Genomic DNA, 57671 nt, shown 5'->3' on the forward strand with positions numbered 1-57671 from the left:
TTGCCCTCCTGTCCCCTGTCCCCTGTCCCCTGTCCCCTGTCCCCTGTGGAGCCGACCGGAACGGACTCTGCGATCCCGCGATCCCGCGATCCCGCGATCCCGCCATCCCCCGACAGCCCCGACATCCCTGCCGCCCGCCCTGTCGTGGGCGCCTGCCATCATCCTTGGATGACACGGGCACAGACACAGGCACAGATACGGCGCCTCGTCGGCGCTCCGGTTCTTCTCGCTCTGCTCTTCCTCACCGCCGGGTGCGCGAATCCCTCGGACGATCCCCGGGCGGCCGGTTCGGCCCCTGCGCCGGCCTCGCGCTCGCCGAAGGGGTTCTGTCCGCCGCCGGAGGACACGCAGGCCGTTCCGTCGCCGTGCATCTCCGCCGACTGGGACCAGCGGGTGGCGGAAAACCACGCCTACCGTCAGCAGCAGCCCATCACCGCGGAGCAGAAGCGCGAGACCCGGCCCCGGGCGACGGCCCTCGCCGCGGTCCTGCAGAGACTCGCGGACTCGGGCACCACCGCGGACGCTCTGCGGACCGCCGCCGCCACGGCGATCGGCCTTGCGCCGGACGGGATCGAGATCCAGGGCGAGGTCCTGAAACCGTTGCACAACGTGCTCGTGGGCGGCGGCGAGGGCCGGGTGTGCGTCAACGGGGCCGTCGACGACCGCGGTCACGCCACCGCCGAGGTCGTCGGCCGCACCCTCGACGGAGCCTGCCTGCCGGGGCGGGGCGGTCACTGACGAACGACGGTCACCGACGTACGACGCCCCTCACGCCGTCAGTCCGGCCGCCACTGTCGCGCCCAGTTCCCAGCAGGCCGCCAGCTCCGCCTTGTCCGGTTCCCCGGTGACGGTCACCGGCTCGGCAGCCCGGCGCCAGCCCAGACCCGTGGTGACGGCCTCGATGCCGCGCACCGCGCCGGTCACGTCGTTGCCGCCATGCACGTAGTAGCCGAAGGGACGGCCCTGGGTGGCGTCGAGGCACGGGTAGTAGATCTGGTCGAAGAAATGCTTGAGCGCCCCGGACATGTAGCCGAGGTTGGCCGGGGTGCCCAGCAGGAAGGCGTCGGAGGCCAGGACGTCGGAGGCGGTCGCGGCGAGGGCCGCTCGCCGTTCGACGCGGACGCCCTCGATCTCGGGCGCCGTCGCGCCCGCGACCACCGCTTCGAAAAGCGCCTGGCAGTGCGGCGACGGGGTGTGATGGACGATCAGCAAGGTGGGCACGGCACAAGACCCTGCCCGCTCCCCCGACCCCGCCGCAAGCCAGGACGCGACGGAGCCCGGCCGCGCGCGTCTCGTCCGTCCCGGCCTCCCTGGGCACCGCACGCCCGAAGCCCCCGTCCGGGCGGACCGGTTACGGTCGACGCCGTCCGGGGCACTCTGATACGACGACTGCCCGACTGTCCAGACGCGGGGGTGCGGGATGCTCGCTCGGAGTGCGGCGACGATGTGCGCGGCCGGTGTGCTGGTCCTGGTCGGCTGCTCGCCCGGGGACGACGGACGCAACGCGGAGCCGGCGCACACGGCGTCCGGGACGGCGACCGCCTCTCCCGCCTCTTCGTCGTCCGCCGCGCCCACGGCCTCCCCGTCCGTTCCTTCCCCGCCCGCCTCCTCCCCGTCCCCCTCCTCTTCCGCATCGGCTGCCGCGTCCGCGCGTCCCTCGCCGGTGCCCGTCACCGGACCGGACCAGAAGCTGGTGGTGATGACCGTCAGCGGCGGGTTCGCCGGGGTGAACCAGGAGGTGACGCTCCGGGGCGACGGCAGCGTCCGTACGACCGACAAGGGCCGGTCCGCGGTGCGCGACACGACCGCGTCGCAGTTCACGCAGCTGCGCACGCTGCTCGGCGACCCCGCGCTCGACGACGTCCCCGCGTTCACGAGGGACATGGGCTCCGCGGACAGGTTCCAGTACGCCCTCCGGTTCGACGGCCGCACGGTCATGACGGACCGCTCCGCCGACGAGCCCGCCCTCGACCGTCTCATCGGCGCCCTGGAGAAGTGGCTGCCGAAGAACTGACGCCCGTCCCGAGCCCGCGCGTGTCCCCGGAGTGCGCCTGGCAGACCTCGTCGCCGGTCAGGTCCTCGGGTCTGGCATCATCGGTTCGCATCCAAGGCCACGAGGGGACACCATGCAGCGGGCGACGGGACGAGGAGCAGCCGCCGCTGCGCCGCGGAGCGTGGACGTGGCCCGCCTCGCCGGCGTCTCCCAGAAGACGGTCTCGCGGGTCTTCAACGACGAGCCGTACGTCTCCGCGGAGGTGCGCCGACGCGTCCTCGAAGCCGCCGAGGAGCTCGGTTACCGGCGCAACAACGCCGCCCGGGCGCTGGCCTCCGGACGGACCCGGGCCATCGGCGTGGTGACGCTGGGCACCGCCCTCTACGGTCCCGCCTCCCTGCTGATGGGCGTCGAGCGGGCCGTCCGGGACACCGGATACGCGCTCCGCGTGGTCAACACGGTGGAAGGCGATCCCGCGGGCGTCGCGGGCGCCGTCGGCTCACTCCTCGAGCAGGGCGTGGACGGCATCGTCGTCTCCGAACCGATCGACGAGCGCAGCGGCGAGGACACACAGGACGGGCAGGGCGGTGACCTCCGCCTCCGCGTCGGTGTGCCGGTGCTGGTGCTCAGTGCCCCGTCACCCGTCGTCGCCCCCAGCGTGCTGACCGCCGGACACGGCGCCGACCGGATGGCCCGGGCGGCCACCGAACACCTGCTGCGACTGGGCCATGCGACGGTCCATCACCTCGCGGGCCCGCAACGCTGGTACGCCGCGCGGGACCGAATGGAGGGCTGGCGGACGGCACTCAGGGCCCACGGCAGAGCCGTGCCACCGGTCGTCGAGGGCGACTGGTCCGCCGCGTCCGGGTACGCGGCGGGCCGTACGTTCGCCGCGGACGGTGACGTCACCGCCGTGTTCGCCGCCAATGACGACATGGCGATCGGCCTGATCCGCGCGCTGACGGAGGCCGGCCTGCGGGTACCGCAGGACGTCAGCGTCGTCGGCTTCGACGACATCCCGGTCGCCGCGTTCGTGACGCCTCCCCTCACCACGGTGCCGCAACCGTTCGACGCGGTGGCGCAGGAGGGCCTCAAGCGTCTCGTGCACGCCATCGAGAACCCGGACGCGCCGCCGCTGCCCGCGAGCGACCCTCCGGTCGGCCTCGCCGTCCGCGCCTCGACCGCGGCCCCGCCCGCGCGTCGGAACCCGGCCCGCTGACCGTCCGGCCCGCCTCGGCCGACCGGCCATTTCGGCCGACCGGCCCTCATCGGTGACCCGGTGGAACCGCAGTCGCGTCAGCCGGCGGCCAGCGCCGAGCGCAGCGTGGCAGCCATCAGCGCGATGGCCTCCTTCGCGGCCGGCACGGGGCCCGTGTGGGTGAAGTAGTGGTCGACGTCCGCGAACACGCGGTGGGTGACGGGCACACCCGCGGCCTCCAGAGCCCTGGCGTAGGCGTCGCCCTCGTCGCGGAGGCGGTCGTTCTCCGCGACGACCACCAGGGCGGGCGGCAGTCCGGCGAGGTCGTCGGCCAGACCCGGCGAGACGAGCGGGTCGGCGCGGTCGGCGGGATCGGGTACGTAGGCGCCGGTGAACACGCGCATGAGCCTCGGGGTGAGCAGCGGCTTTGCCGTGCGCGCGATCTTGGCCGCCGGGTCGGTGACCATGTCGAGCGGCGCGGAGTCGATGATCTGCAGGCGCGGCGAGAAGGCGCCGCGGTCCCTGGCCGTGCGGCACACCGCGGCGGTCAGGTTGGCGCCGGCGCTGTGCCCGCCGACGGCCAGCCGGGATCCGTCCCAACCGTGCGCCTCGCCGTTCGCGGCGACCCACGCGGTCACGTCGTAGGCCTGGGTGACGGCGGCGGGGTAGGGCCGCTGCGGAGCGACGGCGTAGTCGACGTTGACCACGACGCAGCCCGCCGTGGCGGCTATGCAGCGGCACAGATGGTCGTCCTGCTCCGCACGCGCCACGACGAAGCCGCCGCCGTGGAAGTTGACGTAGACGGGGGCCGGTGGGCCGGTGACGACCGGCGGCCGGTAGACGGTGCAGGCCACCGGCCCCGCGCCGGTCTCCACCCGGAGTGTCTGCGTGTTCCTGGGCACATCGGAGAAGCGCAGGTCCTGGTGCACTCGGGACATCATCCCGCCGAGCAGCAACTGGACGGCCCTGGCCTGGATGCGGGGGCTGAGCGGCATGGTCGCTCCCGTTCTCGCGGTGAGGAATCGGGGACGCCGGCGGCATCCGATTGACAGGATTCCTGTTAATGAAGGTACATCCTGCACCCGGGCGCGCGAACGCGCCACCCTCCGGGCTGGAGGAGTCGGAGCACCGGGTCCGGGCGGCCGTCACGAAGGGTCTTCGATCGACGTCGAGCCCGCGTTCCCACCGCCCACCGCGCAACCGTTCACTTGCCCTGCCTGCGCGGTCGATTGCGTGCACAGACCTTCGCGTTCCGAAGCCACTTGGGCCAGTCCCGGAGCAACGTCACCCGGTAGGAGGACGTCCTTCGTACGGTCGGGGCACCAGCGGAGCCGGAGGAGCCCGGACCCGCGCAACCGGCAGGAGGAGCGCCATGGCGAACGTGGAGATCTCGATGAAGGAGACGATGACCGCGATCGAGGGGGCATTGGGGGTCGCCCTCGTGGACTACACCAGCGGCATGGCACTCGGCACGCTCGGCGGGGGCAAGGATCTCGACCTGACCGTCGCCGCGGCGGGGAACACCGACGTGATCCGCGCCAAGGTGCGCACCATGGAGCACCTGGGGCTCAAGGGCGAGATCGAGGACGTCCTGATCTCCCTCGCGAACCAGTACCACCTCATCCGGCTGCTCAAGGGCCGTGGCGGCAGCGGCTTGTTCATGTACCTGGTGCTGGACCGCGAACGGTCCAACCTGGCGATGGCCCGCCACCAGCTCAAGCGGATCGAGGCCGAGCTCGAGGTCTAGGCGGCCGGACACCCCGACCTCACGGGCCGGACGGCCACGGCTTCGCACACCGTCGAATTGAAGATGTCTTCATCTCGACACATCCAGATCAGCGCATCACGCGGGTGTGCGGAGCCCGCAACCACCAGGATCGAGGCGCGGCACCTCGCGCGCGGCTGCGCACGGACAGCCTGGCGGCCGCCGCGCCTTCGAGATCCACACCCCACCGAACGCGGCAGGGAGCGAGCGACCATGCAGGTTCCCCTCTACCAGGCCAAGGCCGAGTTCTTCCGCATGCTCGGGCACCCCGTGCGGATCAGGGTCCTCGAACTGCTGCAGGGCGGGCCCGTCGCCGTACGGGACCTGCTCGCCGAGATCGAGATCGAGCCCTCCAGCCTGTCCCAGCAGCTGGCGGTGCTGCGCCGGTCGGGGATCGTCGTGTCGATCCGGGAGGGCTCGACCGTCAGCTACGCGCTGGCGGGCGGCGACGTGGCGGAACTGCTGCGGGCCGCCCGCCGCATCCTCACCGAACTCCTGGCCGGGCAGAACGAACTGCTGGCCGAGCTGCGCCAGTCCGAGCAGCCGCTGCCGACGCCGGCGCCCCACGCCCGTGCGGGGCTGCCGGCGCCACGGAGCGGCGCCGGACGGACGTGAGGGCCGAGCGCAAGACGTCCGTCCGCCCTGCCGGGGCGGGAGCGGAGGCGGGCCCGAACAGTGGCGCGGGGCTCGAACGAAACAGACCGAAACGCCAGGGTCCGCCACCCCTTCCGCCACGTAGAAATATCTACAAGCATGCAGCTGGGCGGGCGGCATGCGGTCGCCGGTGGAGTCACACGGAGCCGACATGAGCGATGCGATGCCGACATGATCGATGCGATGTGGATGCGCGGCGTGGAGTGGCTCGCCGCCGCCGCGACGAATCCGCGGTCGTGCAAGCGGGAATGGGACCAGGGCGACGGGATCACCCTGCTGGAAGCGGGCCGTTACTGGGACGTGCTGAGCGTGCCCGACCGGCTGGGACTGCTCACCCTGGACCTGCTGTGGCAGGCCTCGCGTCCCGCGCCGGGGCCCACGCTCGTGGACACCGCCGCCCACCGCGTCGGCTTCTTCCTGCCCCCCGACCCCGGCAGCCGCTGGATCGGGGCGGGACTGCGGCACGCCGGCCGGGGCTCCTGGGTCGCGGTGCCGCCGCCCTACCGGGCCGCCCGGTTCCTGGAGTGGCTGGTCCCGCCGGACGGGAGCGGCGCGCTGCACACGCCGGCCACTCTGGAGCTGGCGTTGCGTCAGGCCAACGGCACACTGGCCGTGCTGAGGCCGGTGTGCGGACCGTAGTGCCGCACGGCCGCGGCGGCCCGGCGTCGCCCTGTCGCGGACCACGCGGGAGCGTCCGGCGCAGTCCGGAGTAGACGAGCGCACCACAGCAGCGTCCCCGTTCGGCGGTCCGAGCGGTCGCCGGGCTGCGCCCCCCTTCGACGGGATCCGCCGTGCCGCCGCAGCACGACGACCGAACGGCGAGCCAACTCCACGACGGCGTGCGGCAATTCCGACAGTCGACGCAGAAGCCAACAGATGACGGGCACTTTGGGGCCGAAGTCTCGCTCAACCGTGCGGGATCGATCAATGACGGTGTGTACTGTGCTGCGAGTGCCCGTTCGAACACATCGGACGCACTCCCGCCCCCGCAACCGAGGACGACGATCCCCACCCGCACCCGCCCGACCCCCACTGGACCGAATCGATGATCGAATTGCCGGACCTGGTGGCCGGCGGCCTGACCGCCGGCACACTGTCCGCGCTCGCCCTGGGCGGCGCGCTGCTGCGCGCACGGCGGCGGCAGACCCGTCAGCGCGCGGAGATCGCCGCGCTGCGCACCCGACTCGACGGCTCCCTCAAGGCGTGCACGGCGGAGGTGGAGCACCTGGCGAGCCGCCGCGTGCCCGCCGCCGCCCGCCGGGTCGCCCATCCGCACGTCCCCGTGCCGGGCCCGCTCCAGCCGCTGACCGTCGGCACCCCGCTGGGCATCGCCCTGGAGAACGTGGTGCTGGCGCTGCAGGCCGAGACCGCCGCCCAGCGCACCACCGTCGACGCCGCGGCGCAGGCCGGGATGCGCGGCGCCGTCCGGGAGATCCAGGCGGCCCTGTACCGGCTGCAGGACGCGCTGCGCGGGCTCCAACAGCGCTACGACGAACCGGAGTTGGCGCAGATCCTGTTCCGTCTCGACCATGAGAACGAGCAGTCGCTGCGGCGCGCGCAGGTCACCGCCGTGGTGTGCGGCGCCTGGGTCGGGCTGGCCCGCGAGGAGTCCCACCTGGTGGACGCGGTGACCGGCGGCCAGGCCCGGCTCGCCGGCTACCACCGGGTCCGGGTCCACAACCACCTCGAGCCCGGCACCGCCCTGGTCTCGCACGCTGTAGAACCGGTCGCCATCATCGTCGCCGAGCTGCTCGACAACGCGCTCAGGCACTCCTCCCCGGACACCGACGTCGTGGTCGGCCTGGAACACGTGGCCCACGGCGTGTGCGTCACCATCGACGACGCGGGCCTCGGCATGACCCGGGACGAACGCGACCTCGCCCAGCGGCTGGTGGCCGGCGACGACCCCATCCTGCTGACCGACCTCGGCGACCCGCCCCGCATGGGACTGGCCGCGATCGGCCGGCTGACCCGCCAGTTCGACCTGCGCGTGGACGTCTCCTCGGCCTCCCCGTACGGCGGTGTGCGGGCGGTGCTGCGGGTCGACACCCACCTGCTCAGCCACCTCGACCCGCTCGAGCGGCCGCCCGCCGCGAGCGCCCCGCGCACGACACGCACCGCGCGAGGCGCCCTCCCCGACCTTCCCCGCCCCGCCCACGCGTACGGCGCCGAGACCGGCGCCGCGGAGCAGGAGCCGGCGCCGGGACATCACGAGCCCCGGCACGAGGACGACGGCCTGCCGCAGCGCAGACGCCGCACCCGGCCCGCAGCGTCGGCACAGGCGCCGCAACCGACGCCGGCCCGGTCCCCGGAGCCTCGTCCGGCGCGCAGCCCGCAGGACGCAGCCGCCGCGCTCGGCGCACTGCAGTCCGGCACCGCCGCGGCCCGCGCCGCCGCTGCCGCGGACACCCCCGTCGTGGACACCGCTGCCGCGGACACCGCTGCCGCGGACACCGCTGCCGGCGCCCCGGGGGAGGCGCCCGCCGACCACATCGACCAGACCGACGACGAAGAGGGAGCGGCCCGATGACCAGCCGCAACACGAGTGACACCGCATGGGTGCTGGAACCGATCCTGCAAGTGCCGCACGTGGTGGCCGCCGTCATGCTGACCCGGGACGGGCTCGTGACCGGATACACCGACGCCCTGTCCCAGCCGTCGGCCGAGCGGGTGGCCGCCATCACCAGCACCGTGCAGGGCGCCTGCCGGACCGCGGCGGCCGCCTTCGCCGACCGGGAGACGGCCGACGTACGGCAGATCGTCATCGAGTCCGACCACGGGTACGTGCTGATCGTGCCGACCGACCACGGCACGTGCGTGGCCGCCTACGGCGACGGCGAGGTGCGGCTGGACCTGCTGGCGCACCGCGTGCACTCCCAGGTGGCCCGGCTGGGCGAGAAGGCGATGACGGCCCCGTCCCGAGGAGCCGACGACACCCCGCCGGCATGACCGGCCGCCCCGCCGGGCGCCCCCTGGTTCCCGCGTATCTGTCGACCGGCGGCGTGGCCCGGCCCAGTCGCCCCCACCTGGAGCGGCTGTCGGTGCTCACCCGCAGCGACGCACCGCTGCCCGCCGGGCTCCCGGCCGCCGAACTCGCCCTGCTGGACGCCCTCGAGGGCGGTTCCCTGGCGGTGGTGGAGGCGGCGGCGCTGCTGAGACTGCCGTTCTCCGCGGTGCGGGTGCTGGCGGCCGGTCTCGTCGACCGGGATCTGGTCCTCGCCCGCGCGCCGATCCCGCCCGCCGAACGGTTCGACCCCGACCTGCTGAAGAGAGTGGCCGATGGCCTCCGCGCCCTCAGACTCCGCGCCTAGCGCGTGCCGCGAAACACGCCCCGGCACCGCCGGACCCGGTTCCGTCCATCTGCCCGACACCGCCCGTGACCTGGTGAAGATCCTGGTCGCCGGCCCGTTCGGGGTGGGCAAGACGACCCTGATCGACTCCGTCTCCGAGATCCGCCCGCTGCACACCGAGGAACCGCTCTCCGAGGCGTCCGCGCAGGTCGACGAGCTGGACGGGGTGCGGGAGAAGACGACGACCACCGTCGCCATCGACTTCGGCCGGATCAGCCTGCCCGGCGGCGTCGTGCTGTATCTGTTCGGCACGCCCGGTCAGGAGCGCTTCCGGAGCCTGTGGGACGACATCGCCTACGGGGCATTAGGGGCGCTCGTGCTCGTGGACAGCCGCCGGCTGGACGCCTCGTTCGACGTGCTGGGTCTGGTGGAGGAGAGCGGCCTGCCGTACGCGGTCGCCTTCAACGCCTTCCCCGACGCGCCCCGGCACCACGGCGAGGAGCGGCTGCGCCGGGCGCTGGACCTGGAGCCCACGACACCGCTGGTCACCTGCGACGCCAGGGACCGCGACTCCTCGATCGACGCGCTGCTCGCGCTCGTGGACCATCTGATCGGCCGTGACCCCGTGGAGGCCCGGTGACCGCCCCTACCCCGGACCGGATCGACTTCGCCCGCTCCGTGCCCGTGCGGCTGTGGGAGGACGGCTTCGCTCCGGATCCGCAGCGCTACTACGACGCGCTGCGCGCGCAAGGACCCGTCGGCTGGGCCGAGTTGGCACCGGGCATACCGGCGTACGTGGTCACCGACCGGCGGGCGGCGCTGGACGTGCTGCGCGACGAGGAGACCTTCTCGCACGACCCACGGGCGTGGGAGGCGACCGTCCCCGTCGACGCGCCGGTGCTGGGCATGATGCGGTGGCGGCCCAACGCCCTGTTCGCCGACGGTCCCGCGCACCTGCGCTACCGGACCACGCTCATCGACGTCTTCGACCTGGTGGAACCGCACGACCTGCGCGGGCGGGTGCACCGGGCGGTGCGGCTGCTGGCCGAGCGCATGGGTCCGCGCGGCGAGGCCGATCTGGTCGCGGACTTCGCGCGCCCGCTGCTGGCGCTGGTGCTCAACGACCTGTTCGGGCTCCCGGACAGCCAGGGTGAGCGGCTCAACGAGGGTCTGGGCAAGATGATGGAGGGCGGCGCGCACGCTGTCGAGGGCGAGGCGCAGTACGCGCAGTACGTGCTGGAGCTCATCGCCGCCAAGGCCGAGAAGCCCGGCGACGACCTGCCCAGCCGGCTGCTGGAACACCCGGCGGGACTGACCCGTGAGGAGGTCACCTGGCAGGTGTTCCTCACTCTCGGCGCGGGGTACGAGCCGACCGCGAACCTGCTGTCCAACACGCTGTCCCGGGTGCTGGGCAATCCGGCGTACTACTCCACGCTCACCAGCGGCGCCCGGCCGGTCATGGACGCGGTGGTGGAGGTGCTGCACCACGAGACGCCGCTGGCGAACTACGGCGTCTACTACGCGCGCAGGCCGGTGGCCTTCCACGGGGTGTGGCTGCGCGACGCGGTGCCGGTGGTGGTGTCGTACGGGTCGCTGGGGCTCCCCGACCGTACGGACGGCGCCCCGGCCGGTCAGCGCACGGCGGCCGGCGGCCGGCGTCCGCACGACGCCTCGCACCTGTCGTGGGGCGCCGGACCGCACGCCTGCCCGGTCAGACAGCACACCCTGCTGCTGGTCACCGAGGCGATCGAACGGCTCACCCAGTGGCTGCCCGACCTCGACCCCGTCGTGCCCCGAGACCGGCTCGCCTGGCGGCCGGGGCCGTTCCACCGGTCGCTGACCGCGCTGCCCGTGCGCTTCAGCCCCCGCTCCCCCGCTTCCGACCCCTCAGGAGTCCGTTCGTGACCGTGACCGACCGCATCGTCCTCGACCCGTTCGGCGCCGATGTGCACGCCGAGAGCGCCCGGCTGCGCGCCCTCGGCCCGATCGTGCCCGTCGAGCTGCCCGGCGGCATCCCCGCGTGGGCGCCCACGGGGTACGACACCCTCAAGGCGCTGATCCTGGACCCGCAGGTCAGCAAGGACCCGCGGCGGCACTGGCGGCAGTGGCCGGAACTGGGCGAGCACCCGTCCTGGGGCTGGATCCTGGGCTGGGTCGGCGTCGTCAACATGCTCTCCACGTACGGCGCCGACCACGCCCGGCTGCGCAAGCTGGTCGCGCCGAGCTTCACCCACCGGCGCACCGAGTCGCTGCGGGAGCGGGTGGAGGCGATCACCGCGGAGCTGCTCGACGCGCTGGAGGAGCGGGCCGAGGCCGGTGCCGCCGTCGATCTGAAGGCCGAGTTCGCGCATCCGCTGCCGATGCGGATCATCTGCGAACTCTTCGGTGTCCCCGAGGAGTTGCAGGGCGCCACCGGACGGCTCATCGCAGCGATCATGGACACTTCCGACCCGAGTCCGGAGCACGCCGCGTTCGTGCAGGAGCAGATCGGGACGGTGCTGGGCTCCCTCATCGCCCACAAGAGCGAGCACCCCGGCGACGACATGACGACCGAGCTGATCCGGGTGCGGGACGAGGACGGCGACCGGCTCAGCGACGAGGAGCTGCTGTACACGCTGCTCCTCGTCATCGGCGCCGGCTTCGAGACGACGGTGAACCTCATCGGCAACGCGGTGGTGGCGCTGCTGCGCCGGCCGGAGCAGCTGGCGGCGGTGCGGCGCGGCGAGATCGGCTGGGACGGGGTGGTGGACGAGACGCTGCGGCTGTACCCGTCGATCGCCACGCTGCCGCTGCGGTTCGCGGTCAGCGACCTGAAGGTGGGCGATGTGACGATCCCGGCCGGCGACGCCATCATCACGACGTACGCGGCGGCCAACGTGGACCCGGTCCGGTACGGGCCGGACGCGGAGGTGTTCGACGCGGCGCGCGCGGCCGACGATCACCTGGCCTTCGGCATCGGGGTGCACCGGTGCATCGGTTCCCCGCTGGCCCGGATGGAGGCGCTGACGGCGCTGCCCGCGCTCTTCGACCGGTTCCCCGGGCTGCGGCCGGCCGAGGCGGAGGGGGAGCTGCGGCAGGTGCCGTCGTTCATCGCGAGCGGCTGGCAGGAGATCCCGGTGCGGCTGCGCTGACACCGCTGCGGGGGTGCGACCGGTCCCCCGTTCCGGTCGTACCCCCCGCGGCTCCTCAGAAAATACGGGCCTGTCGCGCGGCTTGGGAATCGTGCCGATGCCCGCCCAGGGGGCCGGAGGACTCACCTGTGCACAGGTGAGTCCGGATGGCCCGATTCCGCCCGGTCGCCGCTTCCGTGCAGGTCGGGCTGGTCGAGGTCGCCTGCCGCCACATGGGCGAGGACGACCTCGTAGAGGTCGCTGCCCGCGGCGAGCAACTGGCGTTCCAGGACGGGTTCGGAGCTGCGGACATGGTCGCGGACGGTCTGCGCGTGGACGCCCAGCAGGTGGGCGGCCCGCTCGGCGTTCCCGCCGGCCACGATCCAGGCGCGCAGGGTGCGCCGCAGGTCCCGGCCGTCGGTGTCGAGGCGGGCCAGCAGCTCCAGTGCCCAGGAGCGCAGCGCGGGGCCGGTGAGCAGTTCACCGAGCCGCACCGGGGCCGCCGGGGGCCCCGGGCGGTCGTCGGCGATGCCGAACTGGGTGTGCAGGGCGAGGTGGACGCCGGCCCGGACGGTGAGGTCGGAGAAGTCGGCGCGCAGCAGGTTCTCGACGCGCTCCATGCGGGCGCGGACCGTGTTGCGGCTGACGCCGAGCACCTTCGCCGCGCTGACGGCCGTGAACTCCAGGCCCAGCCGGGTGGTGGCGAGGAGTTCCGCGCGGGTGTGGTGCGGCAGGGTGTCCAGGGGGCGCAGCAGACGGGTCGTCCAGGTGCGCAGCATGTCGGGGTCCATCAGCCGCTCGGGGTGGGTGCGCTCGGCGTAGACGGCCGTCCTGCCGGGGCGGAAACGGGCCACGGCCAGGGCGCTGACGGCCTGTCCGTAGGCGGTGGCGGTACGGGCGAGGCTCTGGCGCGCGCTGCCGCCGAGGTACACCTCGGGGTAGCCGCCGCACAGGGCGCGCAGCGCGGGTCCGGCGACGTCGTCCGGGACGACGACGATGACATGCCCGTCCATGGCGGGGCAGCGTACGACGAGGGCCTCCTCGTGGGTCGCCGCCAGACAGGCCGCGGCGAGGCGGTCGCGTTCCTCGGGGCTGCTCTCGACGACGTAGACGCAGGCGGTCTCGGTGTCGAGGAGGCGGGGCCACAGGCCGGCGGCGACCCGGCGGGCGGCGACGACGTCCTCGACCATGAGCAGTTGCAGGATGGCCAGCCGGAGGTCGGCGGTGGCGCGGGCCAGGCGGCGTCCGGTCGCCGCGGTCTCCTGCGCCCGCAGGAGGAGTTCGAGGACGCCCACGGTGTGCGTGACGATGTCGAAGGCGCGTCGGTCGAAGGGGCTCGTCCGGCTCACCGCGAGCACCCCGACCGAGGCGGGCCCCGGGAGTTCGACCCGGACCAGGCGCGCGTAGCGGCCCTCGCCCTCCCAGGCTGCGGAGGCCAGGCGGCCGCCGGCGATGTCGGCCGCCAGGGTCTCGTCGACGGGGATGGGCGGTCCGGCGACCAGGGTGCCGTCGCCGTCGTGCAGGGAGACGGACGCGTCGACGGTCGCCGACAGCCACTCGACGACCCTCGGGACATCCCGTCCGGTGGGGCGCAGATGGTCGAGGAGTGCCTGGGCCCATGCCGGTCCGGCGTCGTCCGGCGCACCGGAGCGGAGGTTGTCGTCATCCCGGCCGGCCATGTCGGCGCTCTCCTCGTCCCTTCACGGCCCGCGCGGGCCGAACCAGTCATATCGGTCAGGGACGTTACCTCACCCGGCTCGGAACGAGCGGCGCCGGCGACAAAGCGGCACGGATCCGGCACATCGATGGCTGCCCCGGCCTCCCCGGCCCGCGGCCGGCCGAGGCGACCGAGCCCGGCCGCCGAGCCGGTCACCGGGCAGGGTGACCAGGGCGGGACGACTGGGCACGGTGACCGGGCGGGACGACCCGGCAGGTCACCGTGCGGGGTCACCGGGCTGGGACACCGGCGGGCGGTGCGACGGCCCTGCGCGGGCTCCCGCCGGGCGGACGGCATAAGCTCGGCCAATGGCGAAGTACTACGACGTGCACCCCGACAACCCCCAGCCGCGCACCATCTCCCAGGTCGCGGCCGCCATCCGGTCGGACGCGCTGATCGCGTACCCGACGGATTCCTGCTACGCGCTGGGCTGCCGCCTGGGCAGCAAGGACGGCATCGACCGGATCCGGGCCATCCGCGAGCTGGACGACCGACACCACTTCACCCTGGTGTGCCAGGACTTCGCGCAGCTCGGCCAGTTCGTGCGGGTGGACAAGGACGTGTTCCGGGCGATCAAGGCGTCGACGCCCGGCAGCTACACCTTCATCCTCCCGGCGACGAAGGAGGTGCCGCGCATGCTCCAGCATCCGAAGAAGAAGACGGTGGGCGTGCGCATCCCGGACCATGTCGTCACCCAGGCGCTGCTCGCCGAGCTCGGGGACCCGCTGCTGTCCAGCACCCTGCTGCTGCCCGGCGAGGACGAGCCGATGACGCAGGGCTGGGAGATCAAGGACCGGCTCGACCACGTGGTGGACGGTGTGCTCGACTCCGGCGAGTGCGGCACCGAGCCCACGACCGTGATCGACTTCTCCGAGGGCGAGGCGCAGATCGTCCGGTACGGGGCGGGCGACGCCTCCCGGTTCGAGTAGCGGTCCCGGGCCCGGGACCGCTACTCGAACCCCCGGTTCGAGTAGCGGTCCCGGGCCCGGGGCCCTCGGTCGCGGACGGACGGCGCGTGCAACGATGGGCGCCGCCCGGCCCCCACCGGGCCGACCGCACGCTCGCCGCCGTGCATCGCGCTGAGGAGCCCCCCATGACCTCCGTACAGGGAACAGCACTGGACATCCCCACCGGGGACGGTGTGGCCGACGCCTATCTGGCGCATCCCGGTGACGGCGCGCCCCGCCCGGGCGTTCTGCTCTACCAGGACGCGTTCGGCCTCCGGCCGCAGCTGCGGTCGATGGCCGACCGGCTCGCCGAAGCCGGCTACGCGGTGCTGGTTCCCAACCTGTTCTACCGTCACGGGCGCGCCCCCGTCATGGAGTTGCCCGCGTTCATCGACCCGGCCGCGCGGCCGGAGATCTTCGAGACGCTGTACCCGCTCGTGCTGGCGCTGACGCCCGAGCTGATCGTCCGGGACGCCGACGCCTATCTGCGGTGGATGGAGCAGAGCGCGCTGGTCGCGGACGGCCCGGTCGCGGTGACCGGATACTGCATGGGCGCCCGGCTCGTCCTGGCGACCGCCGGCGCGCATCCGGACCGGGTCGCGGCGGCGGCGGGCTTCCACGGCAGCCGGCTGGTGACCGACGCGCCGGACAGCCCCCACCTGGCCGCCGGACGTGTCACGGCCGAGGTCTACTTCGGCCACGCCGACGACGACCCGGGTCTGCCGCCCGAGCAGATCGAGCGCTTCGAGGAGGCCCTGACCGCGGCCGGGGTCCGGCACACCTGTGAGGTCTACGCCGGGGCCCCGCACGGTTACACGCAGGCCGACACGTCGTCGTACGACGAGCAGGCCTCGGAGCGGCACTGGGTCGCGCTGCTGGATCTGCTGAAGCGGACTCTCTGAGCCTGCGTCGACGACCGGGACGCCCGCGGCCGGGACGAGCCGCGGGCGTCGTCTTTCACGGACATCGTTTTTGCGGACATCGTTTTTTGCGGGACTCGTTGACATGAGCACAACCCGGTGCAACGTTGAGAGCGCTCTCAGCATGGTACGGACCAACCCCACAGGCCTACCCGCACGGAGGTGGAGAGTGCGCACAAGGACCGCCCTCAGACTGGTGGGAGCCGTCGCCCTCGTCGGCGCGCTGCTCACCTTCGGCCCACCGGCCGGGGCCGCCGTCTCCGACACCGTCCCCCTGAAGATCACCAACAACTCGGGCCGCGCCGAACAGCTCTACGTCTACAACCTCGGCACCCTGCTGACGACCGGCCGGCAGGGCTGGGCGGACGCGGGCGGAGGCTTCCACGCGTGGCCCGCCGGGGGCACGCCCCCCGCCCCGGCGCCCGACGCGTCGATCGCCGGCCCCGCGGCAGGCGGGTCGGCCACGATCCGCATTCCCAGGTTCTCCGGGCGGATCTACTTCTCCTACGGCCACAAGCTCGACTTCAGGCTCACCACCGGCGGGCTGGTCCAGCCGGCCGTGCAGAATCCCGCCGACCCCAACCGCAACATCCTGTTCAACTGGTCGGAGTACACGCTCAACGACTCGGGACTCTGGCTGAACAGCACCCAGGTCGACATGTTCTCCGCGCCGTACGCGGTCGGCGTGCAGCGCGCCGACGGCAGCACGCTCAGCACCGGGCATCTCAAGGCGGGCGGCTACAACGGGTTCTTCAACGCCTTGCGCGGACAGCCCGGCGGCTGGGCGAACCTCGTCCAGACCCGCTCCGACGGCACGGTCCTGCGCGCCCTCTCCCCGCTGTACGGGGTGGAGACGGGCGCCCTCCCGGCGAACGTCGTGGCGGACTACGTCGACCGCGTCTGGCGGAAGTACGCGATGACGACGCTGACCGTCACCCCGTTCGCCGACCGGCCGGGCACGAAGTACTACGGCCGGGTCTCCGGTGGGGTCCTGCACTTCACCGACGCCTCGGGAGCGGTCGTGACCAGCTTCCAGAAGCCGGACGCGTCCAGCGTCTTCGGCTGCCACCGGCTGCTGGACGCCCCCAACGACGCGGTGCGCGGACCGATCTCCCGCACCCTGTGCGCGGGCTTCAACCGCTCCACCCTGCTGGTGAACCCCGATCAGCCGGACACCACGACGGCCGCCTTCTATCAGGACCCGGTGACCAACCACTACGCGCGCAAGATCCATGCGCAGATGGCCGACGGGAAGGCGTACGCGTTCGCCTTCGACGACGTCGGGCGGCAGGAGTCCCTCGTCCACGACGGGTCGCCGCGCCAGGCCTACCTGACGCTCGACCCGTTGAGCTGAGCGGACACGGCGGCGTCCCGCACCCGAGGGAGACCGGGTGCGGGACGTCGCCTGCGGGGACGGGTCAGCCGGTGATGACGGCCGTGTCGTCCACCACGAAGCTGGTCTGCAGCGAGGAGTCCTCGACGCCGGAGAACTTCAGCGTCACGGTGGACCCCGCGAAGGACCCGAGGCTGAAGGACTTCTGCACGTAGCCGGAGGCCGCGTTGAGGTTGGAGTACGTGGCCAGGGTCGTGGACCCGGCGGTGACCGTCAGCTTGTCGTACTGGGTGCTGCTGGTGGTCTCGGCCGTGTCGACGTGCAGGTAGAAGGTGAACGTGGTGTTGGTGCAGCCGCTCGGGATCGTCACCGACTGCGAGAGCGTGTCGGTGTGGGTCGAGCCGTAGCCGTCGAGCCAGGCCTTGTAGGAGCCGGTGCGGGCCGCCTGGCTGCTGGAGTTGGTGACGACGCCGCTGGACGCGGTCCAGGTGGTGTTGCCCGACTCGAAGCCCGCGTTGCCCAGCAGTTGCGTGGCGGTGCAGCCGCCGCCGGTGGCGTTGACCGTCCAGGTGAAGGACGCGCTGCCGGTGGCGCCCGTCGAGTCGGTCACCGTGACGGTGGTGCTGGAGGAGCCGGCCGTGGTCGGCGTGCCGGAGATCAGCCCGGTCGAGCTGCTGATCGACAGGCCGGCGGGCAGCCCGGTCGCCGCGTACGTCAGGGAGCCGCTGTTGGTGCTGCTCGCCGAGATCTGCAGGTTCACCGCCGTGCCGACCGTGGCGGTGCGGCTGCCCGGGTTGGTGACCGTGACGCCCGTCGACGGGACCGTGATGTGCCCGCCGACGTTGATGCCCGCGAACGCGTTGCCCACCCCGGCGTACTGGGTGGAGTTGGAGCCGTACAGCGCGGCTGCCGCGTTGAGGGCGGCGGTGCGGGCGCCCGCGTAGTTGGTGCTGGACGTCATGTACGTCGTCAGCGCCTTGTACCAGATCTGCAGTGCGGCGGCCCGGCCGATGCCCGCGACGGCGACACCGTCGGAGGTCGGGCTGTTGTAGGTCACGCCGTTGATCGTCTTGGTGCCGCTGCCCTCGGAGAGCAGGTAGAACATGTGGTTCGCCGGACCCGACGAGTAGTGCACGTCGAGGTTGCCGACACCGGAGTACCAACTGTCGGCGGAGCCGCCGTCCTTGCTGGGCTTGTCCATGTACCGCAGCGGCGTGCCGTCGCCGTTGATGTCGATCTTCTCGCCGATGAGGTAGTCGCCCACGTCGGAGGAGTTGCCGGCGGAGAACTCGACGCCGGTGCCGAAGATGTCGGAGGTGGCCTCGTTGAGGCCGCCGGGCTCGCCGGAGTAGTTCAGTCCGGCCGTGTTCGAGGTGACGCCGTGGCTCATCTCGTGGCCGGCCACGTCCAGCGAGGTCAGCGCGTGGGTGCTGCCGGAACCGTCGCCGTACGTCATGCAGAAGCAGTCGTCGTCCCAGAAGGCGTTGACGTACGACGTGCTGTAGTGGACGCGGGAGTAGGCGGCGACGCCGTCGTTCTTGATGCCGCTGCGCCCGAAGGTGTTCTTGTAGAAGTCCCACGTCACCTGGGCGCCGTAGTGGGCGTCGACGCCGGCGGTCTGCGTGTTGGAGCCGGAGCCGGTGCCCCAGGTGTCGTCGGCGTCCGTCATCAACGTGCCGGTGCCGGACGTGCCGTTGTTGAGGCTGTACGTCTTGTGCGTGCCGCGCGCGGTGTCGTTCAGCTGGTACGTCGAGCCTGACAGCGTGGTGCCGATGGAGACGGTCCCGCTGTACTGGCTGTTGCCGGTGCCGGTCTCGACGCCCTCGAACTGGGCGAGCTTCGCGCCGGTGGCGGCGTCGGTGATCACGTGCAGCTTGCTCGGGGTGCCGTCGTCCTGGAGGCCGCTGACCACGGTCTCCCAGGCGAGCTTCGGCGTGCCCTCCCCGGCCCAGATCACCTTGCGGGCGCTCTGCGCCGCCGGATCCTTCGCGTCGAGCGCCTCGGCGGCCGTCAGGGCCTTGGCCTGCGCGGCGGCCTTGCTGTACGTCGCGGTCGTGGAGCCGACGGAGACGGTACGGCGGTTGTTGTTGAAGGTCGTGCTCACGGTGCCGGCGGCGAGCGAGGCCGGGGGCGTGTGCACGACGAGGTCGCCGCCCAGGACGGGCAGACCGGCGAAGGTGCGCTCGTAGCGCGTGTGCACGGTGCCGTCGTTGTCCTTCACGACGTCCTTGACGACCAGTTTCTCCTGGGCGCCGAGACCGAGGGTCTCGGCCGTCTGCGTCGTCCTCGCCTCGGCGCCCTTGATCAGCGTGGTGCGCTGGGCGGGCGTCAGGTCGGCCGGCAGAGCGCCGGTGCGCACGGGACCGGGGTGGGGGGCCGCGGGCTTCGCGGCTGCCGGGACCGCCGAGACGCCGACGGCCAGGAGGGCTGCGGTGGAGAGCAGGGCCGCTCCGACCGCGGTCCGCTTGCGGGGGTTGGGTCTCACTCGTTCTCCTACTGCGACGGCCGTGGGGAACGGCCGGTGACAGACCGGACAGACGGATGTGCTGTCCGGGACGAGCCGAGCTGAACTGCATGTGCTGTGCTGTGCGGGACGAGCTGAGCTGTGCGGGACGAGCTGAGCTGTGCGGGACGAGCTGAGCTGTGCGGGGTGAGCCGAGCTGTGCGGGGACCGTGCGCCGGTGAAGGCACCGTGCCGCCGGCGTGCGGCGGTTGGCGAGGAGAATGACAGGCTTGTCGGTTGCATGTCAGCTGCTGCGAGAGGCTTCGAGGGTTATCCCTCGGTGCCGGAGATCCTCAGGCCGTCCCACCCCCGAAGAACTGTGAACGACCTGTGCGTCAGCCGCCTCCCGCCCGGCCGACGCGAACCGACTTGCCGGAAAGGCTTGCGTCGACCGCCGCCGTACCCGTAGACATTCCTTCACGAACGTCCGTCACTCTGGGGGGAGTTGACGTTGGAAGGCACCATCGACGGGTTCCGGTACGGGGCGGTGACCCCGGTGGCCGCCTACGTGATGGCCTGCCTGGGCGGAGCCCTGGGGCTGCGCTGCATCGTGCGGACACTGCTCAACCCCGCGTCGTTCAAGCCCGGATGGCTGGCGCTGGGCGCCGCGTCGATCGGCTGCGGCATCTGGACCATGCACTTCATCGCCATGATCGGCTTCCAGGTAGCGGAGACCCGGGTCGGCTACCACGTCGGCCTCACGGTCCTCAGCCTCGCCGTGGCGGTCGTGGTGGTCGGCGTCGGCGTGTTCATCGTGGGCTACCGCGGCGCCGGCCGCACCGCGTTGTCCCTCGCGGGCGCCGTCACCGGTCTCGGGGTGGCCGCCATGCACTACCTGGGCATGGCCGCGATGCAGCTCAACGGGGAGGTGTCGTACGCCCCGTTGACGGTGGCGCTCTCCGTGGTGATCGCTGTCATCGCCGCGACCGCCGCCCTGTGGGCGGCGGTCACGATCCGCGGTTTCCTCACCAGCCTGGGCGCCAGTCTGGTGATGGGCCTGGCCGTGTCGGGCATGCACTACACGGGCATGGCCGCGGTCAGCGTCCACGTCCACGACACGACGGCGTCCTGGAGCGGCGACACGGCGACCTCGCTGCTGCTGCCGATGCTGCTCGGTCCGGTGATCTTCCTGCTGCTGGCCGGTGTGGTGGTGATGTTCGATCCGCTGCTCGTGCTGGGCGACGGCGAATGGAACCGGTCCGCCCGGGCGGACCGGACCGACGCGCCGGTGGAACCGGCCGAACGCCCGGCGACCGCCCGGTCGTGGAGCCGCGAGTGAGCGGTCCCGCACGGCCGCCGCGGACGACGTCGCCGCCGGTCACCCGGCTGCCGCCGGTCCCCCGACTGCCGTCGTGCTGCGGCGCATTGCTACGGTTCAGCGGTGTCTGACTCCTCACGCGATACCGCCGAAGGCGCCGGCTGGGGCGGTGCCGACCGAGGCGCGTACCGGCAGCTCATGCCGGGCCGGGTCGAGAAGATCTCGTGGCTGAACCCCCGGCTCCTGTGGGCCGCCCGCAACGGCGTGCTCGCCTCCTGGTTCGGCGACCCCACGGGCCGTACCCGCAGCCGCCTGGTGGCGCAGCGCACGGCGGCCGGCGCACCCGCCGACAAGGTGATCCGGCGCGCGGACCCGGACCGGTTCTCCTTCATGGTCATCGGCGACACGGGTGAGGGAGACGATCCCCAGTACGCCGTGGTGCCGGGCTTTCTGAGGGCGAGTCAGGGCACATCCTTCGCCGTCCTGGCCAGTGACGTCATCTACCCGGTCGGCAGCGCCGACGACTACGGCCCCAAGTTCTTCCGTCCGTACCGCGACTACCAGGCCCCCGTCTACGCGATACCGGGCAACCATGACTGGTACGAGGACCTCGGCGCGTTCATGCGGGTCTTCTGCGGCGACGTCCCGGCCCTGTCCGCCGAGCCCGCCGCACGTCCCCTGACCCGTGCCTGGCTGCGCTCCCTGCTGTGGCACCGGCCGCGCGCACACGACGGACGACGGCTGGACGAGGCCCGCGCGTTGCGGTCCGGGGCGGTGCAGCAGGCCGTGCAGCCCGGCCCGTACTGGGCGATCGACGCGGGCCCCGTGCGGATCATAGGCATCGACACCGGACTCCTCGGCGGCCTCGACGCCGAACAGGGCGCCTGGCTGCGCGAGGTGTCCCGGGGCCCGCGGCCGAAGATCCTCGTCACGGGCTCGCCCCTGTACGTCGACGGCGAGCACCACCCGTGCCCCGTCGAGGGGGGCGGCACCGTCGACGACATCGTGAGCGCGCCGGAGCACCGCTACGTCGCCGCGATAGGCGGCGACATCCACAACTACCAGCGCTACCCGGTGCGTCTGGCGGACGGCCGGACCCTGCAGTACGTCGTCGCCGGCGGCGGGGGCGCCTTCATGCACGCCACGCACACCATTCCACGGGTCTGTGTCGCCGGCGTCACCGAGCAGGACTTCCGCTGCTATCCGCTGCGCGGCGACTCCCTGGCCTTCTACAGCAGGCTCTACGGGCGGCGGCTGCGGCTGCGGCGCTTCTTCGCCCTCACCGAGGAGGAGGGGCAGGCCGTCGTCGCCGAACGCCTAAGCATCCCGCCCACCCGCACGCCGGGTCCGCAGGTCCGGGTGACGCGCCGGATCCGGCTGCTGGCCGGCCTGCTGGGGACGGGGAGCCGCCCGGAACGCCGCAAGCGGTTCCGGCTGCCGGTGCGCAAGATCTACACGCAGTTGTTCTCGCCGGGCTCGGCGACATACAGCCCGCCGTTCTTCAAGTGCTTCCTGCGGCTGGACGTCACACCGGATTCGGTGCGGCTGCGCTGCTTCGCCGCCACCGGAAACCTCGCGCAGGAACTGGACCCGCCGGTCGAGGACGAGATCACCATCCCGCTGGCCTGAGGCCGCCGCCTGCGACAATCGGCGCACCACCGCCGAGCGGCCGCGCACACCGTCGGACCATGGAGGAGCCCCCGTGTCGTCGACCCCTCGCCCCTTGCGCAAGCTGGGCTTCCTCACCATCGGGCTGTTCGACGCGGACGATCCGGGACGGGGTCACGAGACCACGCTCGAGGTCATCGAGCTCGGCGAACGGCTCGGCTTCGACAGCGCCTGGGTGCGTCACCGTCATCTGCAGTACGGCATCTCCTCCCCCGTCGCCGTCCTGGCGGCCGCCTCGCAGCGCACCCGGCGCATCGAACTCGGCACCGCGGTCATCCCGCTGGGCTGGGAGAACCCGCTGCGCCTCGCGGAGGATCTGGCCACCGTCGACGTCCTCTCCGGGGGCCGGCTCAACCCGGGTGTGAGCGTCGGCCCACCGATGCACTACGGCCAGGTCAAGGAGGCCCTGTACCCGGACACCGCGGACGCGGAGGACTTCGGCTACGAACGGGTGCGCCGGCTGCTGGACTTCGTGCGCGGCAAGCCGGCCACCGACTTCAGCGGGGTGGAGGGCTTCGAGGCCACGCGGCGGCAGGCGCATACGGAATACAGCTCCGATGTGGTGCAGCCGCACTCCCCCGGTCTCGGCCGCCGCCTCTGGTACGGCGGGGGCAGCCTGAGCTCGGCGCGGTGGGCCGGGGAGCACGGCTTGAACTTCCTCACCAGCAGCGTCGTCAAGGCCGAAGGCCCGGACGACACACGGGACTTCGCCGAGATCCAGCTCTCCCACGTGCGGGCTTTCCGCGCAGCCCACCCCGACGGCGCGGCGGCCCGTGTCTCGCAGGGTCTCGTGGTCGTCCCCACCGACTCGGCCTCGCCGCAACAGCGTGCGAAGTACGAGGAGTTCGCGGCGAAGCGGCTCCCCCGCACGACCTCGCCGCAGGGGCCGGCGAGGCTGCTCTTCGCGCCGGACCTGGTCGGCACGTCGGAGGAGATCGCCGAACGCCTGCACGCCCACGCGGCGTTCCCCGAGGTCGACGAGGTCGCCTTCGCCCTGCCGTTCACCTTCGGGCACGAGGACTACGTGCAGATTCTGACCGACATGGCGACTGAGCTCGGCCCGGCCCTGGGGTGGCGGCCCGGCGCGAGCGTCTGAGGGCGCTCACCAGAGGCCGGGCTCGGTTCCCGTCACCGCCCGCGACGGCTCGCCGTCCACCCCGACGGGGATGTCACCGGTGAGCATCACCCGGTGCATGGTGCGCTCGAAGCCCAGATGCGCGTTGTCGCTCGGCGCGAGGTGGATGGTGGCGCGGTTGTCCCAGAAGGCCACGCTGCCCGGTTCCCAGCGGAAGCGGACCGTGTACTCGGGGCGGGTCGCCTCCTCCAGCAGCATGTCCAGGATCGCCCGGCTCTCCGCGCGGGAGAGATCGGCGATCTGCTCGAGGTAGTAGCCGTTGACGTACAGCACCCGCTCGCCGGTCTCCGGGTGGACGCGTACCAGGGGGTGGACGGAGGCGACCTGGTGGTCGAGCAGGTGGCGGACGTAGGCATCGTCGCCGGGGCGGGGCTGGTAGCCGACGCCGAGCCGGTGCTCGGCGCGCAGCCCGGCCACGAACTCCCCTACCGGCGCGGAGAGTCCGGCGTAGGCCGCGGCGAGGTTGGACCAGGTCGTGTCGCCGCCGTAGGGCGGCACGGTCTCGGCGCGCAGGATCGTCGCGGCCGGCGGGTCGATACGGGCGCCGTGGTCGCAGTGCCAGCCGCGCAGCAGGGTGTGCCGTCGGCGCCGGAGCCACTCCTCGTGCTCCATGCCGAACCTGCCGCCCAGTTCGAGCCGGTCGGCGGTCGTCTCGATCTCCGGGAAGTCCGGCGGTGAGGCGCTGCCGCGCCGGCGCGGTACGACGGGTTCGCCGAACCGTCGGGCGAACGCGACATGCGCCGTGTGGTCCAGGCGCTGCCCGCGGAAGAACACCACCTTCCAGCGCAGCATCGCCGCCCGGATCGCGGCGGTCTGCGCGTCGTCGAGGCCTGCGGCCAGGTCGACGCCGTCGATCTCGGCGCCGATGTGCCCGGCGACGGGTCGCACCCGCACGCCGGCCGCTCTCGCGGCCTCATCGCCCGTCCGGCTGTCGAAGTCCGTCGTCATGCCCGCTCCGCTCGTCGTCGGCTACCGCTCCAGGGAAGATCGTGACAGCGAAACAGCGGTGTGGCGACAGTGCCCCGGACCGGACCGGACCCGGGCGGGACGGGGCGGACGGCGGGCCGGCTCCGGTTGATCGACCCGGCCCCCGTCCGTGAGGCTGGGGGGAGCACGCACGACCCGGTCGAGGGAAGGCTCCATCGTGATCGACATCCCGGAGTACACGCTCAACGACGGCACGACGCTCCCCGCCCTGGGGCTGGGCACCTGGCCGATGGACGACGCGGAGGCGACGGAGGCGGTGGCCGAGGCGCTGGAACTGGGCTACCGCCTCGTCGACACAGCGACGAACTACCGCAACGAGACGGGTGTCGGCCGTGGTGTCGCCCGGGCCGGGGTGCCGCGCGAGGAGATCGTGGTGACGACCAAACTGCCCGGCCGCCATCACGGGTACGAGGAGACGCTCGCCTCCTTCGAGGAGTCCCGCGGGCGGCTCGGGCTCGACTATGTGGACCTGTACCTGATCCACTGGCCGCTGCCCCGGGTCGACAGGTTCGTCGACTCCTGGCGGGCCATGATCAAGCTCCGCGACGACGGCCTGGTCCGGTCGATCGGCGTATCCAACTTCACCGCCGCGCATCTGGCGCGGCTGGAGAAGGAGACCGGGGTGCTGCCGTCCGTCAACCAGATCGAGCTGCACCCGCTCTTCCCGCAGGACGAGCTGCGCGCCTTCCACGAGGCGAAGGGCGTCCGCACGCAGAGCTGGAGCCCGCTGGGCCGTGGCTCCACGCTGCTGGCGGACCCGGCCGTCGTCATGGTCGCCGAGGCGCTGGGCGTGACCCCCGGCCAGGTGGTGCTGCGCTGGCACCTCCAGCTCGGCGCGGTCCCCATCCCGAAGTCCTCCAGCCCCGAGCGCCGGCGCGCCAATCTCGACGTCGTCGGCTTCGAGCTCAGCCCCGCGCAGATGGCGGCCGTGGCCGGCCGGGCCCACCGGCGGCTCGGCGGCGACCCCGAGGTCCACGAGGAGTTCTGAGCACGTACATCCGCCCCCGACACCCGCCGCACCCCGCACGGGGCGAGCCGGGCGGAGCTCACCGCCCCGGGCGGGAGGTGGTCGGCTGTGTCAGCCGGGGTCGAGCGACTGCTCCGCCCAGATCGTCTTGCCCCGGTCGGTCTGCCGGCTGCCCCAGCGCTGGGTGAGCTGCGCGACGAGCAGCAGGCCGCGTCCGCCCTCGTCGAAGGCGTGGGCGCGGCGCAGATGGGGCGAGGTGGAGCTGCCGTCGGAGACCTCGCAGATGAGGCTGCGGTCGCGGATCAGACGGAGCTGGATGGGCGTCGCGCCGTAGCGGATGGCGTTGGTGACGAGTTCGCTGACCACGAGTTCGGTGACGAAGGCGGCCTCCTCCAGACCCCAGGCGGTCAGCTGTTCGGTGGCGGCCTGCCGGGTCTCGGCCACATGGGCGGGATCCGGGACGACGTCCCAGGTCGCCACCCGGTCCGCGCCGAGGGCGCGGGTGCGGGCGAGCAGGAGGGCGACGTCGTCGCCGGGCTCCTCCGGCAGGATCGCCTTGAGCACGCTGTCGCAGAGCGCGTCGAGCGAGGCGGTGGGCGCGGTGAGGGCGCTGCACAGTTCGCCGGTGGCACGGTCGACGTCACGGTCGCGGCCCTCGATCAGGCCGTCCGTGTAGAGGGCGACGACCGAGCCCTCGGGCAGTTCCAGCTCGACGGCCTCGAAGGGCAGGCCACCCACGCCGAGTGGAGGGCCCGGCGTCATACGGACCAGCTGCGCGGTGCCGTCGGGCAGGACGACGGCGGGCGCGGGATGGCCTGCGGCGGCGACGGTGAGGCGGCGGCTGACGGGGTCGTATACGGCGTAGAGGCACGTGGCGCCGAGTTCGGCGACGTCGTCGCCGCCTTCGTCGTAGGCCGCCAGATGGGTGACGAGGTCGTCGAGATGCGTCAGCAGTTCGTCGGGCGGCAGATCCACGTCGGCCAGGGTGCGCACGGCCATGCACAGCCGTCCCATGGTCGCCGAGGAGGGGATGCCGTGTCCGACGACGTCCCCCACGACCAGGGCGACCCGGCTGCCGGACAGCGGGATGACGTCGAACCAGTCGCCGCCGATGCCGGCCGTGGAGCCGCTCGGCAGATAGCGGTGGGCCACCTCGACGGCGGCCTGGCCGGGCAGGCCGCGGGGCAGCAGGCTGTGCTGGAGGGCGAGGGCGGTGGTGCGTTCGCGGGCGAAGCGGCGGGCGTTGTCGATGCAGACCGCGGCGCGGCTCGCGAGTTCCTCGGCGAAGACGGCGTCGTCGTCCTCGTAGTCGTCGGGATGGGCGATGCGGACGCCGACCAGGACACCCAGGGTGGTGCCGCGGGCCCGCAGGGGCACCGAGATCACCGAGTGGACGCCGCTGCGGAAACGGCGGCCCTCGGGAGCGCGCGCGTTGCGTTCGACGAGCCAGTGCATGAAATCGGGCTCGCCCGCCTGGATGCGCACGGCACGTCCCTCCCGCAGGGCGCGGGCGGGCGGGCTGAAGGGCGGATGGACGTCGGTCTCGCCGAGCCGGACGGCGGCCTCGGGGGTGCCCTCGTGGGCGGAGCCGTGGGCGACCCGGCGCAGCACGACCTCGCCGGTCGGAACGGGTGGCGGCTCGTCGGCGCCCAGCACCCAGTCCAGGAGGTCGACGCTGACGAAGTCGGCGAACCGGGGGACGAGGAGCTCGACCACTTCCTCGGTGGTGCGGACCACGTCCAGGGTGGTCCCGATGGAGGCCGCGGCCTCGTTCAGCAGGGTCAGCCGCTGGCGGGCCAGGTACTGCTCGGTGCTGTCGAACGCGGCCAGAGCGACCGCCGTGACCGCGCCGGACGTGTCCTTCACGGGCCACATCTCGGTGGTCCAGGCGTGCTCGCGGTTGAGGGAGGGGGCCCCGGTGAAGCTCTCGTAGCGGATCGGGCGGCCGGTCTCGGCGACGTGGCGCAGGTGCCAGTTGAAGCCCCGGCTGTGCACGGCCTCCTCGACGGTGTCCGGGAAGTGGCGGCCGAGCAGGACGTCCTCGGAGACGCCCATGACCTTGCAGGCGACGTCGTTCAGCCGCAGATAGTGCTGCTGGGGGTCGAAGACGGACATCGACATGGAGGCCTGCTGGAAGGCCCGCCCGGCCAGCGTCGGCTCGGGGACTGCGGGCCGCTGGGCGCTGAGGGTGTACCCGGTGCGCAGGCCGTCGGGGCCGAGCACCGGGCAGGCCGTGACGGTGAGGGTGACGGGGTGGCCGTCGCGGTGGCGCACGACGACCGGGCCGGTCCACTCGCCGTCCGCGCGCCGTGGCAGCTCCTCGGCGAGCAGGTCGACCGCCGTCCGGCCCACGGCCTCCTCGGCCGGATGGCCCGTCAGCAGACGGGCACCCTCGCTCCAGGCCGTCACGATGCCGTCGGCATCGATGACCGCCGCAGCGACGACTTGCTCCATGTCGTCCAGAATGGTCCCTTTGGCCCGGCGCATCAACCGCGACGGGCCGGTGGGACGGGACGGCCCCGGCGGCCTTCCGCCCCGGGCCCCGGCGCTCGCCCGCACCGCCTGTGCCGTCCGTACCGCTTGTGCTACCCGCGCCGCCCTCAGCGTGAAGGCGGCCCGGCGCGCCCCGCCGCCCCGTCGGCTCCGCGGGCCCTGTCAGGCCCGGCGGGCGCGCAGCGCGTCGAGGGCGCGGTCGGCGTGGGTGTTCATGCGCAGTTCGCTGCGCACGACCTCCAGGACGGTGCGGTCCTGCCCGATGACGTAGGTGACCCTCTTGTTCGGCGCCAGCGAGAAGCCGCGCTTCACACCGAACCGCTCCCGCACCGCCCCGTCCTCGTCGGACAGCAGCGGCATGCCGAGGGTGTGCCGGTCGGCGAACTCCTGCTGGCGGTCGACGGAGTCCCCGCTGACGCCGACGGGCTGCGCCCCGACGGCGGCGAACTCCGCGGCGAGGTCGCGGAAGTGGCAGGCCTCGGCCGTGCAGCCCGGGGTCAGGGCGGCGGGGTAGAAGAAGAGGACCACCGGCCCGTCGGCGAGCAGCCCGGTCAGGCTGCGCAGGGTGCCGGTCTCGTCCTTCAGGGCGAAGTCCTCGACGAGGTCGCCCGTCTCCGGAGCCTTGCTCATGCCTGTCCCTCCGTGCCGTTCGCGACGCTGCGGGCCCACATCACGAGCGGGGCCTGCAGCGGCAGCCGCCCGACGGCGGCGGCCTTGAGCGCGGTGGGACGGTGCCGCCAGTCCCACGCCATCTTGACGTTCGCCGGGAAGACGCCGACGAAGAACGCGGCCGTGGCGAGCGCCGCCGCCTTGCGGGTCCGCGGCAGGGCCACTCCCGCCGCCAGGGCCAGCTCGGCCACGCCGCTGGCGTACGTCCAGGCCCTGGGCGAACCGGGCAGCGCGCGCGGGACGGTCGCGTCGAAGGAGCGCGGCGCGGCGAAGTGCGCGACACCGGCGGTGGCGAGCAGGCCCGCCAGCAGCAGGGGTGAGCGTTCGGACCTGGACACGGTTCCTCCTCGGACGACCTGGCGGCCGACATTACTGGACGGTAGACCGTGGTCCGGCATCGGGGTCACCGAAGCGCGGCACCCCAACCGGCCCTGGCGAGAACGAGGTTGACGGCCGGGCCAGGTGCGCGCCCAAGGGGAGCCCGGCACGTCGGCCCTCGGCACGCCTCCCAGCCGGTTCCCGCCGCCGCCGGGCCGGTCGCGCGCCCGGGCGTCAGGCGCGCAGGGCCTGTCCGGACTGTTCGCTCTCGTCGTCGGCGGCGTACGAGAGGAAGTCGTCGGCCATCCGGTGGAAGAGGGCGGCGAGGCGGCCCAGGTCCTCCCGGTCCCAGTCGCTCAGCGCCAGCTGCAGCCCCCGGGCGCCGGCGTCACGGACCCGGGCGACGGCGGCGCGGCCGGTCTCGGTGAGCTGGATGCGCTGGGCGCGGCGGTCGTCGGGGTCGGGCACCCGGGTGACGTATCCGGCCTTCTGGAGCTGCTGCACGGTGCGGGTCACGTGGGAGGCCTCGACGCCCAGGCGCTGGGCCAGCTCCCCCGGCCGCTGCGGCTCGGATTCGGCGACCTGCCGCAGCACAGCCACGGCCGCGCGGTCCAGGGGGATGCCCGCGATCGCCATGAGCCGGTCGTGCGCGCGGGCTCGGGTGCTCAGATAGGTGACGCGAGTGAGCGCACGCTCGATCTCGATCACCTCCGGGGACGCGACGGAAGGCGGCTGGAGCGGTTCGGTGGGCATGGGATCCACTTTACCATATTGTTGCGTAACTCAAGTAAATGTGCGCGGGCGGGAGCTGGAGACGGGCTCCGCGCGCGGGACAGCGATCCCCTCGATCCCCCTTGACCCCCAGCGACCGGCCCGGCGCCGGCGCAGCGCCGTTCGGGCGAAACCGGCGCGGCTTTCGCGTGCGGCGGTCCGTACGCGTCCACACCTCACCCGTGAGCCTCCCGCGCATCGCCCCCATGCTCGCCACCCCGGGCCGGCTGCCGCCCGCCGCCCAGGACGCCCGGTGGGCCTACGAGACCAAGCAGGACGGCCAGCGAGCCGTGGCGTACCTCGCCGGCGACGGGAGCATCGTCCTGCGGGCCCGTTCGGGTGAGGACATCACCGGCGCGTATCCGGAGCTGTGGCCGCTGGGCGAGGCGCTCGGCCGCACGCCGGCGGTGCTGGACGGGGAGGTGCTCGCCCTGGACGAAGGGGGCCGCGCCGACTTCCAGTTGCTGCAGTCCCGGATGGGGCTGGTGCAGGCGCCGGGGAAGGCCGCGCGGCTGGCCGCGGCGGCGCCCGTCCACCTGGTCCTGTTCGACGTGCTGCATCTCGGCGGGCGCTCGCTGCTGCCCCTGCCGTACACCCGGCGCCGGGCCCGCCTCGAGGCGCTCACGCTGGACGGGCCCTGCTGGTCGACGCCCGGCGCACTGGTGGGCCACGGGCGCGAGGCCCTGGAGGCGACCCGGGCGCACGGCCTCGAGGGACTGGTCTGCAAACGGCTGGACTCCCCCTACGAGCCGGGTGTGCGCTCCCGGGCGTGGATCAAGATCCGGAACATGCGTGTCGCGGACGTCCTGGTGGGCGGCTGGCTCCCCGGCAAGGGCCGGCTGACCGGACTGCCCGGCGCCGTCCTCGTCGGGCAGCGCGCCGCGACGGGGCTGCGCTACGTGGGCGGGGTGGGCACCGGCTGGAGCGAGGCCGAGCGCGCCGAACTCGCCGCGCTGCTGCGGGCCGCCGCGACCGACGCCTGCCCCTTCGACGCCGTGCCGCAGGCGCCGGGCGCGCACTGGGTCGTGCCCCGACTGGTCGGCGAGGTCCGCTACAGCACCCGTACCCGGGCCGGGCTGCTGCGCCAGCCGTCCTGGCTGCGGCTGCGACCGGACCTGACGCCGCAGGAGTCGGCGGCCGATCTTCCGGACACTTCCGCCTGACCCGCACCGGACGCCCGGCCGCGCGGCCGTCCTCCGCCACGAACACCTTGCGCACCTCTTGGCGCGGAACTCAAAACCGAGGAAGCTGAACTCCCTTTTCCCCCACAGCCGTTCGGCTGCGCCCGCATACCGAGGGAGAACTCCGTGCCGTCACGCAGATTCAAGGCCCACCGCGGGAGATGGCTCACCGGACTCGCCGGTGCCGCCGCACTCGTCCTCGCCGTCCCCGCCACCGCGTTCGCCGCGCCTCCCCCGGCGCTGCCGCAGAACGCCGAGGCCGGCGAACTGGCGTACCAGCCCGCCTTCGACTACGACACGGACGGGTGCTACTCCACCGCCGCGATCGGCCCGGACGGCACGGTCAACGGCGGGCTGAAGCCGACGGGCGCGCTCAACGGCAACTGCCGCGACGCCTCCGACCTCGCCTCCACCAACGCCTATTCGCGCCACAAGTGCGACAACGGCTGGTGCGCCTACCTCTACGGGCTGTACTTCGAGAAGGACCAGGCCCTCCCGGGCGTCAGCCTCGGCGGGCACCGGCACGACTGGGAGCACGTCGTGGTCTGGGTGCGAGACGGCCTGGTCCAGTACGTATCGACGTCCAACCACGGCTCGTTCACCGTGCACGCGGCGTCCTCGGTGCGTTTCGAGGGCGCCCACGCGAAGGTCGTCTACCACAAGGACGGCATCAGCACGCACTGCTTCCGGACCGCGGGCTCGGGCGACGAGCCGCCGGAGAACCACCGGGGCACCTGGCAGTACCCGCCGCTGGTCGGCTGGAACGGCTACCCGGCGGGCCTGCGCGACAAGCTCGCCTCCTACGACTTCGGCAGCGCCCACTTCGGCCTGCGGGACGACAGCTTCGCCGGTCACCTGACGAAGGCCCTGCCCCCGGGGATCGCCTTCGACCCCGACGCATAGGACGTTTCGAAAGTCCCCCGACAGGGTTCGGCCCCGGATGTGGCGTCCGGGGCCGTCCGGGCGGGCATGATGACCGGATGGATCTTCATGAGGAACTCCCCACGGTGGTATCCGCGCAGGCGCCGCACGCCCCCGCCCGGCATCCGATGAGGGCGGACACGGCCGAGGGGACGGTCAGGTGATCGCCGCCCGGGTGCGGCACGCCGAACGGGCCGATCTGCCGCGGGTCGCCGAACTCACGGCCCAGCACGCCGAGTACGAGCGGGCCGACCCTCCGGTGCCCGACCTCGCCCAGCGCCTCGCGGGACTCCTCTTCGACGCGACGCCGCCCCGCCTTTGCTGTCTCGTCGCCGAACTGCCCGACGGCGAGATCGTCGGCTACGCCACCTGCGCGCCCGAACTCTCCACCTGGGAGGGCCGCGAGTACCTGCACATGGACTGCCTGTTCCTGACGCCCGACCGTCGGGGCCTGGGCATCGGCGCCCTGCTGATGGACGCGGTCGCGGCCGAGGCCCGCAGCAGAGGACTGGCCGAGGTGCAGTGGCAGACGCCCGTCTGGAACGAAGGGGCGATCCGCTTCTACGCCAGGCGCGGCGCCCTCGGCGCGGACAAGCGGCGCTTCAGTCTGCGGGTGAACCCCTGACGCCGGGCGGAGCCGCCGGGCGAAACCGCGAGTTTAGCGGGGCATGAGCCGTGAGGGTCTATCGTGTCCCGCATGTCCGTTCCGGAACTGATCCGCATCGTCTCCCGCGACTCGCCCATGGCATTGGCCCAAGTGGAGCGGGTGCGTGCGGAGTTGACCACTCTCCACCCCGGTGTGCGCACCGAGGTCGTACCCGTGAGGACCACCGGCGACAAGTGGATGGGAGACCTGTCCCTGGTCGAGGGGAAGGGCGCGTTCACCAAGGAGGTCGACGCCGCACTGCTGGCCGGCGAGGCCGACCTCGCGGTGCACTGCGTCAAGGACGTCCCCGCCGACCGGCCGCTGCCCGCGGGCACCGTGTTCGCCGCGTTCCTGCGGCGCGACGACATCCGCGACGCCCTGATCCACCCCGGCGGCCTCACCCTGGACGAACTGCCGGACGGGACGCGCGTCGGCACCTCGTCGGTGCGCCGGATCGCCCAGCTCGCCGCCACCCACCCGCACCTGGAGTGCGTGCCGTTCCGCGGCAACGCCAACCGGCGCCTGGAGAAGCTCGCGGCGGGCGAGGCGGACGCGCTGCTGCTCGCGGTCTCCGGCCTGGAGCGCATCGGCCGGTGCGACGTGATCAGCGAGGTGCTGTCGACGGAGACGATGATGCCGCCGATCGGCGCGGGCATCCTCGCCCTGCAGTGCCGCGAGGGCGACGCCGACCTCATCGACGCGGTGAGCGGACTGGGCGATCCGGCCACCCACCGGGAGGCCACGGCGGAACGGATGTTCCTGCATGTGCTCCAGGGGCACTGCAACAGCCCGATCGCGGGCTTCGCCCGGGTGGACCGTAGCGGTGAACTGTCCCTGCGGGCCTGCGTGTTCACTGCGGACGGCAAGACCCGGCTGAACGCCCACGAGTGGGCGGGCCGTCTCGACCCGGCGACGCTCGGCACGTCGGTGGCGGTGGCGCTGCTGCGCCAGGGCGCCCGGGAGATCATCGACGGCATCCCGCACTGACCGCACGACGACCGGAGCGCGGGAGACGGCCGAAGCGCGGCACGGGGGCGGCGGCCGGAGCGGAGGGCTGCGGCCGTCAGGCGGTGCCCTCTTCGGCCTGGTCGCGCAGGAAGTTGCTGACCTGACGGGCCAGGCTCTCGCGTCCCGCGCCGGGCGCGGCGCCGCCGGAGCCCTCCTGCAGTCCGATGCCGCCGCTCCACAGCCGGCGGTCGGCCCAGTCGTCGTCCACCCGCAGCTGGATCTGGACGTCCACCTGCTTCAGGGACGCCTCGGCTCCCGCCGCGTACAGCACGGCGGTGGCCCGGCGCAGGGGGTAGACGTCGAAGCCCTCGATGAACTGCGAGTTGCGCCAGTCGATGAACGCGCTCTCGCCGTCCGGGCCGAGCCGTACGTCGATCTGGCCGTCCTCGAGGTGGATCGTCGAGTGGCCTTCGCCGCGGTTCTCGACCGTCACCCGCAGACAGAAGTACGTCAGGCCCTCGGCGGCGTCGTCGCGCCCCCGCGGCGGCTCGCTCTGCTCCAGGCGGTGGACGCGGACCCGCAGACCGGCATGCTCGTCGTACTCCTGCCAGTCCCCGACCACGTTCGGCTCGTACACGGTGCACCTCTCGACTTCTACCGGCTGCTTCCTATCCGTGCGCCGATCGCACTGTCAAATGAGCGGAATGCGCTGTGGCCAGGGGGTTCACCCCCTTTGATCGCTGATCAAGCCGTGCGCAGGCACTATCCGCCGACGGGTCCGAAAGGGCTTGCCGACGGCGTGCCGCACATCACGTCGCGGACAAGATCAGCGGGTCCGCCGGCCCGGCGGGACGACCGGCAGGAGCCCGTGGCGATGCCGGGCGCGACGGCCGCCAGGAGCCCCGGAGATGAGCTGCCATATATTGCTACAAATGGGGTAAAACTGTTTAAGGAGTTTCATCGCGGGCATCAGCAGGTCAGTGCTTCGGACTGGAGGCACGTCCGTGGGGCTCGCCGCGAGGTCGGCCCGGTCCCGGGTGCTTTCCGGCCGCCCGCCCGAGTACGCGATTCCCACGATGTCCGCCCTTTCACCGGCATCCTCGTGAGGGAGGTGCGCCTGATGCGTACCACCGTCCGAACCAAGCAGCACCCCCATGACGACGCCCCGGACACGGGCGAGTCCTTCGCACGGCTCGCCGGACTGCCCGACGGGCCCGAGCGCCGGGCGCTCAGGGACGAACTGGTCACCCTCTGGCTTCCCATGGCCGAGCGGATCGCCGTCCGCTTCCGCGGCCGCGGCGAGGCCCTCGAGGACCTCTACCAGGTCGCGGCGCTGGGGCTGGTCAAGGCGGTCGACCACTACGACCCCGACCGCGGGCGCGCCTTCGAGGCGTACGCGGTGCCCACGATCACCGGCGAGATCAAACGTCACTTCCGCGACCACATGTGGACGCTGCACGTGCCGCGCCGGGTCCAGGACCTGCGCAACCGGGTACGGCACGCCGGCAAGGAGCTGTCGCAGACCATTCCCGGCCGGCCGCCGACGATCGCCGAGATCGCCGCGTACGCCCAGCTGACCGAGGACGAGGTGCGCACCGGCGCCGAGGCCCTGGAGTGCTTCTCCGCGCTGTCACTGGAGGCCGAGCTGCCCGGCACCGACGGCTACGCGCTCGAGGACGCGCTCGGCGACCCCGACCCCGGCTACGACACGGTCGTCGACCGGGTGGCCGCGGCGCCCTGCCTGCGGGCCCTGCCGGAACGCGAACGGACCATCCTGTACCTGCGGTTCTTCGTGGGGATGACGCAGAGCAGCATCGCGGAACAGCTCGGCATCTCCCAGATGCACGTCTCCCGCCTGCTGAGCGGCTGCTTCGAGCGGCTGCGCGAGGAGATCAGCGCCGAGGCGGAGGCCGCCTGACCCGGCGCACGGGAGAGGGCGACCGACCCCGCGCGCGGGCGGGCCCGTCTTGCTCCGACGGGGGAGCGCCGGGGACCTGGGTGGGGCCGTGCCGGTCCAGGACGTCCTCCAGTACGGCCCGGATGTCCGGAGGCAACTCCCCCCGGCGCCCCCACAGGAGGATCAGCTCGGCCACGCTGCGCAGCTTGACGTTGGTGTGCTGGGAGACCTCTTTGAGCACGACCCACCCCTCGTCGGGGGTCAGCCGCCCCAGCGCCACGACCACTCCGATGGCCTGGTCGACCACCGCGTGGGAGGCGACGGCCTCCTTCAGCTGCTCGACCTCCTCCTGAAGCGCGAAGATCAGGGCCGTTTCGTCACGGGATGTGCGCGGTACTCGTCCCATCACTCCATCGTGCCACCGGGTCGCTCGGCAGGCGGCCGGGACCGGGTCGGCCGGACACTGGTAACAGAACCGCACGCCCGGAACCGCCCGCCCGGAGCCGCCCGCCACGCGACCCGCTCCCCGGCGGCCCGCGCGACCGACCCGCCGCCGACAGACCAGGAACGCGAGTGCCATGAACCGTCGTCCGACATCCGCCCCCGGCGCTCGGGGAACCGTCACCACACACTCCGTGTTCGGTGCTCCCTGCTGGGTGAGCCTGACCAGCCGGGACCTGGAGGCCACCCAGGACTTCTACGGGGCGGTGCTGGGCTGGAAGTGGCTGCGGGGCACGCTGGGCGACCACTTCCGTACCGCCCTGGTCGGCGGCGTGCCGGTCGCGGGGATCGCGGCGGTCGCCTCGATGTGGCAGATGGCGGTCGCGTGGACGCCGTACTTCGCGGTGCCCAGCGCGGACGAGGCCGCCTCCCGGGCCCGCGAGCGGGGCGGGACGGTGGCCGTGGGGCCCATCTCGCTCCCACCGGGCCGGGCGGCGCTGCTGGCCGACCGGGACGGCGCGACGTTCGGCGTCTGGGAGGGCGAGCTGATCGGCAACTGGGAGGCCTGGCGGCAGGCGGCGCCCGCCTTCATCAGGCTGCACACGCGCGACGCCTTCGACTCCGCCATCTTCTACGGCGAGATCCTCGACTGGGCCACCGACCGCCCCGGCGCCTGCCAGGTCCACTACGAGTCCGGCGAGGTCTGGCTGCGCAACCGCGGCGACGTCGTCGCCCGCATCGAGTCCGGGGCGCTCGAGGCGGCGCCGGACCCGACCATCCGCCCGCACTGGCAGGTCCACTTCGCCGTGGCGGACGTGTCGGCCTGCGCGCGCGCCGCGGAGAAGCACGGCGGCTCGGTGCTGCGCGAGAAGGCCGAGGAAGCGGTGCTGCGGGACCCCGACGGGGCCCAGTTCACGGTGACCTCGCGCCGCGAACGCTGAGCCCGCCGCCCAGCCCCGGGTCCGCTACCAGCGGCACCGAGGCCGCCACGAGCCCGCGAGCCGCGCAGAGGCCGTCACGAGCGGCGCGGGGGCCGTGCCAGGACGAGGAGGCTGCGGGCCTCCAGCGTGACCTCCGCGCCCGCCTTGTACTCCGTCTCGTCCGGACCGCCGTCCGGCTCGACGGTGTCGGCGCACACCGTCCAGCGTTCGCCGTGGGCGGCGTCGGGCAGCCGGAAGACGACCGGCTCCCAGTAGCTGTTGAACAGCAGCAGGAACGAGTCGTCCACGACGGGCCCGCCGCGCGGGCCGGGTTCGGCGATCGCGTCGCCGTTGAGGAAGACGCCGACGCTGTGCGCGTCGGGGCGCAGCCAGTCGCCGTCCGTCATCTCGCTCGCGTCGGGCCGCAGCCAGACCAGGTCGGGGAGCGGCTGCCCCGCGTGGGTGACCGTCTCGCCGCGGAAGAAGCGCCGCCGCCGCAGCACCGGGTGATCGGCGCGCAGGGCGATCAGACGCCGGCAGAAACCGAGGAGGTCCCGCTGCTCGTCGGACAACCGCCAGTCGATCCAGGACACTTCGTTGTCCTGGCAGTAGGCGTTGTTGTCGCCGCCCTGGGTGCGGCCGAGTTCGTCGCCGTGGGAGAGCATCGGAATGCCCTGCGACAGCAGCAGCGTGGCGAGCAGGTTGCGCTGCTGCCTGGCCCGCAGGGCGAGCACCCCGGGACGCTCCGTGGGTCCCTCGACGCCGCAGTTCCAGGAGCGGTTGTCGCTCTCGCCGTCGCGGTTGTCCTCGCCGTTGGCCTCGTTGTGCTTGTCGTTGTACGAGACCAGGTCGCGCAGCGTGAAACCGTCGTGCGCGGTGACGAAGTTGACGCTGGCGCGCGGGCGGCGCCTGCTGTGGGCGTACAGGTCGGAGGAGCCGGTCAGGCGGGAGGCGAACTCGCCCAGCGAGCCGGGCTCGGCGCGCCAGAAGTCGCGTACGGCGTCACGGTAGCGGCCGTTCCACTCCGACCACAGGGGCGGGAAGTTGCCCACCTGGTAGCCGCCCTCGCCGACGTCCCACGGTTCGGCGATGAGTTTGACACGGCTGATCACCGGGTCCTGCTGGATGAGGTCGAAGAACGCCGAGAGCCGGTCCACCTCGTGGAACTGCCGGGCCAGCGTGGCCGCGAGGTCGAAGCGGAAGCCGTCGACGTGCATCTCCGTGACCCAGTAGCGCAGCGAGTCCATGATCAGTTGCAGTACGTGCGGGTGCCGCATGAGCAGGCTGTTGCCGGTGCCGGTGGTGTCGTAGTAGTGCGCCCAGTCGCTGTCCACGAGCCGGTAGTAGGAGGCGTTGTCGATGCCGCGGAAGGAGAGCGTGGGGCCCTTCTCGTTGCCCTCGGCGGTGTGGTTGTAGACCACGTCGAGGATCACCTCGAGCCCGGCCGCGTGCAGCGCCTTGACCATGCCCTTGAACTCGTCGACCTGCCGGCCGCGGACGCCGTGGGCGGCGTAGTCGTTGTGCGGGGCGAAGAAGCCGATCGTGTTGTAGCCCCAGTAGTTGGACAGGCCCCGGTCCCGCAGCACGCCGTCCTGCACGTACTGGTGCACGGGCATCAGCTCGATCGCCGTCACGCCCAGCGAGGTCAGGTGCCCGGTCACCGCGGGGTGGGCGAGCCCGGCGTAGGTGCCGCGCAGGGCGGGCGGGACGTCGGGGTGGGTCCGGGTCAGGCCGCGGACATGGGCCTCGTAGATCACCGTGTCGGCGTAGGGACGGCGGGGCGGTGCGTCGTCGCCCCAGTCGAACGCGGGATCGATGACCACGCCCAGCAGCGTGTGACCGAAGCTGTCCGCCGGGTCGGGCCGGTCGCCGGCCCGTTCGAACAGCGAGGCGTGGTTGTCGATCTGGCCGTCGACGGCCCGCGCGTAGGGGTCGAGGAGCAGCTTCGCCGGGTTGCACCGGTGGCCGCAGGACGGGTTCCACGGCCCGTGCACCCGGTAGCCGTACCGCTGCCCGGGGCCGACGCCGGGCAGATACGCGTGCCAGACGAAGCCGTCGACCTCGGTCAGCGGGACTTCGCGGACGTCGCCGTCGTCGTCCACGAGGACGAGGTCGACGCGTTCGGCGACCTCGCTGAAGAGCGCGAAGTTGGTGCCCTGCCCGTCGAAGTCGGCGCCCAGCGGGTAGGGGTGCCCGCTCCAGGCGGGCACCCCTGCACGGCGATCCGTCCGATGGCGCCGTGACGTCACGGGGCGGCCACCAGGACACGCGGTTCCTCGGCGGCCGGGGCGGCCACGACGGCCATCGGCAGCGCGCGGGGCACCTTGCGGCCCTCGCGCAGGTCGGGCGCCGGCCGGGTCGGCACCAGCGGCTTGCGCTCGCCCGAGCGGGCACGCTGGGAGAACCAGATGACCTTGCTGCCGGTGTCGGTGGAGCAGCAGCCCCAGCCGTCGCTCATCGCGGCGATGCGCTCCAGGCAGGCCCGCAGGTCCTGATCGGGGCGCAGATGGCGGTCGTCGCCCCCGAGGGCCGTGATCAGATGCTGGCCGTTCCACCACATCTCGATCGACGTGTGCTTGTCCGTGGCGTGCTCGTCGATGGCCTCCAGCAGCATCACGGCGCCGCGGCAGACGGGCTCGACGAGCGTCTGGAGGTCCCAGTGGTTCAGGTGTGCGGCCAGTATGCGCCTGACCTGTCCGACGCGTTCCGCACTGACGTCCACATCCAGGTGGTAGTAGCAGGGGACTGCGGTCTTCATCTCGTTCGCTCCTCACCGGCGAGGCTCCGCTTCTGCCGGCCCGACGGACGGGCCACCGACACGAAGCGTGAGCGGTAATCGCTTCAGAGTCACAACCACAGTGGGGCTGCTACGCCATTCGTGCAACACGAGCACACCACAATCAAGATCCAACAGGACGTTGGGTGATGCGCCGTGCACCATAAGTGAAGGCCTCGGGAGGTTGGACGTTTTCGCACCTCTGCGGAAAGGGCCGACCCGCTCGTCTCGAGCGGCGTACCTCGTGAACTCCCGGAAGGTGACCAGCGCGATGCTGCAACCAGCGAAGACCGAAGTCGCCAGAACCCTGCGCAGTTTCCGGTCCTGGGAGCGGGCCATGCTCGCGCACCCCGAGGACCGCACCGCGCGGGCCGCCTTCGAGGACTGCGGATACACGCTGTGCGTGCTGATGGGCAAGCGGTGCGCCCGGGAGGCCGCGGACGCCGCGGAGCAGTATCTGCGCGCCGGCACGGCCGCCCGCCACCGCGAGCGCCGGGGCGCGAACCTGAGGAACGGCGCGGCACGGCTCACCGTGACGCGTCCCCTTCCCTGTCTGCCCGCGGAGACGTAGCCGTCCGCGGCGGTGCAGGTCCGTTCGCCCAACACCGGGCGAGCGAAGCCATTTTCAGTCAGCGGAGGTGCAGAGTTGAAGTCCACCAGGGCGATCGGCCGGATCCCGGTACGGGATGTCGAACCGCGTGTGGAATGCGGCAGGCGGCCGGCGAAAGCCGTGGTCGGTGAGACGGTGCGGATCTCCGCGACGGTGTTCCGCGAGGGCCATGACGCCATCGGCGCCAACGTGGTCCTCAAGAGCCCGGAGGGCGCCCGTGGGCCCTGGACGCCGATGCGTGAGCTCGCCCCCGGCACCGACCGCTGGGGCGCCGACGTGGCCCTGGAGGCCCTGGGCCGCTGGACCTTCACGGTGGAGGCGTGGAGCGACCCGATCACCACCTGGCGCCGCAACGCGGCGATCAAGATCCCGGCGGGGATCGATGCGGGACTGGTCCTGGAGGAGGGCGGCCTGCTCCACGGGAAGGCGGCCGCCCGGGCTCCGCGCGGTCCGCAGCGCACCCTGCTGCGGGAGACGGCGAAGAAGCTGCTGGACGACTCGACCTCGGTGGCCGAGCGCTACGCGGCGGCGTTGACGCCGGAGGTGGACGAGGTGCTGGCGCGGTTTCCGCTGCGGGAGCTGGTGACCGCGTCGGAGCCGCTGCCGCTGCTGGTGGAACGCGAACGCGCCCTGTACGGGGCCTGGTACGAGTTCTTCCCCCGTTCCGAGGGCACCCCCGAGCAGCCCCACGGCACGTTCCGCACCGCCGCCCGCCGGCTCCCAGCGATCGCCGCGATGGGCTTCGACGTCGTCTACCTCCCCCCCGTCCACCCCATCGGCGCCACCTTCCGCAAAGGCCGCAACAACACCCTCGACGCACGCCCCGACGACGTCGGCGTGCCCTGGGCGATCGGCTCCCCCGAAGGCGGCCACGACGCCGTCCACCCCGCACTGGGCACCCTGGACGACTTCGCCCGGTTCGTCGGGCAGGCCCGCGCGCTCGGCCTGGAGATCGCCCTCGACTTCGCCCTGCAGTGCTCCCCCGACCACCCCTGGGTCGACAAGCACCCCGAGTGGTTCCACCACCGCCCCGACGGCACCATCGCCCACGCCGAGAACCCGCCGAAGAAGTACCAGGACATCTACCCCGTCGCCTTCGACGCCGACATGAAGGGCCTGATCGCCGAGACCGTGCGGGTGCTGCGGCACTGGATGGGCCACGGCGTGCGGATCTTCCGCGTCGACAACCCCCACACCAAACCCGTGGTGTTCTGGGAACGCGTCATCGCCGAGATCAACGGCGCCGACCCCGACGTGATCTTCCTGGCCGAGGCGTTCACCCGGCCCGCGATGATGCACGCCCTCGCCCAGATCGGCTTCCAGCAGTCCTACACGTACTTCACCTGGCGTACCACCAAGGACGAGCTGACCGAGTACCTCACCGAGCTGTCGGGGCAGGCCGCCTCGTACATGCGGCCCAACTTCTTCGCCAACACCCCCGACATCCTGCCCGCCCACCTCCAGCACGGCGGCCGGCCCGCCTTCGAGGCCCGCGCCGTCCTGGCCGCCACCCTCTCCCCCACCTGGGGCGTGTACAGCGGCTACGAACTCTGCGAGAACACCCCCCTGCGCGAGGGCGGCGAGGAATACCTCGACTCCGAGAAGTACCAGCTCACCTCCCGCGACTGGGAGGCAGCCGAACGCGAGGGCCGCACCATCGCCCCCCTCATCACCCGCCTCAACACCATCCGACGCGCCAACCCCGCCCTCCACCGACTGCGCAACCTCCGGTTCCACGGCACGGACAACCCCTCCGTCATCGCGTACAGCAAGCGCGAGGGATCGAACACGGTTCTGGTGGTCGTCAACCTCGACCCCCACCACACCCAGGAGGCCACGGTCTCGTTGGACATGCCGCAACTCGGCGTGGAGCACGACGCGATCCTGTCCGTACACGACGAGCTGACCGGTGCCACGTACGCCTGGGGCAGGACGAACTACGTGCGCCTGGAGCCCGGTCGGACCCCTGCCCACGTGTTCCACGTCCGGTGAACCACCCTGCCGATCGGAGGCCCCAGACCGCCATGACCGTCAACGAACCCGTTCCGGACACCTTCGAGGACACGCCCGCGAAAGACCGCGATCCCGAGTGGTTCAAACGCGCCGTGTTCTACGAGGTCCTCGTCCGCTCCTTCCAGGACAGCAACGGCGACGGCATCGGCGACCTCAAAGGCATCACCGCCAGACTCGACTACCTGCAATGGCTCGGAGTCGACTGCCTCTGGCTCCCGCCCTTCTTCAAATCACCCCTGCGTGACGGCGGATACGACGTCTCCGACTACACCGCCGTCCTTCCCGAATTCGGCGACCTCGCCGACTTCGTCGAATTCGTCGACGCCGCCCACCAACGCGGCATGCGCGTCATCATCGACTTCGTCATGAACCACACCAGCGACCAGCACCCGTGGTTCCAGGAATCCCGGAACAACCCCGACGGACCCTACGGCGACTACTACATGTGGGCCGACGACGACAAACAGTACGCCGACGCCCGCATCATCTTCGTCGACACCGAAGTCTCCAACTGGACCTTCGACCCCGTCCGCAAGCAGTACTTCTTCCACCGCTTCTTCTCCCACCAACCGGATCTCAACTACGAGAACCCGGCCGTGCAGGAGGAGATCCTGGCCGCCCTCCGGTTCTGGCTGGACCTGGGCATCGACGGGTTCCGCCTGGACGCCGTGCCCTACCTCTACGCCGAGGAGGGCACCAACTGCGAGAACCTGCCGGCCACGCACGAGTTCCTGAAGCGGGTCCGCAAAGAGGTCGACGCGCACTACCCCGACACCGTGATCCTGGCCGAGGCCAACCAATGGCCCGAGGACGTCGTCGACTACTTCGGCGACTACACCTCCGGCGGCGACGAATGCCACATGGCATTCCACTTCCCCGTCATGCCCCGCATCTTCATGGCCGTCCGCCGCGAATCACGCCACCCCGTCTCCGAGATCCTCGCCAAGACCCCCGCCATCCCCGCCACCTGCCAATGGGGCATCTTCCTGCGCAACCACGACGAGCTCACCCTCGAAATGGTCACCGACGAAGAACGCGACTACATGTACGCCGAATACGCCAAAGACCCGCGTATGCGCGCCAACATCGGCATCCGCCGCCGCCTCGCACCCCTCCTCGACAACGACCGCAACCAGATCGAGCTCTTCACCGCACTCCTGCTCTCCCTGCCCGGCTCCCCGATCCTCTACTACGGCGACGAGATCGGCATGGGCGACAACATCTGGCTCGGCGACCGCGACGCCGTCCGCACCCCCATGCAGTGGACACCCGACCGCAACGCCGGCTTCTCCTCCTGCGACCCCGGCCGCCTCTCCCTGCCCACCATCATGGACCCCGTCTACGGCTACCAGGTCACCAACGTCGAGGCGTCCATGTCGTCGCCCTCCTCGCTCCTGCACTGGACCCGCCGCATGATCGAGATCCGCAAACAGAACCCCGCCTTCGGCCTCGGCACCTACACCGAACTCCCCTCCTCCAACCCCGCCGTCCTCGCCTTCCTGCGCGAACACGACGACGACCTCGTCCTGTGCGTCCACAACTTCTCCCGCTTCGCCCAACCCACCGAACTCGACCTCAGCCGCTTCCACGGCCGCTACCCCGTCGAACTCTTCGGCACAGTCCGCTTCCCGCCCGTCGGCGAACTCCCCTACCTGCTCACCCTCGCCGGCCACGGCTTCTACTGGTTCCGGCTCACCAGAGCCGCGTCCCGGACCGGCCACCGCCCGTGAGCGTGCGCCGAGGAAAGGATGGGTCACCGTGACGAAGACCGCGAAGACCGCACCCCTGCGCCCGGGTGGCGCGAGCGGCGTCCGCTCCGCGGGGCCGCTCGGCGCGCTGCTGCGCGAGTGGCTGCCCCGGCAGCGCTGGTTCGCCGGCAAGGACCGCCCGATCACCGACCTGCGCATGCTGTCGATGACCGAGCTGTATCCGGGCTGTCTGCATCTGCTGGTGCACGCCGGCCAGTCGGGCGTCCCGACGCCCGGCGGCACTCCCCCGGCCGGCGACTGCTACCAGTTGCTCCTCGGCCTCCAGGAGCATCTGTCACCGCGGCTGGGGCGGGCGCTGATCGGCAGGGTGGAGGAGGGGCCGCTCGCCGGGCTGACCGTCCATGACGCGATCCAGGACCCGCGGTCGGCGCATCTGCTCCTGGAGCGGATGCGGCACCCCGGCACGCTCGGCCCGTTGACCTTCGATTCGGACCCGTCCGTGTCGCTGCCTCCGGGGCTCGCGCCGCGCCTGCTGGAGGCCGAGCAGTCCAACACCTCCCTGGTGTACGGGGACGCGTTCATCCTGAAGATCTTCCGGCGTGTCCAGCCCGGGGTGAACCCCGATCTGGAGGTGCCGGTCGCGCTGGCCGGGCAGGGGTGCGGGCGGGTGCCCGCACCCGTGGCGTGGTTCCGCACGACCCATCCGCAGGAGGCGACGCTCGGCGTGCTGCAGCCGTTCCTGCCCGACGCCTCGGACGGCTGGACGCTGGCGCTGCGCGCGCTCTCCCGCGGCGAGGACTTCACGGCGGAGGCCGAGGAGCTGGGGCGGGCCACCGCCGACGTCCATCTCGCGCTCGCCGCGGCCCTTCCGGCCGGTCCGGACGCCGAGGACGGGCGCACGGCGGCCGCGATGACCGAGCGGCTGGAGGCGGCCGCGCACCACGTGCCGGCGCTGCGGCCGTTCGTGCCGGGCCTCACCACCGCGTTCGGCGCGCTGTCGGCGTGCGACGCGGGTCCGCCCGCCCAGCGCATCCACGGCGACCTGCACCTCGGGCAGGTCCTGCGCGCCGGACGCGACTGGTTCGTCATCGACTTCGAGGGCGAGCCGTCCCGTCCGCTGGCCGAGCGGCGCAGCGCCCACTCCCCGGTCCGGGACATCGCCGGAATGCTGCGCTCCTTCGACTACGCCGCCCGCCAGCGCCGCCCGTGGCGACCGGAGTGGGCGCGGCGTTGCCGGGAGGCCTATTGCGCGGGCTACGCGGCCCGCGCGGGCTGGGACCCCCGGAAGAAACATGCCCTGCTGCGTGCCTACGAGACGGACCGAGCCGTGTACGAAGTGCTGTACGAGGCCCGTAACCGACCCGACTGGCTGCCCGTACCCATGGCGGCGATCGAACGACTCGCCGTCCGAGGAGGCTGACCCCTGTGGCCCTGCGTGACACCTCTCCGCCCGAATCGGCCGGCCCCCGCCCGCGTACGGCGCCCGCGCTCGACGCGGGCGACCGCGGACGGCTGCTCTCGGGCTCCCACCACGATCCGCACGCGCTGCTCGGCGCGCACCCGGTGCCGGGCGGGATCCTCTTCCGGACGCTGCGGCCCTTCGCCGACGCCGTGAGCGTGGTGATCCACGGCGATCCCACGCCGTTGGTCTCGGAGGGCGACGGCCTCTTCGCCCTGGTGCTGCCGCTCGACGCGGTGCCCGCGTACACGCTGCTGGTGTCGTACGAGGGCGCCGAGCACAAGGTGGACGATCCGTACCGGTTCCTGCCGGCCCTGGGCGACCTCGATCTGCACCTGATCCGGGAGGGGCGGCACGAGGAGCTGTGGAAGGCGCTCGGCGCCGAGCCGATGGCCCATCAGGGGGTGCTCGGCACCCGGTTCACCGTGTGGGCGCCCAACGCGCAGGGGGTGCGGGTCGCGGGGGACTTCTGTTTCTGGGACGGGACGGCCTTCCCGATGCGGTCGCTCGGCGCGTCCGGGGTGTGGGAGCTGTTCCTGCCGGGGATCGGCGAGGGCGCCCGCTACAAGTTCGAGATCACCTCGCGGCACGGGGACCGGTTCCTCAAGGCGGACCCGATGGCCCGGCGCGCCGAGGTGCCGCCGGACACGGCGTCGATCGTGCACGCCTCGCACTACGAGTGGTCGGACGGGGACTGGATGGCGCACCGGGGCGACGTCCCCGTGCACGTCGCCCCGTTCTCCGTGTACGAGGTCCATCTGCCGTCCTGGCGGCCTGGCCTGACGTACCGGGAGCTCGCCGAGCAACTGCCCGCCTATGTACGGGATCTCGGCTTCACACATGTGGAGCTCATGCCGGTCGCCCAGCACCCGTTCTCGGGTTCCTGGGGCTACCAGGTCACCGGCTTCTACGCGCCCACCGCCCGGCTCGGCACCCCGGACGACTTCAAGTACCTGGTGGACGCGCTGCACCGGGCCGGCATCGGCGTGATCGTGGACTGGGTGCCGGCGCACTTCCCCAAGGACGACTGGGCGCTCGGCCGCTTCGACGGGGAACCGCTGTACGAGCCCGGCGACTCACGGCGGGCCGAGCATCCCGACTGGGGGACGTACGAGTTCGACTTCGGCCGGGTCGAGGTGCGCAACTTCCTGGTGGCGAACGCCACGTACTGGTGCGAGGAGTTCCACATCGACGGCCTGCGGGTGGACGCCGTCGCCTCGATGCTCTACCTCGACTACTCGCGCGACTCCGGGCAGTGGACGCCCAACGTGTTCGGCGGGCGTGAGGACCTGGCCGCCATGGCGTTCCTCCAGGAGATGAACGCGACGGTGTACCGCCGCAACCCGGGCGTCGTGACGATCGCCGAGGAGTCCACCGCCTGGGACGGCGTGACCCGGCCCACGGGCAGCGGCGGTCTGGGCTTCGGGCTGAAGTGGAACATGGGCTGGATGCACGACTCGCTGCAGTACATCGGCAAGGAGCCGGTGCACCGCAAGTACCACCACAACGAGATGACCTTCTCGATGGTGTACGCCTACAGCGAGAACTACGTGCTGCCCATCTCGCACGACGAGGTGGTCCACGGCAAGCAGGCGCTGGTGTCCAAGATGCCGGGCGACTGGTGGCAGCGGCGCGCCGACCACCGTGCCTACCTGGGCTTCATGTGGGCCCATCCGGGCAAGCAACTGCTGTTCATGGGGCAGGAGTTCGCGCAGGGCGCGGAGTGGTCCGAGGCGCACGGGCCGGAGTGGTGGCTGCTCGACGCCGGGTACGCGTCGGCGGGCGACCATCGGGGCGTGCAGGACCTGGTGCGCGACCTGAACACCGTGTACCGGGCCACCCCCGCGCTCTGGGAGCGCGACACCGACCCCGCCGGCTTCCGGTGGGTGCTGGGGGACGCGGCGGAGGACAACGTCTTCGCGTTCCTTCGGTACGACGCGCAGGGCGCGCCGCTCCTGGCCGTCAGCAACTTCTCCCCGGTGGTGCGCCACGACTACCGTCTCGTCGTCCCCGACGGCGTCCCGGCCTGGCGCGAGGTGCTCAACACCGACGCCGAGCACTACGGCGGCAGCGGCGTCGGCCTGCCCGACGCCGTCGCCGCGCGCGACGGGGAGCTCAGGCTGACGCTGCCTCCGCTGGCGACGGTCTGGATGGCTCCGTCGTCCGTGTGAACAGGGCCGGACGGGGCAGTCGGGTGCGTACCACCCACCCAGAGAAGGGCTGACGTCGCGTGCGCACCGTGGGAGTGGAGGAGGAACTCCTCCTGGTCGACCCGGAGACCGGCGAACCGCGGGCTCTGTCCGCCGCCGTCCTCGCCCGCGCCGCGCGGTGCGAGGACGGCGGCGACGACGTCTTCGAGAAGGAACTGCACAACCAGATGCTCGAGTTCGCCACCCATCCGCAGTCGGGGATGGACGAGCTCGGCGCGGAGATCGTGCGGATACGCGGGGAGGCGGCCCGGCACGCCCGGGCGGCAGGCTGCGCGGTGGCGGCGCTCGCCACGTCACCGCTGCCGGTGCGCCCTTCGGTCAGCATGAACGGGCGCTACCAGTGGATGGCGCAGCAGTTCGGCATCGCCACGCAGGAGCAGATGGTGTGCGGCTGCCATGTCCATGTGTCCGTCGGCTCGGACGAGGAGGGCGTCGCGGTCGTCGACCGTATCCGCCCCTGGCTGTCGGTGCTGATGGCGCTGAGCGCCAACTCGCCGTTCTGGCAGGGCCGGGAGACGGGATACAGCAGCTATCGCAGCCGGGTGTGGCAGCGCTGGCCGTCGGCCGGCCCGACCGAGTTGTTCGGTTCGGCGGAGCGCTACCACCGGCGGGTGGCGGACATGGTGGCCACGGGCACCATCCTCGACGAGGGCATGGTCTATTTCGACGCCCGGCTGTCGGCGCGCTATCCGACGGTGGAGGTGCGCGTGTCGGACGTCTGTCTGCACGCGGACACCGCGGTGCTGATCGCCACGCTGGTGCGCGGGCTCGTCGAGACGGCCGCCCGGGAGCTGGAGGCCGGCCGGGAGCCGGTGGACCACAGTGTGAGCCTGCTGCGGCTGGCCGGCTGGCGCGCTGCCCGCTCGGGCCTCACGGGGGACCTGCTGCACCCGGCGACCATGCGGCGCGCGCCCGCCGGGACGGTCGTCGGGGCACTGCTGGAACACGTCCGGGACGCGCTGGCGGACGCCGGGGACCTGGAGCGGGCCCGCGCCTCGTGCACCGACCTGCTGCGGCGCGGCAACGGGGCGCGCCTCCAGCGCGAGGTGTGGGAGCGCACCGGCAGTCTGCGCGAAGTGGTCGCCGCCTGCGTGCGGCACACCCAGGTCTGACCACGCACCCCGCCCCCGGACGACGCGGTTCCGCCCTCGGGCCGGTCCGGGCGGACGGTCGGCGGCCCGTGCGGTCCGGGCGGGCGGTCAGCGGCTCCGGCGGCCGAGATCATCAACGCGGATTACATATTCGTTCCAGGCCACAAGCGGTCTCACCTGGGCTAGATTCGACCACCGTCGATAACAGTTCCCGTCGACGGAGTCACAGTCCGTACACGTCAGGAGCAGCGCATGCGCGACTTCGCTCTCGCTCCCCCAGCCGTCCCGCCCCTGACCGGGGGGCTCGCCGACACCGTCTTCGACGCCGCCGCCCGTACCCCGACGCTCCCGGTGCTGTCCCGCCGTACGGACGCCGCCCTCGGCGCCTGGGAGGAGGTGACCGCCGTCGAACTGCGGGACGAGGTCGTCGATCTGGCCAAGGGGTTCGTGGCTTCCGGCATCTCCCCCGGGCACCGCGTCGCGATCATGGCGCGCACCCGGTACGAGTGGACCGTGCTGTGCCACGCCCTGTGGGCGGTGGGCGCCGAGGTCGTCCCCGTCTACCCGACGTCCTCGCGCGAGCAGGTCGAGTGGATCCTGCGGGACGCCCACTGCGTCGGCGTTGTCGTCGAGGACGAACAGAGCCTGATGACGGTGGGATCGGTGTGCGCGGCCCTGCCGGCGCTGCGGCACGTGTGGCAGTTGGACGCCGGAGCCCTCGACGAGCTCACCCGGCGCGGTGAGCCGGTGTCCCTCACCACGGTGAACTCGCTGCGCAGGATCGTGCTGCCCGACTCGACCGCGGTGATCGCCTACACCTCCGGCACCTCGGGCCGGGCGCTGGGCTGCGCGCTGAGCCACCGCAGCCTGGCCAGCCCCTGCGACACCCTGCTGGCCGGCTGGGGGCACACCGCCGCGCCCGCGGGACAACAGCCCAGCGTGCTGGCCTTCCTGCCGTTCTCCCACGTGTACGGGCTGATGATCCAGGGGCTGTGTCTGCGCGGCGGCATCGTGATGGGTCACCAGCCCGACGTCGGCGCGGACGCGCTCGCGGAGTCGCTGCGCACCTTCCGGCCGACGTATCTGTACGCCGTCCCGTCGGTGTTCGAGAAGATCTACAAGAACTTCCTGCGGGCGGCCCAGGAGGCGGGGCGCGGCGCCCTGTTCGAGCGGGCGGCGGAGACGGCCCGCGACTTCGCGGCCGCCGTCGAACGGCAGCGGCTGGGCCGCGGCTCCGGGCCCGGCCTCGACCTGCGGCTCCAGCACGCCCTGTTCGAACGGACGGTGTACCGCAGACTCCGGGCCGCGCTCGGCGGGCGGGTCCACCGCGCGACGTCGGGCGGCTCCCCGCTGCACCGGGACCTCTCCCTGTTCTTCGAGGGCATCGGCATCTACGTGCACGACGGGTACGGCCTGACGGAGACCGCCGGCGGGATCACCATGCAGCCGCTCGGCCGGGAGAAGTCGGGCACCGTCGGACAGCCGCTCCCGGGCATGGACGTCCGGGTGGCGAAGGACGGGGAGATCCTGGTGCGCGGCCCGTCGGTGTTCCAGGGCTACGTCAACGACGACGCCGCGACACGGGCCGCCCTGGCGGGCGGCTGGCTGGCCACCGGCGACCTCGGTTTCCTGGACTCCGACGGCTATCTCACGATCACCGGCCGCAAGAAGGACGTCATCATCACCAGCAGCGGCAAGAGCGTGGCGCCGGCGGCGCTCGAGCAGCGGCTGCGCATGCATCCGCTGGTCCACCAGGCGGTGGTGGTGGGCGACAACCGGCCGTGTGTGGGCGCGCTGATCACCCTGGACCCCGATTTCCTGGCGCACTGGCGGGGAAATCTGGCGTTGCACGGCGAGCAGCAGAGCCGGGAGGCGCGCGAGGAGAACGCCCTGCGCGAGGAGATCGGACGAGCCGTGGCCGCCGCCAACAGTTCGGTGTCGCGCTCGGAGTCGATCCGGGCGTTCCGCATCCTGCCGCAGTCGTTCGACCAGGCCAACGGGCTGCTGACGCCCTCGATGAAACTCCGCCGGGACTCGATCGTGGCGCACTACGCGGCGGAGATCGATGCGATGTACCAGGCGCGGGCCCGGCTGCCCCGGCAGAGCCCGCAGGAGGAGGTCCTGAGCTGGGACGACGCGGACGACGTCTTCCGGTGAGCGGGGCCGGGCGGACATACCGTCCGGCGGGCGGGGCAGCCTGCGGTTCGCGCCGCCCGCACCGTGCCGGGGCCGTATGCCGTCGGGAACCGGACGCGTAGCCCGGGCGTCCTCGGGAACCCAGAGAGGGCGACGCCTTGAGAGCCGTACGAGAAAGGACGACGGCCCCCGGACGGTGCGGGGCCGCACTGACCACATGGCAGCCGAACCGCGGAGCAATGACGCTTTGTCCTCCTGGGCGAGTCCGAGCCGTACGGCTCGTTTCACGGGTGAACCGCAGGACGTGACGGGTGCGCGTCTGGCCACGGAGGAGTTCCTCCGGGAGCTGGCGCGGGCCTCGCCGCCCACGGCGCCGGAGTGCTGGCACGACATCGTGCTGATCGTCACGGAGTTGGCGGCCAACGCGGTCCAGTACGCGCCGGGTCCCTTCGAACTGCATCTGCGTCGCACCTTCGACGGGGTGCACGTCACGGTGCACGACACCAACAGCACGCCGCCGACCCCGCGGCCCTTCCATCCCGACACCGGGGGCGGGGGCATCGGCTGGTACCTGGTGGACACGCTGTGCAGTCAGGTCAGCGTGGTGCCGAACGAGGCGGGCCGGGGTGCGGGCAAGGACGTCCACGTCTTCCTGCCCTGGTGAGCCCGCCGACCGCACGCGTCCCGCCGACCGTCAGTCCGGCCCGCCGGCCGCGCGGACCGGCATGAACACCCTGATCGTCTTCCCGCCCGTCGGCCCCTTCTCGATGCCGATGTCCCGGGCCAGCCGGAGCACCAGCGGCCAGCCGTAGCCGCCCGTGCGGGCCCGCCCGGCCGGCGGCGGGGCGGGCCCGCACACGCCGGCCGGGACCTCGTCGCTGTGGTCGCGCACCGCCAGCCGGATCCCGTCGCGGACGGGCACCGCCTCGAATCCGGCCAGTCCGCCGCCGTGCCGCAGCGCGTTGGTCACCAGTTCCGAGACGACCAGCAGCAGGTCGATCACGTCGGTCTCGTGCGCCGGACCCGTCGAGGTCTCCCAGCCGGCCTCCACCACCGCCCGGGCGTGGGCCCGGGCCGCGGCGGCGGTCGCCACCGGCGCGTGCGTCAGCCCCCGCGTCTGCGTCTGCGTCTGCGTCTGCGGGAACGTCGGCCGCGCGGGCGCGAGTTCGTCGTCGCTCACGCCGGCGTCGTTCCCCGCGGGACGGGCCGCCGGTAGTGGTCTCCCACAGCGGTGAGGTACCCGGCGTCGGTCGTCTCGCTGTCGGTGTGGAAGCGGGGCGCCTCCTTGACCTCGTCCCCTGTGCAGGCCAGGGAGACCTGGCCGGCCTCGGTGTCGACCCCGCTCACCACGCCGACCGGGACGACGGCGCTCCTGCCGAACAGCCAGACTCCCGTGTCGACGACCAGATGCCGCATGCCGTGCGGCTCCGCCTCGCGTTCCACGTGCCCGAGAGTGCCGTCGGCCGTCGTGACGGTGTAGCCGGTCAGGTCCTGTCCCTCGGCGTGCCCGCTGCCCGGCGGGTATGCCCATATGGCGTCGATGGCCACGCTGCTCCCTTCTCGCGTTCCACAGCAGCGGCTACCCTGCCGGCGCCGCCGCATTCGGGGCGGCGACCGGTTGCGGGCCGTGGTGCCGGACGGCGTCGGCCGCCCTGGGCGGCTATGAGGAACGTCGCGGAAGGCGCGGCGCGATCAGGGGCAGCCGGAGCTCGTCGGCTACCGCCCCGACGAATGGTCCGCAGCTGTTGCCGCCGTCCGAGGAGGAGGCCATCGAGGCGCGGCACGGCGGAGCCGGCCCTGGAACCGGGCGAGGACTTCCGCTCGTTGGCGCCGCCCATCGCCGAACTGGACAGCAGGGGACGGCGGATCATCCGCCTGCGGTTCGTCGAGGAGCCCTATGCAGCCGGGGTCCGGCCACGCCGGGATCGCCCGGGACGGCAGGCGCGCCGTCCCGGGCGAAACTGTGTCGGGTACCCGTCTTCCGGTCATGTATGCCTTGTGTGCATCATCCGGAATTCCTGTGTGCGCGACGTGCCGTGAGGCTTTGTTCCCGCCCGCTCACGTGGGTTAGCCTGCGGCGGATTTCTCTCATCGCACACTTCCGTGAACTGCGGAAACACAGGCGTGACATGCGGGGTCGTCCACCCGGGCGGCCCGGTTCCGAGTCCCCGCCCGGGGGCTCCTGGGGAGCGGAACGAGGGTACGCATGACCAGCAACGCGACCGAGTCGTCGGACACGGTCCCCGGCGACCACGAGCTGCGGCAGCTCCTGGCCGGTCTGACGGCCGTACGGGACGGGGACTTCGGCACCCGGCTGCCCACGGACGGCGACGGCCTGATGGGCGACATCGCCACCGTCTTCAACGGCATGGTCGACCAGCTGTCGGTCTTCACCTCCGAGGTGACCCGGGTGGCCCGTGAGGTGGGCACGGAGGGCACCCTCGGCGGTCAGGCGGAGGTCCCCGGCGTGTCCGGGACATGGGCCGATCTGACGGACTCCGTGAACGCCATGGCGGGCAACCTCACCACGCAGGTGCGGGACATCGCGCAGGTGGCGACGGCGGTGGCGAAGGGCGATCTCTCCCAGAAGATCGACGTGCCGGCCCGGGGCGAGATCCTGCAGCTGAAGGAGACCGTCAACACGATGGTCGACCAGCTGTCCGCGTTCGCCGACGAGGTCACCCGCGTCGCCCGCGAGGTCGGCACCGAGGGACGCCTCGGCGGCCAGGCGCAGGTGCCCGGGGTCGCCGGGGTGTGGCGGGACCTCACGGATTCGGTCAACTTCATGGCCGGAAACCTCACCAACCAGGTCCGCAACGTCGCCCAGGTGACGACGGCGGTGGCCAAGGGCGACCTCTCCCAGAAGATCACCGTCGACGCCCGCGGCGAGATCCTGGAACTCAAGAACACCATCAACACCATGGTCGACCAGCTGTCCGCGTTCGCCGACGAGGTCACCCGCGTCGCCCGCGAGGTCGGCACCGAGGGACGCCTCGGCGGCCAGGCCGACGTCAAGGGGGTCAAGGGCACCTGGCGGGACCTCACCGACTCGGTCAACTTCATGGCGGGAAACCTCACCAACCAGGTCCGCAACGTCGCCCAGGTGGCGACCGCGGTGGCCAAGGGCGACCTCTCCCAGAAGATCACCGTCGACGCCCGCGGCGAGATCCTCGAACTCAAGAACACCATCAACACCATGGTCGACCAGCTCTCCGCGTTCGCCGACGAGGTCACCCGCGTCGCCCGCGAGGTCGGCACGGCGGGCAACCTGGGCGGGCAGGCCACGGTCCGCGGGGTGTCCGGCACGTGGAAGGACCTCACCGACAACGTCAACGTGATGGCGTCCAACCTGACGGGCCAGGTGCGCTCCATCGCGCAGGTCGCCACCGCCGTGGCCCGCGGCGACCTGTCGCAGAAGATCACCGTCGAGGCCAAGGGCGAGGTCGCGGCCCTCGCGGACGTCATCAACACCATGGTGGACACGTTGTCCGCGTTCGCCGACGAGGTCACCCGCGTCGCCCGCGAGGTCGGCACCGAGGGACGCCTCGGCGGCCAGGCGCAGGTGCCGAACGTGGCCGGCACCTGGAAGGACCTCACCGACAACGTCAACTCGATGGCCAACAACCTCACCGGCCAGGTCCGCAACATCGCGCTGGTGACCACGGCGGTGGCCCGCGGCGACCTGTCTAAGAAGATCGACGTCGACGCCCGCGGCGAGATCCTCGAGCTCAAGACGACCATCAACACCATGGTCGACCAGCTGTCCGCGTTCGCCGACGAGGTCACCCGCGTCGCCCGCGAGGTCGGCACCGAGGGACGCCTCGGCGGCCAGGCCGAGGTGGAGGGCGTCTCGGGCACCTGGAAGCGCCTCACGGAGAACGTCAACGAGCTGGCCGGGAACCTGACCCGGCAGGTCCGCGCGATCGCCGAGGTCACCAGCGCCGTCGCCGAGGGGGATCTGACCCGGTCGATCACCGTGGTGGCCTCCGGCGAGGTCGCCGACCTCAAGGACAACATCAACTCGATGGTGGAGTCGCTGCGCGAGACCACCCGGGCCAACCAGGAACAGGACTGGCTCAAGACCAACCTGGCGCGCATCTCCGGCCTGATGCAGGGCCACCGCGACCTGCCCGTGGTCGCCGAACTGATCATGGACGAGCTGGTGCCGCTGGTGTCGGCCCAGTTCGGCGCGTTCCACCTCGCCGAGGACGGCCCCGAAGGGCCCGAGCTGCGGCTCGTGGGCGCCTACGGCTACCCCGCCGACGACACCCGTCCCACCCGTGTCCCCTTCGGCCGCTCCCTGGTGGGGCAGGCCGCGCGCAGCCGCCGCACGATCACCGTGGACGAACTGCCGCCCGGCTACGTCACCGTCTCCTCGGGGCTCGGCGAGGTGGAGCCCAGCGCCCTGCTCCTGCTGCCCATCGTGTTCGAGGGGCAGGTGCTCGGCGTCATCGAGCTGGCGTCGGTCACCGCTTTCACCCAGACGCACGTGGACTTCCTGGAGCAGCTGCGGGTGACCATCGGCGTCAACGTCAACACCATCGTGGCGAACGCCCGCACCGACGAACTGCTCGACGAGTCGCAGCGGCTCACCGCCGAACTGCAGGCCCGCTCCGCCGAGTTGCAGTCCCAGCAGGAGGAACTGCAGCACTCCAACGCCGAACTGGAGGAGAAGGCGTCCCTGCTGGTGGCCCAGAACCGCGACATCGAGGCGAAGAACCTGCAGATCGAGCAGGCCCGGCAGGAGCTCGAGGCGCGGGCGCAGCAGCTGTCGCTGGCCTCGAAGTACAAGTCGGAGTTCCTGGCGAACATGAGCCACGAGCTGCGCACCCCGCTCAACAGCCTGCTCATCCTGGCCCAGTTGCTGGCGCAGAACCCCTCGCGCAACCTGACGCCGAAGCAGGTCGAGTACGCGGGCATCATCCACTCGGCCGGCTCGGACCTGCTGCAGCTGATCAACGACATCCTGGACCTGTCGAAGGTCGAGGCCGGGAAGATGGACGTCTCGCCGGAGCGGGTCTCGCTGCGGCAGCTCATCGAGTACGTCGAGGCCACGTTCCGGCCGATGACGTCGCAGAAGAGCCTCGAGTTCACCGTCGACACGGCCGCGGGCGCCCCCGCCGACCTGCTGACCGACGATTCGCGGCTGCGTCAGGTGTTGCGCAACCTGCTGTCCAACGCGGTGAAGTTCACCGAGCAGGGCGGCGTGGAGCTGCGCATCGAGCCGGCCTCCGACGAGGAGGTGCCGAGCGGGGTGGTGCGCGGCGGCACGGTGGTGGCGTTCCGGGTGAAGGACACCGGCATCGGCATCCCGGAACAGCAGCTGGAGACCATCTTCGGCGCCTTCCAGCAGGCGGACGGCACCACCAGCCGCAAGTACGGGGGCACGGGCCTGGGTCTGTCCATCACCCGGGAGATCGCCCATCTGCTCGGCGGCGCGGTCACGGTCGACAGCACGCCGGGGCGCGGCAGCACGTTCACGCTGTATCTGCCGGTGACGCGACGGGACTTCCAGGAGGTCGTCGACGGCGGCCGGCCGGCGGAGCGGGTCCTCGGCGAGCCGCCCGCGGGGATCCCGGTCGGCGCCCCGGGCGTGCCGGTGCCCCTCGGTCCCGCCGGGCGGCGGCCGCGCCGGCTGCTGGTGGTGGAGGAGCGGCCCCGCGGGCTGCTGACCCTGGTGGCCGAGTCCGTCGTGGCGGACATGGCGCGCGGCCGGGAGGACGGCACGCCGGCGGCCCCTGTGGACATCGTCACCGCGGTCGGGGCGCACGAGGCCGCGGGTGCGCTGGCGGCGGAGCCCTGCCACTGCGTCGTCCTGGAACTGGGCATGCCGGACGCGGAGGCGTCGCGGTTCCTGGAGGCCCTGCACGACGACTCGGCGCTGACCGGGGTGCCGGTGCTCGTGCACAGCGGGCACCGCGCGGACCTCGCCCAGGAGCGGAGCCTGCAGTCCCGTGCGGCGGGCAAGCCGATGGAGTTCCTGTCCAGCCTGGACGAGTTGCGCGAGCGCATCACGCTGCATCTCTCCGCCGAGCAGCCGGGGGACGTGCTGGCCCTGGTCCGCCCGGACGATCCGCAGCCGGAGGGACCGCCGCCGGTCGACGACGCCGTCGTGGGCCGCACGGTCCTCGTGGTCGACGACGACGCGCGCAACCTGTTCGCGCTCAGCGGGATCCTGGAGCTGCACGGCGTCCGGGTGCTGCACGCGGAGAACGGCCGCGAGGGGATCGACACGCTGCGCGACAACCCGGAGATCGCGCTGGTGCTGATGGACGTGATGATGCCGGAGATGGACGGGTACACGGCCACGGCCGAGATCCGCCGTATGCCGGAGTACGCCGAGCTGCCGATCGTCGCGGTGACGGCCAAGGCGATGCCGGGCGACCGGGAGAAGAGCCTCGCCTCGGGGGCCAGCGACTACGTCACCAAGCCCGTCGACACTCATGACCTCATGGCCTGCGTCCGACGCTGGCTGACCGTCTGAGGCCGTCCTGCCCTGCCCGCCCAGGCGTTGCCAGCCGAGGAGTCCGCACACCGTGACCGTTCCCGCCCAGCCGACCGAACCCGGCGACGCCCGGTCCCTGCCCGCACCGGCCGCCACCACGGCGAGCCCCGCCCCGCGGGGCGGGGGCCGGCTCGTGTCCGAGGAGGACCCGGGCCCGCCGCTCGTGGACGCGCGGGCAACGGTCGCCGCGTCCTCGCCGGTGGGGCGGCTCGCCGCCACCGTGGACCGGCTGCGCCGGGAGGTGCGGGCGGCGCAGGCCGAGGCGGACGGGCGGGCCCTGGTCGAACTCGCCAAGGGCATCCTGGTGGAGCGCCTCGGCTGCGGACCGGCCCAGGCGGCGCAGCAGCTGTCCGATCTGGCCGAGCAGGCCGGGACGACCCCGCTGGAGTTCGCGGTGGACGTCATCAACCAGGCGGCCAAGGACCGGGTGTCCGAGGTCACCGAGGCGTTCCTGGCCGCCGTGTCGGGGACGGAGGACCCGCCGCCGGAGCGGTCTGCCGCCGTGCGGCTGC

At 72.3% G+C, this 57671-nt stretch carries 49 protein-coding genes and 1 pseudogene (1 of these 50 running past the window's edge); 35 read left to right on the top strand and 15 right to left on the bottom strand.

The window, feature by feature from the left end; genetic code table 11:
- The first annotated feature begins 168 nt into the window (after positions 1–168).
- Entirely contained in the window at positions 169–738 is a 570-nt protein-coding gene (locus tag QA802_RS01840; protein WP_334517609.1) for a precorrin-3B C(17)-methyltransferase, read from the top strand.
- Positions 739–768: 30 nt separating this feature from the next.
- Here the strand turns inward: QA802_RS01840 and QA802_RS01845 are convergent, their stop codons facing one another.
- Positions 769–1221, bottom strand: coding sequence for a flavodoxin family protein (locus QA802_RS01845; protein WP_334517610.1), 453 nt, complete (start codon positions 1219–1221; stop codon positions 769–771).
- A gap of 199 nt (positions 1222–1420) precedes the next feature.
- Here QA802_RS01845 and QA802_RS01850 point away from each other — a divergent pair, with 199 nt between their 5' ends.
- The gene (locus tag QA802_RS01850; protein ID WP_334517611.1) at positions 1421–2014 is read left to right on the top strand and encodes a hypothetical protein; all 594 of its coding nucleotides are present in this window, start codon (positions 1421–1423) and stop codon (positions 2012–2014) included.
- 160 nt (positions 2015–2174) lie between these two features.
- Positions 2175–3212 (top strand): LacI family DNA-binding transcriptional regulator, encoded by a 1038-nt coding sequence (locus QA802_RS01855; RefSeq protein WP_334534242.1) that lies wholly within the window; start codon positions 2175–2177, stop codon positions 3210–3212.
- Positions 3213–3289: 77 nt separating this feature from the next.
- On the opposite strand, the gene QA802_RS01860 is transcribed toward QA802_RS01855, so the two are convergent.
- Positions 3290–4186 (bottom strand): alpha/beta hydrolase, encoded by an 897-nt coding sequence (locus QA802_RS01860; RefSeq protein ID WP_334517612.1) that lies wholly within the window; start codon positions 4184–4186, stop codon positions 3290–3292.
- 377 nt (positions 4187–4563) lie between these two features.
- On the opposite strand from QA802_RS01860, the gene QA802_RS01865 reads away from it, so the two are divergent.
- The 9 genes from QA802_RS01865 to QA802_RS01905 all read left to right on the top strand — a co-directional run bounded on the left by QA802_RS01865 (position 4564) and on the right by QA802_RS01905 (position 12031).
- Positions 4564–4938 (top strand): hypothetical protein, encoded by a 375-nt coding sequence (locus tag QA802_RS01865; RefSeq protein WP_334517613.1) that lies wholly within the window; start codon positions 4564–4566, stop codon positions 4936–4938.
- Positions 4939–5169: 231 nt separating this feature from the next.
- Positions 5170–5571 (top strand): ArsR/SmtB family transcription factor, encoded by a 402-nt coding sequence (locus tag QA802_RS01870; protein WP_334517614.1) that lies wholly within the window; start codon positions 5170–5172, stop codon positions 5569–5571.
- Between the two features lie 210 nt (positions 5572–5781).
- The gene (locus tag QA802_RS01875) at positions 5782–6249 is read left to right on the top strand and encodes a hypothetical protein (protein ID WP_319171569.1); all 468 of its coding nucleotides are present in this window, start codon (positions 5782–5784) and stop codon (positions 6247–6249) included.
- Between the two features lie 406 nt (positions 6250–6655).
- Positions 6656–8140, top strand: a complete 1485-nt coding sequence (locus QA802_RS01880) for an ATP-binding protein (RefSeq protein WP_334517615.1) — start codon at positions 6656–6658, stop codon at positions 8138–8140.
- The gene (locus QA802_RS01885) at positions 8137–8559 is read left to right on the top strand and encodes a roadblock/LC7 domain-containing protein (RefSeq protein ID WP_319171567.1); all 423 of its coding nucleotides are present in this window, start codon (positions 8137–8139) and stop codon (positions 8557–8559) included. Before QA802_RS01880 ends, QA802_RS01885 begins: the two co-directional genes overlap by 4 nt.
- Positions 8556–8921, top strand: a complete 366-nt coding sequence (locus QA802_RS01890; protein WP_319171566.1) for a DUF742 domain-containing protein — start codon at positions 8556–8558, stop codon at positions 8919–8921. Before QA802_RS01885 ends, QA802_RS01890 begins: the two co-directional genes overlap by 4 nt.
- Positions 8890–9540, top strand: coding sequence for a GTP-binding protein (locus QA802_RS01895; protein WP_334517616.1), 651 nt, complete (start codon positions 8890–8892; stop codon positions 9538–9540). The genes QA802_RS01890 and QA802_RS01895 overlap by 32 nt, the downstream gene beginning before the upstream one ends.
- Positions 9537–10805, top strand: a complete 1269-nt coding sequence (locus QA802_RS01900) for a cytochrome P450 family protein (RefSeq protein ID WP_334517617.1) — start codon at positions 9537–9539, stop codon at positions 10803–10805. The genes QA802_RS01895 and QA802_RS01900 overlap by 4 nt, the downstream gene beginning before the upstream one ends.
- Positions 10802–12031, top strand: a complete 1230-nt coding sequence (locus QA802_RS01905; protein ID WP_334517618.1) for a cytochrome P450 family protein — start codon at positions 10802–10804, stop codon at positions 12029–12031. Before QA802_RS01900 ends, QA802_RS01905 begins: the two co-directional genes overlap by 4 nt.
- A gap of 122 nt (positions 12032–12153) precedes the next feature.
- Here the strand turns inward: QA802_RS01905 and QA802_RS01910 are convergent, their stop codons facing one another.
- Positions 12154–13689, bottom strand: coding sequence for a helix-turn-helix domain-containing protein (locus tag QA802_RS01910; RefSeq protein ID WP_334517619.1), 1536 nt, complete (start codon positions 13687–13689; stop codon positions 12154–12156).
- A 346-nt stretch (positions 13690–14035) separates the two neighbouring features.
- On the opposite strand from QA802_RS01910, the gene QA802_RS01915 reads away from it, so the two are divergent.
- From QA802_RS01915 to QA802_RS01925, 3 genes are all read left to right on the top strand, one after another.
- The gene (locus tag QA802_RS01915) at positions 14036–14656 is read left to right on the top strand and encodes an L-threonylcarbamoyladenylate synthase (RefSeq protein ID WP_334517620.1); all 621 of its coding nucleotides are present in this window, start codon (positions 14036–14038) and stop codon (positions 14654–14656) included.
- A 164-nt stretch (positions 14657–14820) separates the two neighbouring features.
- On the top strand, positions 14821–15576 hold the full coding sequence (locus QA802_RS01920; RefSeq protein ID WP_334517621.1) for a dienelactone hydrolase family protein: 756 nt from the start codon (positions 14821–14823) through the stop codon (positions 15574–15576).
- A 142-nt stretch (positions 15577–15718) separates the two neighbouring features.
- Entirely contained in the window at positions 15719–16948 is a 1230-nt protein-coding gene (locus tag QA802_RS01925; RefSeq protein ID WP_334534245.1) for a glycoside hydrolase family 64 protein, read from the top strand.
- A 64-nt stretch (positions 16949–17012) separates the two neighbouring features.
- Here the strand turns inward: QA802_RS01925 and QA802_RS01930 are convergent, their stop codons facing one another.
- Positions 17013–19412, bottom strand: a complete 2400-nt coding sequence (locus QA802_RS01930) for a M4 family metallopeptidase (protein WP_334517623.1) — start codon at positions 19410–19412, stop codon at positions 17013–17015.
- Positions 19413–19881: 469 nt separating this feature from the next.
- On the opposite strand from QA802_RS01930, the gene QA802_RS01935 reads away from it, so the two are divergent.
- From QA802_RS01935 to QA802_RS01945, 3 genes are all read left to right on the top strand, one after another.
- Positions 19882–20709 carry an MHYT domain-containing protein gene (locus tag QA802_RS01935; protein WP_334517625.1) on the top strand — a complete coding sequence of 276 codons (828 nt, stop codon included), beginning with the start codon at positions 19882–19884 and terminating at the stop codon, positions 20707–20709.
- Positions 20710–20811: 102 nt separating this feature from the next.
- Positions 20812–22317 (top strand): metallophosphoesterase family protein, encoded by a 1506-nt coding sequence (locus tag QA802_RS01940; protein WP_334517627.1) that lies wholly within the window; start codon positions 20812–20814, stop codon positions 22315–22317.
- 73 nt (positions 22318–22390) lie between these two features.
- On the top strand, positions 22391–23452 hold the full coding sequence (locus QA802_RS01945; protein WP_334517629.1) for an LLM class flavin-dependent oxidoreductase: 1062 nt from the start codon (positions 22391–22393) through the stop codon (positions 23450–23452).
- A 6-nt stretch (positions 23453–23458) separates the two neighbouring features.
- On the opposite strand, the gene QA802_RS01950 is transcribed toward QA802_RS01945, so the two are convergent.
- Positions 23459–24439: a TauD/TfdA dioxygenase family protein gene (locus QA802_RS01950; RefSeq protein WP_319171555.1), complete on the bottom strand. Its 981-nt coding sequence runs from the start codon at positions 24437–24439 to the stop codon at positions 23459–23461.
- A 196-nt stretch (positions 24440–24635) separates the two neighbouring features.
- On the opposite strand from QA802_RS01950, the gene QA802_RS01955 reads away from it, so the two are divergent.
- A complete protein-coding gene (locus tag QA802_RS01955) occupies positions 24636–25466 on the top strand; it encodes an aldo/keto reductase (protein WP_334517632.1) in 831 nt (276 codons plus the stop codon).
- 90 nt (positions 25467–25556) lie between these two features.
- On the opposite strand, the gene QA802_RS01960 is transcribed toward QA802_RS01955, so the two are convergent.
- The 4 genes from QA802_RS01960 to QA802_RS01975 form a co-directional block, all read right to left on the bottom strand.
- The gene (locus QA802_RS01960) at positions 25557–27899 is read right to left on the bottom strand and encodes a SpoIIE family protein phosphatase (RefSeq protein WP_334517634.1); all 2343 of its coding nucleotides are present in this window, start codon (positions 27897–27899) and stop codon (positions 25557–25559) included.
- 201 nt (positions 27900–28100) lie between these two features.
- Positions 28101–28568, bottom strand: a complete 468-nt coding sequence (locus tag QA802_RS01965) for a peroxiredoxin (protein ID WP_306955162.1) — start codon at positions 28566–28568, stop codon at positions 28101–28103.
- Positions 28565–28945, bottom strand: a complete 381-nt coding sequence (locus QA802_RS01970; RefSeq protein WP_306955161.1) for a DoxX family protein — start codon at positions 28943–28945, stop codon at positions 28565–28567. Before QA802_RS01970 ends, QA802_RS01965 begins: the two co-directional genes overlap by 4 nt.
- A 214-nt stretch (positions 28946–29159) precedes the next feature.
- Entirely contained in the window at positions 29160–29678 is a 519-nt protein-coding gene (locus QA802_RS01975; RefSeq protein WP_334517640.1) for a MarR family winged helix-turn-helix transcriptional regulator, read from the bottom strand.
- 200 nt (positions 29679–29878) lie between these two features.
- Between QA802_RS01975 and QA802_RS01980 the strand changes: the two genes are divergently transcribed.
- The 4 genes from QA802_RS01980 (at position 29879) to hemC (ending at position 33431) form a co-directional block, all read left to right on the top strand.
- Complete coding sequence (locus QA802_RS01980) at positions 29879–30859, top strand: ATP-dependent DNA ligase (protein WP_334517641.1); 981 nt, start codon at positions 29879–29881, stop codon at positions 30857–30859.
- Positions 30860–31003: 144 nt separating this feature from the next.
- Entirely contained in the window at positions 31004–31780 is a 777-nt protein-coding gene (locus QA802_RS01985; protein ID WP_334517642.1) for an NPP1 family protein, read from the top strand.
- Between the two features lie 178 nt (positions 31781–31958).
- On the top strand, positions 31959–32423 hold the full coding sequence (locus tag QA802_RS01990; RefSeq protein ID WP_319171546.1) for a GNAT family N-acetyltransferase: 465 nt from the start codon (positions 31959–31961) through the stop codon (positions 32421–32423).
- A 72-nt stretch (positions 32424–32495) separates the two neighbouring features.
- Positions 32496–33431, top strand: coding sequence for a hydroxymethylbilane synthase (gene hemC, locus QA802_RS01995; protein ID WP_334517645.1), 936 nt, complete (start codon positions 32496–32498; stop codon positions 33429–33431).
- A gap of 76 nt (positions 33432–33507) precedes the next feature.
- On the opposite strand, the gene QA802_RS02000 is transcribed toward hemC, so the two are convergent.
- A complete protein-coding gene (locus QA802_RS02000; RefSeq protein WP_334517647.1) occupies positions 33508–34029 on the bottom strand; it encodes a hypothetical protein in 522 nt (173 codons plus the stop codon).
- Positions 34030–34512: 483 nt separating this feature from the next.
- Between QA802_RS02000 and QA802_RS02005 the strand changes: the two genes are divergently transcribed.
- The gene (locus QA802_RS02005; protein WP_334517648.1) at positions 34513–35310 is read left to right on the top strand and encodes a SigB/SigF/SigG family RNA polymerase sigma factor; all 798 of its coding nucleotides are present in this window, start codon (positions 34513–34515) and stop codon (positions 35308–35310) included.
- A gap of 58 nt (positions 35311–35368) precedes the next feature.
- On the opposite strand, the pseudogene QA802_RS02010 reads toward QA802_RS02005, so the two are convergent.
- Positions 35369–35695, bottom strand: a pseudogene (locus tag QA802_RS02010) (ANTAR domain-containing protein); the annotation flags it as partial.
- A 172-nt stretch (positions 35696–35867) separates the two neighbouring features.
- On the opposite strand from QA802_RS02010, the gene QA802_RS02015 reads away from it, so the two are divergent.
- On the top strand, positions 35868–36671 hold the full coding sequence (locus tag QA802_RS02015; protein WP_334517653.1) for a VOC family protein: 804 nt from the start codon (positions 35868–35870) through the stop codon (positions 36669–36671).
- A 74-nt stretch (positions 36672–36745) separates the two neighbouring features.
- Here QA802_RS02015 and glgX read toward each other — a convergent pair whose 3' ends face one another.
- Entirely contained in the window at positions 36746–38860 is a 2115-nt protein-coding gene (glgX, locus tag QA802_RS02020) for a glycogen debranching protein GlgX (protein WP_334517655.1), read from the bottom strand.
- A 35-nt stretch (positions 38861–38895) separates the two neighbouring features.
- Positions 38896–39408 (bottom strand): pep a2, encoded by a 513-nt coding sequence (locus QA802_RS02025; RefSeq protein ID WP_334517656.1) that lies wholly within the window; start codon positions 39406–39408, stop codon positions 38896–38898.
- A gap of 289 nt (positions 39409–39697) precedes the next feature.
- On the opposite strand from QA802_RS02025, the gene QA802_RS02030 reads away from it, so the two are divergent.
- The 8 genes from QA802_RS02030 to QA802_RS02065 all read left to right on the top strand — a co-directional run bounded on the left by QA802_RS02030 (position 39698) and on the right by QA802_RS02065 (position 51318).
- Positions 39698–39997, top strand: coding sequence for a DUF5133 domain-containing protein (locus tag QA802_RS02030; RefSeq protein WP_057581198.1), 300 nt, complete (start codon positions 39698–39700; stop codon positions 39995–39997).
- A gap of 75 nt (positions 39998–40072) precedes the next feature.
- Positions 40073–42028, top strand: coding sequence for an alpha-1,4-glucan--maltose-1-phosphate maltosyltransferase (locus tag QA802_RS02035; RefSeq protein ID WP_334517658.1), 1956 nt, complete (start codon positions 40073–40075; stop codon positions 42026–42028).
- 32 nt (positions 42029–42060) lie between these two features.
- Entirely contained in the window at positions 42061–43779 is a 1719-nt protein-coding gene (gene treS, locus QA802_RS02040) for a maltose alpha-D-glucosyltransferase (RefSeq protein ID WP_334517660.1), read from the top strand.
- A gap of 28 nt (positions 43780–43807) precedes the next feature.
- Positions 43808–45178 carry a maltokinase N-terminal cap-like domain-containing protein gene (locus tag QA802_RS02045; protein WP_334517662.1) on the top strand — a complete coding sequence of 457 codons (1371 nt, stop codon included), beginning with the start codon at positions 43808–43810 and terminating at the stop codon, positions 45176–45178.
- Positions 45179–45183: 5 nt separating this feature from the next.
- Positions 45184–47388: a 1,4-alpha-glucan branching enzyme gene (glgB, locus tag QA802_RS02050; protein WP_334517664.1), complete on the top strand. Its 2205-nt coding sequence runs from the start codon at positions 45184–45186 to the stop codon at positions 47386–47388.
- Positions 47389–47447: 59 nt separating this feature from the next.
- A complete protein-coding gene (locus QA802_RS02055) occupies positions 47448–48539 on the top strand; it encodes a glutamate--cysteine ligase 2 (protein ID WP_334517666.1) in 1092 nt (363 codons plus the stop codon).
- 231 nt (positions 48540–48770) lie between these two features.
- Positions 48771–50675, top strand: a complete 1905-nt coding sequence (locus QA802_RS02060) for an AMP-dependent synthetase/ligase (protein ID WP_334517668.1) — start codon at positions 48771–48773, stop codon at positions 50673–50675.
- Positions 50676–50871: 196 nt separating this feature from the next.
- Positions 50872–51318 (top strand): ATP-binding protein, encoded by a 447-nt coding sequence (locus QA802_RS02065; protein WP_319165552.1) that lies wholly within the window; start codon positions 50872–50874, stop codon positions 51316–51318.
- Positions 51319–51348: 30 nt separating this feature from the next.
- On the opposite strand, the gene QA802_RS02070 is transcribed toward QA802_RS02065, so the two are convergent.
- Both QA802_RS02070 and QA802_RS02075 read right to left on the bottom strand, forming a co-directional pair.
- A complete protein-coding gene (locus QA802_RS02070) occupies positions 51349–51834 on the bottom strand; it encodes an ATP-binding protein (protein ID WP_334517673.1) in 486 nt (161 codons plus the stop codon).
- Positions 51831–52202 (bottom strand): PRC-barrel domain containing protein, encoded by a 372-nt coding sequence (locus QA802_RS02075; RefSeq protein WP_334517674.1) that lies wholly within the window; start codon positions 52200–52202, stop codon positions 51831–51833. Before QA802_RS02075 ends, QA802_RS02070 begins: the two co-directional genes overlap by 4 nt.
- Positions 52203–52860: 658 nt before the next feature.
- Between QA802_RS02075 and QA802_RS02080 the strand changes: the two genes are divergently transcribed.
- Entirely contained in the window at positions 52861–57138 is a 4278-nt protein-coding gene (locus tag QA802_RS02080; RefSeq protein ID WP_334517675.1) for a HAMP domain-containing protein, read from the top strand.
- A 154-nt stretch (positions 57139–57292) separates the two neighbouring features.
- Positions 57293–57671, top strand: partial view of a SpoIIE family protein phosphatase gene (locus tag QA802_RS02085; RefSeq protein WP_334534248.1) — the beginning only. 2012 nt of this gene lie beyond the right edge of the window; only the first 379 of its 2391 coding nucleotides appear in the window; its start codon is at positions 57293–57295; the stop codon falls past the right edge of the window.

It is taken from the genome of Streptomyces sp. B21-105 (assembly GCF_036898465.1).
GTDB lineage: Bacteria > Actinomycetota > Actinomycetes > Streptomycetales > Streptomycetaceae > Streptomyces.

Coding starts and splice junctions, on each gene's coding strand:
- QA802_RS01840 (WP_334517609.1), top strand. CDS start 169: ATGACACGGGCACAGACACAGGCACAGATACGGCGCCTCGTCGGCGCT.
- QA802_RS01850 (WP_334517611.1), top strand. CDS start 1,421: ATGCTCGCTCGGAGTGCGGCGACGATGTGCGCGGCCGGTGTGCTGGTC.
- QA802_RS01860 (WP_334517612.1), bottom strand. CDS start 4,186: ATGCCGCTCAGCCCCCGCATCCAGGCCAGGGCCGTCCAGTTGCTGCTC.
- QA802_RS01865 (WP_334517613.1), top strand. CDS start 4,564: ATGGCGAACGTGGAGATCTCGATGAAGGAGACGATGACCGCGATCGAG.
- QA802_RS01870 (WP_334517614.1), top strand. CDS start 5,170: ATGCAGGTTCCCCTCTACCAGGCCAAGGCCGAGTTCTTCCGCATGCTC.
- QA802_RS01875 (WP_319171569.1), top strand. CDS start 5,782: ATGATCGATGCGATGTGGATGCGCGGCGTGGAGTGGCTCGCCGCCGCC.
- QA802_RS01880 (WP_334517615.1), top strand. CDS start 6,656: ATGATCGAATTGCCGGACCTGGTGGCCGGCGGCCTGACCGCCGGCACA.
- QA802_RS01885 (WP_319171567.1), top strand. CDS start 8,137: ATGACCAGCCGCAACACGAGTGACACCGCATGGGTGCTGGAACCGATC.
- QA802_RS01890 (WP_319171566.1), top strand. CDS start 8,556: ATGACCGGCCGCCCCGCCGGGCGCCCCCTGGTTCCCGCGTATCTGTCG.
- QA802_RS01895 (WP_334517616.1), top strand. CDS start 8,890: ATGGCCTCCGCGCCCTCAGACTCCGCGCCTAGCGCGTGCCGCGAAACA.
- QA802_RS01910 (WP_334517619.1), bottom strand. CDS start 13,689: ATGGCCGGCCGGGATGACGACAACCTCCGCTCCGGTGCGCCGGACGAC.
- QA802_RS01915 (WP_334517620.1), top strand. CDS start 14,036: ATGGCGAAGTACTACGACGTGCACCCCGACAACCCCCAGCCGCGCACC.
- QA802_RS01920 (WP_334517621.1), top strand. CDS start 14,821: ATGACCTCCGTACAGGGAACAGCACTGGACATCCCCACCGGGGACGGT.
- QA802_RS01925 (WP_334534245.1), top strand. CDS start 15,719: ATGGTACGGACCAACCCCACAGGCCTACCCGCACGGAGGTGGAGAGTG.
- QA802_RS01950 (WP_319171555.1), bottom strand. CDS start 24,439: ATGACGACGGACTTCGACAGCCGGACGGGCGATGAGGCCGCGAGAGCG.
- QA802_RS01960 (WP_334517634.1), bottom strand. CDS start 27,899: ATGGAGCAAGTCGTCGCTGCGGCGGTCATCGATGCCGACGGCATCGTG.
- QA802_RS01965 (WP_306955162.1), bottom strand. CDS start 28,568: ATGAGCAAGGCTCCGGAGACGGGCGACCTCGTCGAGGACTTCGCCCTG.
- QA802_RS01975 (WP_334517640.1), bottom strand. CDS start 29,678: ATGCCCACCGAACCGCTCCAGCCGCCTTCCGTCGCGTCCCCGGAGGTG.
- hemC (WP_334517645.1), top strand. CDS start 32,496: ATGTCCGTTCCGGAACTGATCCGCATCGTCTCCCGCGACTCGCCCATG.
- QA802_RS02005 (WP_334517648.1), top strand. CDS start 34,513: ATGCGTACCACCGTCCGAACCAAGCAGCACCCCCATGACGACGCCCCG.
- QA802_RS02015 (WP_334517653.1), top strand. CDS start 35,868: ATGAACCGTCGTCCGACATCCGCCCCCGGCGCTCGGGGAACCGTCACC.
- QA802_RS02025 (WP_334517656.1), bottom strand. CDS start 39,408: ATGAAGACCGCAGTCCCCTGCTACTACCACCTGGATGTGGACGTCAGT.
- QA802_RS02030 (WP_057581198.1), top strand. CDS start 39,698: ATGCTGCAACCAGCGAAGACCGAAGTCGCCAGAACCCTGCGCAGTTTC.
- treS (WP_334517660.1), top strand. CDS start 42,061: ATGACCGTCAACGAACCCGTTCCGGACACCTTCGAGGACACGCCCGCG.
- QA802_RS02060 (WP_334517668.1), top strand. CDS start 48,771: ATGCGCGACTTCGCTCTCGCTCCCCCAGCCGTCCCGCCCCTGACCGGG.
- QA802_RS02065 (WP_319165552.1), top strand. CDS start 50,872: ATGGCAGCCGAACCGCGGAGCAATGACGCTTTGTCCTCCTGGGCGAGT.
- QA802_RS02080 (WP_334517675.1), top strand. CDS start 52,861: ATGACCAGCAACGCGACCGAGTCGTCGGACACGGTCCCCGGCGACCAC.